We start from the raw sequence: 57522 nt of genomic DNA, 5'->3' as shown, positions 1-57522 counted from the left end.
CAGCACTGGGGCATCAACGCCGACAGTGACGTGGTGCTTTACGACGACGGCCCCGGCGCTTATGCCGCGAGAGCCTGGTGGTTATTGGCCTGGCTCGGCAAACGTGATGGCGTGTTTATCCTCGACGGTGGCCTCAAGGCCTGGCATGCAGCGGGCTTGCCCCTGAGCCTTGATGCACCGGACAAAAAACCAGGGCATTTCACCGGTCAGCCGGATGATTCGCTGGTGCTCAGTGCCAAACACTTGCAGGACCGGCTGGGCGATCCGGAAATGACCTTGATCGATGCTCGTGCTGACGCGCGATTCCGTGGCGAAGTGGAGCCGATTGACCCTGTCGCAGGGCATATTCCCGGCGCCCAATGCGCAGCCTTCACCGATAACCTTGGTCCGGACGGCAAGTTCTTGCCTGTTGACGAACTCAAGCAACGCTTCGCGACCCAGCTGCGTGGCCGCGCTCCTGAACAGCTGGTTGCTTACTGCGGCTCAGGTGTGACGGCGTGTCACAACCTGTTTGCGTTGTGTCTGGCAGGGTATCCGCTGGGCGGGTTGTATGCCGGGTCGTGGAGCGAGTGGATCACTGATCCGCAGCGTGAGGTTGCAACGGGCTGAATCACCTAGGCGACTGCGGGCATACACGAGCGTCCGGAGACCTCGGGCCTGTGAGAGCGAATTTATTCGCCAAGGCAATGTTAATGCCGATGAAAATGCATCGGATGTAATGGCCTTTTCGCGAATGAATTCGCTCCCACAGGTGTTGGTTATGAATCCGTTGGAGCGAGGCTTGCCCGCGATACAGACACCGCGTTCTGTAGCTAGATCACCCAAACCTTATCGCGGGCAAGCACCGCGCCCACCAGAAATCGCATGCCTCCGCTGGAGCCGGGCTTGCCCGCGAATCAGCCAACACGGTGTAACAGGTGCAACGCGTCATCGTTCTTCGCGGGCAAGCCCGGCTCCAACAGATGATCGTTATTGCCAGAACAAAAAAAGCCCCTGCCGACCAAAGTCGCCAGGGGCTTTTTGTGACGCCTGAAGATTACAGGCCGGCAGCGGCGCGCAGGGCTTCGGCGCGGTCGGTTTTTTCCCAGGTGAACGTGGTGAAGGTGTCATCGCCCACGGTCTTGGTTTGCGGCGTGCGACCGAAGTGGCCGTAGGCAGCAGTTTCCTGGTACATCGGGTGCAGCAGGTCGAGCATCTTGGTGATCGCGTATGGACGCAGGTCGAAGATGTCGCGGACCAGCTTGATGATCTTGTCATCGCTGATCTTGCCGGTGCCGAAGGTGTTCAGCGAGATCGAAGTCGGCTGTGCAACGCCGATGGCGTAGGAGACCTGAATCTCGCAACGCTCAGCCAGGCCAGCGGCCACGATGTTCTTGGCAACATAGCGACCCGCGTAGGCGGCCGAACGGTCAACCTTGGATGGATCCTTGCCGGAGAACGCGCCACCGCCGTGACGGGCCATGCCGCCGTAGCTGTCGACGATGATCTTGCGACCGGTCAGACCGCAGTCACCTACCGGGCCGCCAATGATGAACTGGCCAGTCGGGTTGATGTGGAACTGGGTGTCCTTGTGCAGCAGCTCGGCTGGCAGCACGTGCTTGACGATCAGCTCCATCACGCCTTCGCGCAGGTCGTTGTAGGACACTTCTGGGTTGTGCTGGGTCGACAGAACAACCGCGTCGATGCCCACGACCTTGCCGTTTTCATAGCTGCAAGTGACCTGGGATTTGGCATCCGGGCGCAACCATGGCAGCAGGCCGGATTTGCGGGCCTCAGCCTGACGCTTGACCAGTTGGTGCGAGAACGCGATTGGCGCGGGCATCAGCTCTGCGGTTTCGTTGCTGGCGTAGCCGAACATCAGGCCCTGGTCGCCGGCGCCTTGATCTTCAGGCTTGGCACGGTCTACACCCTGGTTGATGTCAGGGGACTGCTTGCCGATGATGTTCATCACGCCGCAGGTAGCACCGTCGAAGCCGACGTCGGAGCTGGTGTAGCCAATGTCGGTGATCACGTCACGAACGATCTGTTCCAGGTCAACCCAGGCGGTCGTGGTCACTTCACCGGCAACGATGGCAACGCCCGTCTTGACCAGGGTTTCCACCGCTACGCGAGCATGTTTGTCCTGAGTGATGATTGCGTCCAGAACCGCATCGGAGATCTGGTCGGCGATTTTGTCTGGATGCCCTTCGGACACGGACTCGGAGGTGAAAAGGGAGTATTCGCTCATCTCTACGGGTTTCCTGAATTTTACCGATGGTGAGTGTTGCCAGCCGGTCGCTGAAAATGGCGGACCTGGATCTGGAAACCATTACGTAAGCCTACATAGAGGCTTTCCCCGGGAACTAGCCCCGCAGCGATGGCCCAACGGGCCAGATCATCCTGTTCGAACCCTAACCAAAGATCGCCACAGGCCTCCCTGGCCCAGCTCTGGTCATGGCTACACAGCTCGGTCACCAACAGGCTTCCGCCCGGATGGACCAATGCTGCGAGTTGTTTGAGTGCCTCGGCCGGCGCGGCGAAATGGTGCAGGACCATATTCAGTACCACGCAATCGGCGTGTACATCGGCGGCATCCAGTGCATCGGCCAGTTTCAGCTCGACATTAATCAGTGCCTGGGCGGTGCATACCTGACGCGCCATTTCGAGCATTGCAGGGCTGTTATCCAGCGCCATGACGTGCTTGAAACGACGGGCCAGTTCCGGCAGAAACCCGCCATCGCCGGGGCCGACTTCCAGTGCTGTCGCCTCTGGGCCGAAGCTCAGTTTGTCGAGCAGTGACAACAGGCTTTCCCGGTATTGGGTCAAGCCTGCGATCAGGTCTTGCTGGGCGCGGAATTTGTCCGCCGTGCGAGCGAAGAAATCCTGGCTGGCGGAGGCACGTTGCCGATGCACCAGACCGATGCGCATCTGCACATCGTCGGGTAACAGCAGCGTGTCCACTTCATCCAGCAGCGCCGCATGCAGCCTGCCGCCCGGTAGTCCGGTATGGGGCAGGGCACGCCGATAGAAAATCGCATTGCCTTCGCGTCGGGTCGCAACCAGATCAGCCTGGGCCAGCACCTTGAGGTGATGGCTCATGCCCGACTGGCCAATGGCGAAAATCTGCGCCAGTTCCAGCACGCCAAAAGAATCGTTGGCCAGAACCCGCAAAACATTCAGTCGCAATGGATCGCCGCCCGCTTTGCACAAGGCAGAGAGGTCGTCGCAGTCATCGTGGCGGATTACGGGTGCGCGCAGGTTCATAGGGCTGGCAGTCTAGTTAGCCTCCGGGGATGTCGCAAGGGCAATATCAAAAAGTTTTGATATTGGATGATGGGTGGCGAACGAGGGCACTAGCACAGCGCCATACCTGGACAAATAACGAGCAACGAGCAGGAAAAACTACCTCAACCCGCTATCTTTCATTGCTCCCAGGCAGTGCCTGAGGGAAAATGCTCGCCTTTTTCAGACCCATTCTTTCCAGTTCCCAGGAGATCAGCGATGCCCAGCCGTCGTGAGCGTGCCAACGCCATTCGTGCACTCAGCATGGATGCCGTGCAAAAAGCCAACAGCGGCCATCCCGGTGCCCCTATGGGCATGGCGGATATCGCCGAAGTACTTTGGCGCGACTATCTGAAGCACAACCCGAGCAACCCTGCATTTGCCGACCGCGACCGCTTCATCATGTCCAACGGCCACGGTTCGATGCTGGTTTACTCGCTGCTGCACCTGACCGGTTATGACCTGTCCATCGACGACCTGAAAAACTTCCGCCAACTGCACAGCCGCACACCGGGGCACCCGGAATTCGGCTACACCCCTGGCGTTGAAACCACCACCGGTCCTCTGGGCCAGGGGTTTGCCAACGCCGTGGGTTTCGCTGTAGCGGAAAAGACTCTGGCGGCCCAGTTCAACCGTCCAGGCCACAACATCGTTGACCACCACACCTACGTATTCATGGGTGATGGCTGCATGATGGAAGGCATCTCCCACGAAGTTGGCTCTCTGGCTGGCACGCTGGGCCTGAACAAGCTGATCGCGTTCTACGACGATAACGGCATCTCCATTGATGGCGAAGTCGAAGGCTGGTTCACTGACGACACGCCAAAGCGCTTCGAGTCATACGGCTGGCTGGTCATCCGCAATGTCGACGGCCATGACGCCGACGAGATCAAGACCGCCATCGACACCGCTCGCAAAAGCGACAAGCCGACCCTGATCTGCTGCAAGACCACCATCGGTTTCGGTTCGCCGAACAAGCAAGGCAAGGAAGAGTCCCACGGCGCGCCGCTGGGTGCTGACGAAATCGCCCTGACCCGCGCGGCCCTGAAATGGACCCATGGCCCATTCGAAATCCCGGCTGACATCTATGCCGAGTGGAATTGCAAAGAGAAAGGCCTGGCGACCGAAGCCGAATGGGATCAGCGCTTTGCTGCTTACTCTGCCGAGCACCCGGAACTGGCCAACGAGCTGATCCGTCGCATGAGCGGCGAATTGCCTGCCGACTTCGCCGAGAAATCTGCCGCTTACGTGGCTGAAGTCAACGCCAAGGGCGAGACCATCGCCAGCCGTAAGGCAAGCCAGAATGCACTGACCGCCTTCGGTCCGCTGCTGCCTGAGTTCCTGGGTGGTTCGGCTGACCTGGCTGGCTCCAACCTGACCATCTGGAAAGGCTGCAAGAGCATCACTGGCGAAGATGCCAACGGTAACTACCTGCACTACGGCGTGCGCGAGTTCGGCATGGGCGCCATGATGAACGGCATCGCGTTGCACGGCGGTTTCGTTCCTTACGGCGCGACCTTCCTGATCTTCATGGAATACGCCCGTAACGCGGTGCGCATGTCCTCGCTGATGAAGAAGCGCGTGCTGTATGTGTTCACCCACGACTCCATCGGTCTGGGCGAAGACGGCCCGACGCACCAGCCAATCGAGCAGTTGACCAGCCTGCGCACCACGCCGAACCTGGATACATGGCGTCCTGCGGATGCAGTTGAATCGGCGGTAGCGTGGAAATACGCCATCGAGCGCAACGACGGTCCTTCTGCACTGATCTTCTCGCGTCAGAATCTGCCGCACCAGGCTCGTGACGAAGCGCAACTGGCGGACATCGCCCGTGGTGGCTACGTGCTGCGTGACTGCGTCGGCGAGCCTGAGCTGATCCTGATCGCTACGGGTTCGGAAGTTGGCCTCGCTGTTCAGGCCTTCGACGCACTCAGCGCTCAAGGTCGTAACGTACGCGTGGTTTCCATGCCATGCACCAGCGTCTTTGATGCTCAGGATCCGGGCTACAAGCAAGCGGTCCTGCCGCTGCAGGTCAGCGCCCGTATCGCCATTGAAGCTGCGCACGCGGACTTCTGGTACAAGTACGTCGGCCTTGAAGGTCGCGTCATCGGCATGACTACCTTTGGCGAGTCGGCGCCTGCGCCAGCCCTCTTCGAAGAGTTCGGCTTCACCTTGGAAAACATCCTGGGTCAGGCTGAAGAGTTGCTGGAAGACTGATAGCGATCTGTTGGAGCGAGGCTTGCCCGCGAACGAGGCGATGCGGTTTGTCTGACAGACCTCGTTGCTGTATTCGCGGGCAAGCCTCGCTCCAACGGGCCTGATACACCCAACGAGAACCCCATGCCCCAACACCGTCCTTACAAAGTTGCACTCAACGGCTACGGCCGGATCGGCCGCTGCGTCGTGCGCGCGCTGTGCGAGCGAGGGACGAAGGCCGGGTTCGAAGTGGTCGCCATCAACGATCTGGCCGACATGGCCAGCCTCGAATACCTCACGCGCTTTGACTCCACACACGGCCGCTTTCCTGGCGAAGTGCGGGTCGAAGGGCAGTATCTGCACATCAATGATCACAAGATCAAAGTGCTGCGCAGCGCGACGCCGGAAGACGTTGACTGGGCCGAGTTGGAAATTGATCTGGTCCTCGAATGCTCAGGCGTCTACAACACCCGCGAAGACGGCCAGCGGTTCCTCGACGCCGGCGCACCGCGGGTGCTGTTTTCACAGCCCATGGCCAGCGAGGCCGATGTCGATGCCACCATCGTGTTCGGCATCAATCAGCAAAAGCTGACGGGTCGCGAGCTGCTGGTGTCCGCAGCATCCTGTACCACCAATTGCAGCGTGCCCTTGCTGCGCCTGCTGGATCAGGCACTCGGTCTGGAATACGTCACCATCACCACGATCCACTCGGCGATGAACGACCAGCCCGTGATTGACGCCTATCATCATGAAGATCTACGCCGCACCCGTTCGGCCTTCCAGTCGATCATCCCGGTGTCCACTGGTCTGGCGCGAGGCATCGAACGGCTTCTGCCGGAACTTGCGGGCCGAATTCAGGCCAAAGCAGTGCGCGTGCCGACCGTTAACGTGTCGTGTCTGGACATCACTTTGCAGACCGCACGGGACACCGACGCTACGGAGATAAACCGCATTCTGCGCGAGGCCGCCACCGGTGGCCCGCTCAAGGGTTTGCTGGCTTATACCGAGCTGCCGCACGCCAGTTGCGATTTCAACCATGACCCTCATTCGGCCATCGTCGATGCGAGTCAGACCCGCGTATCCGGCCCACGGCTGGTCAATCTGCTGGCCTGGTTCGACAACGAATGGGGGTTTGCCAACCGAATGCTTGACGTTGCCGAGCACTTTTTGCACGTCGCAGACCCACAACAGTAAAAAAACAGGGATTCACTCATGACCGTGTTGAAGATGACCGACCTCGACCTGCAAGGTAAGCGTGTACTGATCCGCGAAGACCTCAACGTCCCGATCAAGGACGGCGCTGTCAGCAGCGATGCACGTATTCTCGCGTCGCTGCCGACCATCAAGCTGGCGCTGGAAAAGGGCGCGGCCGTGATGGTCTGCTCGCACCTGGGTCGTCCGACCGAGGGTGAGTTCTCCGCCGAGAACAGCCTCAAGCCGGTTGCCGAGTACCTGAGCAAGGCGTTGGGCCGTGAAGTGCCGCTGATTGCTGATTATCTGGACGGTGTTGACGTCAAAGCGGGCGACATCGTGCTGTTCGAGAATGTGCGCTTCAACAAGGGCGAGAAAAAGAACGCCGACGAGCTGGCGCAGAAATACGCCGCTTTGTGTGACGTGTTTGTGATGGATGCGTTCGGCACGGCGCATCGCGCTGAAGGCTCGACCCACGGCGTGGCCAAATTCGCCAAAGTAGCCGCTGCGGGTCCGCTGCTGGCTGCAGAGCTGGACGCGTTGGGCAAGGCCCTCGGCGCTCCTGCCCAGCCAATGGCGGCCATCGTTGCCGGCTCCAAGGTTTCCACCAAGCTGGACGTCCTCAACAGCCTGAGCGCCATCTGCAATCAGTTGATCGTTGGCGGCGGCATCGCCAATACCTTCCTGGCTGCTGCGGGGCACAAGGTCGGCAAATCTTTGTACGAACCCGACCTGCTGGATACCGCACGTGAAATCGCAGGCAAGGTCAGTGTGCCGTTGCCTGTGGATGTAGTGGTCGCCAAGGAGTTTGCCGAGAGCGCTACAGCAACCGTCAAACTCATCGCCGACGTTGCGGACGACGACATGATTCTGGATATCGGCCCGCAAACTGCCGCGCACTTCGCCGAACTACTGAAATCTTCCAAGACTATTCTGTGGAACGGACCGGTCGGCGTGTTTGAATTCGATCAGTTCGGTGAAGGCACCAAAACTCTGGCCAAAGCCATTGCTGAAAGCTCTGCGTTCTCGATTGCCGGTGGCGGTGACACTCTGGCGGCAATCGATAAATATGGCGTAGCGGACAAGATCTCCTACATTTCCACTGGCGGCGGTGCTTTCCTGGAGTTTGTTGAAGGCAAGGTTCTTCCCGCCGTAGAAATTCTGGAACAGCGCGCCAAGGCCTGATACCAGGCCTTGTGGAAGGGAATTGAAATGCTCAAGCCATTACAGCTGCTGCTGATTGCCGGGGTTCTGGCCGGGTGTGCCAGCGAGCCGGAAGCCGAAGAGGCTGTGAGTGAGCCTGCACTGGCACACCTTGGCTGTTATCAGGCTAATTGGCAGGCTGAAACCGTGCCGGTCATCTACAAGCGAGGTGGCTCGGCGGTGCTGGAGAAGTACGAATTCATGCCGAATGTCGGGTCAGTCGCTTGTCGGTAAGGCGCGATCAAAGTGCGAGTCAGGCAACATCTGGGGTCAGGAGCGGTCTTTAAAGGGTGGATAACTTTTCTGGATAAGGATTTTCACCATGAAAACCGCCGCCCTGACCTTGTTGAGTTGCTTGATATTTGCCGGTTGCAGCGGGGTTGGCACGCATGCCAAGACCTGTGAAGTATTCAGTCCGGCGTCCGTGAACGTGCCGACGACCCAGAACGATCAACGGGTTGAGGCGCAGGCTACGGGCGAGCCGGCCGATGATCGGAACCAGGAACAGAACTGCCCCTGAAGATTGAAGCAACTGGCATTTGCCTTGCTTCGCAGGGCGGGCCAGGAGAAGTAATGAAAGGCTTGATTGCCCTTGCGACACTTGCACTGCTTGGCGGTTGCGCCAGCATGAAAGCTCCGGAAACAAAGGACACATGGGCCAATTGGGTCTGTGACAGCAAAGCCCAGGTGCATTGGCGTTATGTTGATCAGGCCAAGGCTGAAGTTGACGTGCGCCTTAACGAGAGTGATCAGGTATTCCGTCTCAAGGCTGAGCCGGGTTCACCTGCGTTGTACAGCAATGGTGTGCTGGCTTTCCAGAACAAGGGCGATGAAGGCCTTGTTTACTGGGAGGCCACCAATGATTTGATCGGGCGCGGTTGCAAGCAGGTTCGCTGACCGGCACCGATGATCCCGCGCACAGCCTTCTGGCTGCTGCGCAGAACTTGAATAGCAGCCGCCGCTACGGCCGGTTTGCACGATAACGACCCTACCGGGAGAGAGACAGACAATGGCACTTATCAGCATGCGCCAGATGTTGGACCACGCAGCCGAATTCGGTTATGGCGTCCCAGCTTTCAACGTGAACAACCTGGAACAAATGCGCGCCATTATGGAAGCGGCCGACAAGACCGATTCCCCGGTGATCGTCCAGGCTTCGGCCGGTGCCCGCAAATATGCTGGTGCGCCGTTCCTGCGCCACCTGATCCTGGCGGCAGTCGAAGAATTCCCGCATATCCCTGTGGTCATGCACCAGGATCACGGCACCAGCCCTGATATCTGCCAGCGCTCGATCCAGCTGGGCTTCAGCTCGGTCATGATGGACGGCTCGCTGGGTGTCGACGGCAAAACGCCAACCACCTACGAATACAACGTTGAAGTCACGCGTCGCGTTGTCGCCTTCGCTCACGCCTGTGGCGTTTCGGTAGAAGGTGAGCTGGGTGTTCTGGGCTCGCTGGAAACCGGCATGGCCGGCGAAGAAGACGGCGTTGGCGCAGAAGGCATGCTCGACCACAGCCAGATGCTGACCGATCCTGAAGAAGCCGCTGACTTCGTCAAGAAAACCCAGGTCGATGCCCTGGCAATCGCCATTGGCACCAGCCACGGCGCTTACAAGTTCACCAAGCCTCCTACCGGTGACATCCTGGCGATCGACCGCATCAAGGAAATCCACAAGCGCATCCCGAACACTCACCTGGTGATGCACGGTTCGTCTTCGGTTCCGCAAGAGTGGTTGAAGATCATCAACCAGTACGGTGGCGACATCAAAGAAACCTACGGCGTACCGGTTGAAGAGATCGTTGAGGGCATCAAGCACGGCGTGCGCAAGGTCAACATCGATACCGACCTGCGTCTGGCGTCCACCGGTGCCATTCGTGAGTTCATGGCCAAGAACCCGAGCGAGTTCGACCCACGTAAATACCTGGCCAAGACCGTGACGGCCATGCGTGACGTGTGTATCGCTCGCTACGAAGCGTTCGGCACTGCTGGCAATGCCTCGAAGATCAAGCCAGTGTCTCTGGACCTGATGTTCGAGCGTTATGCCCGTGGCGAACTGGATGCCAAAATCAACTGAGTCGTGGTTGATTAAGCACTGAAAAAGCCCGCAGCGATGCGGGCTTTTTTGTGGGTGGTGATTGAGAATCAGCACTTTTCGTTTAAACGGAAATTTTAGCTTTTAAATTTGTCGTTACATCCTTGGCCGATTTATCGCTCTTGTTGGCGGATATATGGCTCAACTTACATTTCTGACTCACCGACATATATTCAACACAGTTTCGATAAGGAAATAATTATGAATATGACAGTCAGTGTCGGCACTCCAGGGGCTCCAGGTTCGATTACTTATACGCCGATGGAGTACGTAATCAAAATCAAGAATCCTGAGATGGTGGAGAATAAATTTACCGTAAAGGAAGATCGTCAGGCTCGGGATGTCATGGAGAGGCTCGGAGTCTTTGATTTTGGCAAGCTGGAGGAGCTTGTGGATGGGCTGGATTTTACAGCGATCAGTACTCGCCAACTAAGTCGCTTGAGCTCAGAACTCCGTGCCTTGGGGCTTAACGATGAGTTTGCTGCTGTCTATCTCTCTCTCGGCAACGAGGACACAGGTTTTGACGGTAAGCAGAGAAACCTAGACGTCAAATTCAATGCGATTCCTTTGCTCAACGAGCAGCTCAATAGCCAGATCGAGTTTGGTCGCAGCCAGGGACTAACCCACGATAAGGCCTATGGTCGGATTCTGAATAGCTATGCCAATGCTAACCATGTGGTGGCTGCACTGTCATATCTGACGAAGAGCGCACAGAAATTGCCCTCTATCAACGAGCGGGCGTGATCTAAAAATCAATGCGCCAGGCCTCCGGGCGTGGCGCATTGAGGCTAGTGATTATCGGGTTGTGGCTATGCTGCCGGAGTAAGCTCGGCTCACTGAGTGCTCGTTGGAGGTCCGAATTTGGAACGTGCCCTCAGTCGTGATTGCTGAGGCAGATGTGCCGTGGGCTTCAGCTATTTTTTTCCATTGGCCGTTTTCCAGTTTTTCAATCCACATCTTCGGCGCTGGGCCGCTTCCAAGAGGTTGGACGCGGGCAGCAACAATCACCGAGCGGCAGCCAGATGCGTTGACCAGCGTAACCGGACCATAGGCTGTCCCCGTACTGTCTGGCGGAATTGCTCCCGAATATCGATTGGTTAGGGTAAGGCATCCCGCTTCAGCTTGTGAAACCAATGCCATAGTGAACAGTGAAGCCAGTAGTGTTTTTTTCATGATGAATTCTCGTTATATAAAATTATTAGTTCGATCGTTATGGAGGTCGAACGGGTACATACGAAATTAATTTCGCATGTCGGAAATTTCTGTGGTGGAAGTACTATTTGTAGGAAGCGTCTTACATATCCATCTACCTCTTGAAGTAGTGTTTAAAATATGTTTTGACGTAATAGATTTTCGATTAAAAGATCAAGCGGATCCTCGCGAAACTTATCCGAAGGGATAGTTTTTTTTGTAGGTGGTACGATGCCAGGATTGTTTGCGTGCTCTGTGGGAGATTGCCCGTCTTCCAGACGCCGCGCTGTCGCGCAGCAAACGGTGAGCGTGTGGGAGCGTGCTTGCTCGCGAAGGCGGTATTGAGGTTAGGCAGGTGCTTGGTAACTCCGACCTCTTCGCGAGCAAGGTGGAGCGCCACCCCGGTCGCTCCCACAAAATCATCTGAATCAAATGATTCCTGTTTTGTTTGATGAGAGCTGCCGAAGGCTGCGAATAGCGGAGTGTCAGGCAAATGGCGTTCGTCGCCGTCGAAACCCCCGACGACGTCACAGGGCCAATGAATAACAGTTGGGTTGAATTCAGCCCTATAAGCGCTCATGAGCGCTTATAGGGCTGTGAAGGGCTTAGCGCACGGCGCTGTCGTTGCGCACCATCAGCAAGCGCGACGCTTCGTTGTAATCGGCCTGGAAGGAGGGACTGCCAATCCACTCAACCGCGGTGTCTTCATCTTCATCGAAGAACATCCCACGGTACGTGATGAGCAGGCCCATCATGAAGTCGGTGGCCTCTTCTTCGTCTTCTTCGGCAATCACCAGTTCCAGCACCGGGTACTGCAGGAACACCGCGCACATCGCCAACTGGCTGATGGCCTGGGCGGCCTTCATGGTCTGGAACAGGTCATCGAAGTCAGCCGGATCGAAACCGTTTTCAACGATGTCCTTGAAATCGAAAGTGCTCAGGTCGATCTCGACGTCATCGAAAGGCTGATCAATCAGGGGCGAAGCGAACATCGGGTGCACGACTTTCTTCGCCGGCTTGTGCGAGCGGTTCTGCTTGGCCTTGGCTTTCGCCCGTTGGGCGCGTTTTTGCTGCTTGTCTGGCGAAGCCATGAATTCGGGTCCTATTGCGGCGAATAATCACAAGGCGCCATTGAAACGCAGATCGGGGGAAATATCCAAGGGGCGGGGCTGCTGGTTACGACGGCGTCGATTGCGGTGCGCGCGACATAGCGCTTTCGCGACCGACGTAACCTCCGATCGCACACAGGTCTATCGCTCGTTCAGGGCTGTCCAGCATCCTGAAATCTCGCTCTGCCAGCTACACAAACCGCAGGCAATAAAAAACCCGCACTAGGCGGGTTTTTTGATTTTCAGATGATGTTGACACCACCTGAAATTAATTAGTGGTGCCCAGAGACGGAATCGAACCGCCGACACGGGGATTTTCAATCCCCTGCTCTACCGACTGAGCTATCTGGGCAACGGGGCGCATTAAACGTGTTTTTCAGGGGGTCGTCAAGCATGTTTTTTAAAAAATCTTAATTATTACCGTCGCTTACGACCCACACTGGCTGAAACGCTTTATTTCTCGGGGGGAACGTAGCCTTCGGCCTGGGCGTACTCCTCGCCGGACAGGAACTTGTCCATCTGGGTCTGGAGGAATTTTCGATCTTCGGCGTTCATCATGTTCAAGCGTTTTTCATTGATGAGCAGGGTCTGGTGCTTCTGCCAGTCGGCCCAGGCTTTCTGCGAGACGTTGTTGAAGATGTCTTCGCCTTTGGCGCCTGGGTACGGGGCGCGTTCCAGGCCAGGCAGTTCTTCTTTGTACTTGCGGCACATTACGGTGCGGGTCATGACGACTCTCCTGCGTTCAATACGTCGGCTGCGCGTTTCAGCAGCTTCTTCACCGGGGCAGCAAGGCCCAGGCGCGGCGGGGTGGCGAGGTTATACCAGAGCCAGTCGGCCTCGGCCACGTGATGAGCGGACTCCTGGACTTCAACCAGCCAAGGCTCGATGCTCAGTTGGAAGTGGCTGAAAGTATGGACGAGCCCTGGCAACTCCTGATGTTTGCCCAGTTCCAGCGAGTGTTGCAGGGCCAGATGTTGCAGGTCGTCGAAGTCGTCCAGCTCTGGCAGGCTCCACAATCCACCCCATAGCCCGGTTGAGGGCCGGCGATAAAGCAGAATAGCGCCGTCGCGATTGGCGAGCATCGGCATCAGGGTGCGCTTCTGCGGGACCTCTTTGCGCGGCTTGGGGATCGGGTAGCGGGTTTCCAGGCCGAGCATATGTGCCTGGCAGCCTGATTCAAGCGGGCAGAGCAGGCAGCTGGGTTTGCTGCGTGTGCATAACGTGGCGCCCAGATCCATCATTGCCTGGGTGTAGTTGTTGACTCTCGTCTGAGGCGTGTAACGCTCTGCAGTCGCCCATAGCTGTTTAGCCACCTTCGGCTCGCCGGGGTAGCCTTCCTGTGCTGTAAAGCGCGCTAGAACGCGTTTGACGTTGCCATCCAGAATCGGCGCGCGCAGGCCCATGCTCAAACTGGCAATGGCGCCGGCCGTGGAGAGTCCGATGCCAGGCAGCAGGATAAGTTTTTCCACATCGCGGGGAAATTCGCCGTCGTGGTCAGCGACGACGATTTTTGCAGTCTTTTGCAAATTGCGTGCGCGGGTGTAGTAACCCAGTCCGGTCCACAGATGCAGGACTTCGTCTTCCGGTGCTTCAGCCAGGGCTTCGACGCTGGGCAGGGCTTCCATGAAACGATCGAAGTAGTTCAGGACGGTGCTGACCTGGGTCTGTTGCAGCATGATTTCCGATACCCAGACTCGATACGGCGTAATTCCTTGTTGCCAGGGCAGGTTGTGTCGACCGTGGCGGTCATACCAGTCAAGTACGGCGCTGGAGAATTGCTCGGGTTGCATTGCTGATCCGGTATGGTGAGTGACTCAGGTCTATGCCTGTCTTGTAGGAGCGCGCTTGCCCGCGATTGCGTCAGTTCAGGCAACAATGATGTCGCCTGACAGATTGAATCGCGGGCAAGCGCGCTCCTACAGGAGGCTGGTCGTTAACGTTTGAACAATCCGCGCAGGGCGTCTTTGAGTTCAGGGCTGACTTTGTCGCCGAGTTTTTCCTCGATCTTGTCGCTGATTTTGTCGCCAGCCAGTTTTGCGGCGACCTGGCCCAAGCCTTCCTTGTCCAGGCGACAGGCTTTGGCGCCCAGTTCCAGCGGACCACGACAACGCACCGGCCACTCGATGCCAACGTAGCGCGGATTGACCTCGCACGCGGGGTCAGGCATTTCGGTTTTATCACCCTCTATCACGATGCCGATGCGGTAGTTCATGCCGAGTACGCGCAGGTCTACATCTCCGTCCCCATTGACGGTCAGGCCAGGGATTTGCACTTTCAGGTCAGGGTTACTGGCAACGCCGTTACGGAACACCAGGTTCCCGTTGAGTTGCTGAAATGGCGTGTCCTTGCCCCGTGGCTCGCCACTGAGGGTTTTGCGGTTGAGCAGCGAGATGCCCTGGCAAAGCTGTTGCTCAAGGTTGGCGTTGACCAGCACGCCGTTGTTGAGCATGAAGCTGGCAGTGCCGTTGAGGCTGTCGATCAAGGCTTTTTCGCTGTTGCCCTTGCCGTTCAGGTCGCTGTTGAGCGTAAGCAGGCCTCTGACCGGTGGCGTTTGATCCTGGCTTTGCAGGAAACGCTCAACCGGGACTTTGGCGACGCGGGTCTGCACGCTGGCCAGCGGCACGTCGGGACGCACGTCAAGGTTGCCTTTGACTTCGAAATTGCCGTTGTAGAGATCCCCACGCAGGCTGTCGAGCTTGACCACCCCGTTCAAAGCCTGGGTCTTGATTGCAGCGTTCTGGATCGGCAGCTTGTTGAGGGTCAGCGTGCCGAAGCTGATGTCGGCATCAACATCGAGCTTGCGCATGCGCTCCAGTGGCAGCAGTTTTTCGGTGCTCCAGGCAGCCTTGGTCGGCTGGTCCGGTAGTGGTGTGGTGCCTGCGCCAGCCACCGCAGCAGCTTCACTGCTTTGCACTTCGGATTTACGCGCGGCGGAAGCGCCTTTCTTCTCTGCGCTTTCTGCCGGGCGATAACGATCGGCGTTGAAGGTATCGCCTTTGAGTTGAACGCGCAGGGCCTGTTTAGCGAAGTCTTCGATGGCAATGCGGCCAGTAAAGGTGCTGTCATCGATTTTCAGGTTGAGGTCGTCAAGGGATGCGCTGGTCGGTGTACCACTCAGGCGGCTGACCATCTCGACCTTGCTCAGGCTGCCTGCGCCCATGGCTGGGAGCGGCTGGCCGATGCTGTCGAGGAACGTGTGCAGGTCGAACTGAGCGATAGAGATCGCGCCGGTGATTTGCGGAGTTTTGTCCAGGTCCCGGGCACGCAACTCGCCCAGCGCGCGCAGTTGATTGGCTGACAACTTGAGGTTGGACCATTCGGCAACGTTGGCTGCAAGGTCTACCAGAAGCTGACCCTGGGCGGCAAAGGTCACGGTTTTGCCCTGCAAGGGCTCGCCGGAGGCTTCGCCTGACAAACGCATGTCACCAAATTGATAGCGTTTGAGGGCGCGATCCAGGCGTAACTCGCCGACCAGTTCGGTCTTGGCGCGCATGACCGGTTGAGTCGTACCCAGAAACGCCGTCAGTTTGATCGGGATATCGGCGCCTTCGTGGATCGCCCCGGTGCTCAGTTGGATGCTCTCGGCGGTGAAAGACTGACCTTTGCGAGCGTCGACATATTCAACCCGCGCGTTGTTTACGGTCAGGCTGTCAATGTCGAGCTTGAGAGGTTGCGATGGCTTGTCAGGCTTGGCGGCAGGGGGGGTAGAGCCGTCAGCGGTTGGTGCTGTAGTAGCACCCACGACCGGCGCCGGCTTGCCGATATCTTCCCAGTTGGCGTGGCCGTTCTCATCACGGTTCAGCCGCAGGTTCAGGCCTTCGACTCGAACATCGCTCATCTGGACTTCGCGACGCAGCAGCGGCAGTACGCGCACGGACAGGCCGAGCATTTGCAAGTCAGCGAAAGGTTGAGTCGGATTGGTCAGGGTCGCCACGCTGGCTTCATGCAGCTCAAGGCCCAGCCAGGGGAACAGGCTCCAGCCAATGTCGCCGTTGAGGGTCAGTTCGATGTTGGCCTTGTCGCGGGCCAGTTGGCGAATCTCGTCTTTATAGTCGTTGGGATCAAACAGATGGGTCAGGGCGAAGCCTAGAGCCACGATGATCAGCAACAGTCCGAGAACAAAAAGTCCCAGGATTTTGCCGAACGCTTTCATGGGCGAGTCCTTGTGTTCTTACGTTCAAAGTTTGCCCGCGAGTATAACCTCCTCACGCAGGAGCTGGGCTGTGGATGCCTGGTGCTCAGCAAATCAGCAGCGAGACCTGGGTTTTGCTCGCCAAAGCCTGGACTTCGGGAGGCTGGGCGGGTGCCAGCAAGCGTAGCTCGCAACCTGCTGCATGGGCTTTTTTTTGCGCATCCATCACCAGTTGCTCGGCGATACCCCGGCGGCGGGTCAAAGTCCGCACGCACAAATGGGACAGTTCCCACACGTCATGTCGCCTTTTCACACGAGCAGCCCCCAGCAGTCGGTCATTCATCCGAGCGGTGACCAGGGTTTCGTCTTCCAGGCAGCTTTCGATCAATTGCAGTGCGTCGGTAAATGGAGGGAGCAACCAGGCGGGCGCGTCTCGGTAGATTTTGCGCAGATCCCCCTGGTCCTGATAGCTGAGGGATTGGAGATATTCAACGACGATGGGCATGAAATGTCCTCAGGCGACGAAAGGCAGGGCCGATTGTGCCTCAAACAGGGGTGTCATAGCAGTGACGTCAAAAAAGGTGATGGCAAAAGGCTCTATTTTTTATCGACAAGTGCTAATCTCGCGCCCGTTCGCTGATCCGGTGCGTCGATTTGTCACGTATTTGGAATCTCTGCCGATAAAACGGTCGTTGCCTGCGCGCACGGAGGCTGTGGGTGGAACGTGAACACCTTGTGAGCTTCTTTATCTGGGGAAACTAATAATGAGTACAAGCACAGCCTTGGGCGCGTCCACCGCCCAACCTGCGTTCTTGTCCAAAGAGCGCATCATCGCCAAGCCCGGTTTCAACCGTTGGCTGGTACCTCCTGCGGCATTGGCTATCCATCTGTGCATCGGCATGGCGTATGGCTTTTCCGTGTTCTGGCTGCCGTTGTCCAAGGCGGTCGGCATCAAGGCTCCGGTTGCCTGCGCACCCGACATGAGCTTCTTCGCGCAGATCTTCTCTTCCGCGTGCGACTGGCCCATCTCCATGCTGGGCTGGATCTACACCCTGTTCTTCATCTTCCTGGGTTGCTCGGCTGCCATCTGGGGTGGCTGGCTTGAGCACGCAGGCCCGCGCAAAGCCGGTGTGGTTTCGGCACTGTGCTGGTGTGGTGGTTTGCTGATATCTGCGTTGGGGATATATACCCACCAGATATGGCTGATGTGGGTCGGCTCCGGCGTGATCGGTGGTATTGGTCTCGGGCTTGGTTACATCTCGCCCGTTTCAACCCTGATCAAGTGGTTCCCGGACAAGCGCGGCATGGCAACAGGCATGGCGATCATGGGCTTCGGCGGCGGCGCAATGGTGGGTGCACCACTGGCGGCAGCGCTGATGAGCCACTTCGCTACGCCTGATAGCGTTGGCGTATGGCAGAGCTTCCTGGTAATGGCTGCGATTTACTTCGTATTCATGCTCGGCGGCGCGCTGTCCTATCGTGTTCCGCCTACCGGCTGGAAACCTGAAGGCTGGACCGCTCCGGTCAAGAAAGCCAGCAACGCGATGATCACCAACCGCCACGTACACGTGAGCGTTGCGTGGAAAACGCCTCAGTTCCGTCTGGTCTGGCTGGTGCTGTGCCTGAACGTTTCTGCTGGTATCGGCATCCTCGGCATGGCTTCGCCGCTGTTGCAGGAAGTGTTCGCCGGCAAGCTGCTGGGCAACACCTTGGCGTTCAACCAGCTTGATGCTGTTCAGTTGGGTCAGATTGCTGCCATCGCTGCGGGCTTCACTGGTCTGTTGAGCCTGTTCAACATCGGTGGTCGTTTCTTCTGGGCTTCGTTCTCGGACTACCTGGGTCGTAAAAACACTTACTTCGTGTTCTTCGCTCTGGGCTTCCTGTTGTACGCCCTGGTTCCAAGCCTGAGCCACATGGGCAGCGTCGCACTGTTCGTCGCGGCCTTCTGCGTAATCCTGTCGATGTACGGCGGTGGTTTTGCAACGGTTCCGGCTTACCTGGCGGACCTGTTCGGTACGCAAATGGTCGGTGCGATCCACGGTCGTCTGCTGACTGCCTGGGCTGCTGCGGGCATCCTCGGTCCGGTTCTGGTCAACTACTTGCGTGAATATCAGCTGAGCCACGGCGTTGCCCGTGCCGATGCGTACGATATGACCTTGTACATCCTGGCCGGTTTGTTGGTGTTGGGCTTTATTTGCAACCTGCTGGTTCGTCCTGTGGCCGACAAGTACTTCATGACTGATGAAGAACTGGCTGTAGAACAATCCTATGGCATGGACAAGGGCGCTGATCACACCACGGTACTTGAGTGGAAAGCTGATCCGTCCACCAAGCCGCTGGCCATTGCCGCCTGGCTGGCCGTAGGTATTCCACTGGCGTGGGGCGTCTGGATCACTCTGCAGAAGACTGCGGTGTTGTTCCAGTAATCAGCTGTAGAGGCTAGCAACCCAGGCCTCAAGTTGGAACGCTGTGTTGTGGGAGCGGTGCTTGCCCGCGATGAGGTTGACGCGATTCATTTTAGATCGCGTCCGGCCTTATCGCGGGCAAGCACCGCTCCCACATTGGCCCGAGTCTGCAGCGCGATACACCGAACAAACACCGATTTGTTTGCACCAAAAAGCAGCATCCCTCCGTAATTCGTCGTCTTCTCCCTTTCCCTTCTTCTGTTTGCTTCATGCCAGCCTGTTCTAGGCCTATAATGCTCGCCTTTTTCGCCCAATGATTTTGCGGAGCTGGTGATGGCCGAACGTAAGGCGTACGTCGAGCGTAATACTCTGGAAACCCAGATCAACGCCTCGATCAACCTGGATGGCACCGGAAAGGCCCGATTCGATATCGGCGTGCCTTTTCTAGAGCACATGCTCGACCAGATCGCCCGTCACGGGCTGATCGACCTGGATATCAACTGTAAAGGCGACCTTGAGATCGACGATCACCACACGGTGGAAGACGTCGGCATCACTCTGGGTCAGGCTTTCAGTAAAGCTATCGGCGACAAGAAAGGCATCCGTCGCTACGGCCATGCCTATGTGCCGCTGGATGAAGCACTGTCGCGCGTAGTCATCGACTTCTCCGGACGTCCGGGCCTGCAAATGCATGTGCCGTACACCCGTGCCGTGGTCGGCGGCTTTGATGTGGACCTGTTCCAGGAATTCTTCCAGGGCTTCGTCAACCACGCCAATGTGACGCTGCACATCGACAACCTGCGTGGCACCAACACTCACCACCAGATCGAAACGGTGTTCAAGGCCTTCGGACGTGCACTGCGCATGGCGGTTGAGCTGGACGATCGCATGGCCGGGCAAATGCCTTCGACCAAGGGTGTGCTCTGATGCAGACAGTCGCGGTCATTGATTACGGCATGGGCAACCTGCACTCGGTCGCCAAGGCGCTTGAGCATGTTGGCGCTGGCCGTGTGCACATCACCAGCGACGCCAATGTGATTCGCGAAGCTGACCGCGTGGTATTCCCCGGTGTCGGCGCGATCCGCGACTGCATGGCTGAAATCCGTCGTCTGGAGTTCGACTCGCTGGTCCGTGAGGTCAGCCAGGATCGTCCGTTTCTCGGTATTTGCGTCGGCATGCAGGCTTTGCTCGACAGCAGCGAAGAGAACGGCGGCGTTGACTGCATCGGCATGTTCCCGGGCCAGGTTAAGTTCTTCGGCAAGGATCTGCACGAAGACGGCGAGCATTTGAAAGTGCCGCACATGGGCTGGAACGAAGTGGCCCAGGCCGTGGATCACCCTCTGTGGCACAGCATTCCGGACATGGCGCGGTTCTACTTCGTGCACAGCTTCTACATTGATGCGGCTAATCAGCGTCAGGTTGTCGGTCGCGGCCATTACGGCGTCGACTTCGCCGCGGCGCTGGCCGACGGATCGCGCTTTGCCGTGCAATTCCACCCGGAGAAGAGCCACACCCATGGCCTGCAATTGCTGCAGAACTTCGCCGCATGGGACGGTCGCTGGTAATGGCCAAGGGCAAGAACAAGCCGCCGATCCTGACGCTCAGCCCGGAGCATGAGCAGCAGGCCATCGACAAGCTCAAGCGCCTGTTTTCTCAGCGCTTCGAACTGGATCTGGGTTCGTTCGAAGTCGCCGAGGTGCTTGAGTTTTTCACCAGCGAGATTGCCCCGCATTACTACAACCGCGCGATTTTCGATGCCCAGCAGCACCTCAAAGAGAGGTTCGAGAGCATCGAAAGCGATTTGTGGGCACTCGAAAAGAACTAGAAGCAGCTGCAAGCTGCAAGAATTGAATAGAGGCAGCTGCAAACGGCCAGCTTCAAGTTGTCGGGCGCGCAAACTTGCAGCTTGAAGCTTGCGGCTTGTAGCTGCTCTTGAGCTCTTTTGACGAAGGAAAAAGCATGCTGATCATCCCCGCTATCGATCTTAAAGACGGTGCCTGTGTACGTCTGCGCCAGGGCCGGATGGAAGATTCCACCGTGTTCTCCGATGACCCGGTCGCCATGGCTGCCAAATGGGTCGAGGGCGGTTGCCGTCGTCTGCATCTGGTCGACCTCAACGGTGCGTTCGAAGGTCAGCCGGTCAATGGCGACGTGGTGACTGCCATCGCCAAGCGTTATCCAAATCTGCCGATCCAGATCGGTGGCGGCATTCGTTCGCTGGAAACCATCGAGCACTACGTCAAGGCTGGCGTGAGCTACGTGATCATCGGCACCAAGGCCGTCAAAGAGCCTGAGTTCGTGGCCGAAGCCTGCCGTGCATTCCCCGGCAAAGTGATTGTCGGCCTGGATGCCAAAGACGGTTTCGTTGCCACCGACGGCTGGGCTGAAGTCAGTACCGTGCAAGTGATCGACCTGGCCAAGCGCTTCGAAGCGGACGGCGTATCGGCCATCGTTTATACCGACATCGCCAAAGACGGCATGATGCAGGGCTGCAACATCCCGTTCACTGCGGCCCTGGCTGCTGCGACGCGGATTCCGGTGATTGCTTCCGGCGGCATCCATAACCTGGGCGACATCCGCGCACTGCTGGACGCCAAGGCGCCAGGCATCATCGGCGCAATCACCGGCCGGGCGATTTACGAAGGCACGCTGGATGTGGCTGAGGCTCAGGCGCTTTGCGACGGCTACCAGCGCTAAGCGATTCCTGTAGGAGCGCGCTTGCCCGCGATAAGGTCGGTACGACCTTCCTACGATGGTGTGATCAATGATTTTACGACTGCTTCGCAGCCGATCGCGGGCAAGCGCGCTCCTACATATTGGAGATTAAGCCCATGGCCCTGGCCAAACGCATCATCCCTTGCCTGGACGTCGACAACGGTCGTGTGGTCAAGGGCGTCAAGTTCGAGAACATCCGTGACGCCGGTGATCCGGTTGAGATCGCGCGCCTTTACGATGAGCAGGGTGCTGACGAAATCACCTTTCTGGACATCACTGCCAGTGTCGATGGTCGCGATACAACGCTGCATACCGTTGAGCGAATGGCCAGTCAGGTGTTCATCCCGCTGACCGTAGGCGGAGGCGTGCGTACCGTGCAGGACATTCGCAACCTGCTCAATGCGGGTGCCGACAAGGTTTCGATCAACACTGCTGCTGTGTTCAATCCGGAATTCGTCGCCGAAGCGGCGCAGCATTTCGGGTCGCAGTGCATTGTCGTTGCCATCGACGCCAAGAAAGTTTCCCTGCCCGGTGAAACCCCGCGCTGGGAAATCTTCACCCACGGCGGCCGCAAGCCAACGGGTCTGGACGCTGTGTTGTGGGCCAAGAAGATGGAAGACCTCGGCGCGGGTGAAATCCTCCTCACCAGCATGGATCAGGACGGCATGAAGAACGGCTTTGATCTGGGCGTTACCCGTGCGATCAGCGACGCGCTGGGAATCCCGGTGATCGCTTCAGGTGGCGTCGGCAACCTTCAGCATCTGGCTGATGGCGTCATTGAAGGCCATGCCAGTGCGGTGCTGGCTGCAAGCATCTTCCACTTCGGCGAATACACCGTGCCGGAGGCCAAAGCCTTCATGGCTGCGCGCGGGATTGTGGTGCGTTGATAAGTCAGTGGTGCTGCTGATTGCCAATAGGCTGCCGGCGAGGTGAGTCGGCAGCTTTTTCCATCAAATAGGCGGTTAGTCCGTCGTGGCCTTCTTGTTTTACCCACGATTGTGAGCAGCCATGTCTACGCCAATCTGGGTTGGAAGCTTTGGCCGCGTCTGGTTTACAGATCAATAGTCCATCCCTTATAGAGTGGACGGGCTGTGTCCGGGAAGCAGGTCGGGCGAGATCATGATGTTGCACAGGGGCAATGGTTGACAGGATGTTGCGTGCAGGCAGCGCGTAGAGTTGGTCAGTTGGTCAGTTGGTCAGTTGGTCAGTTGGGCGAGGTGGTCGCTTGCTGATCTATTGATTACAAGCTGCTAATTCGCTGAATCACCAGCTTGTAATCGGGTTTCAAAATTGTGGCTGGATAACGCGTGGTTTAACTTATGATTTTTTCACTGGCTTTGGAGTCTACGCCTGCGTGATCGGTACCTTTTGCGCATAACTTCATTGGCAATGCCTTCCGACTGAAGACACGCACACTTGTAGTCGTGTATTTATCCGGGCTATTGCAATCGGTTGTGTCGGGGTTGCCTGACTTCATGAAAGTTTGCTTCCATTTTCTGTCGTTGTCCTCCACCGCTGCGGTATATCTCATACGGTTGTGCGTAACTTCAATGTTCGGGATCTCAGGTTCGCCAGCAGCCTGCAGGTTGACTGACAACGAGAAAGCATTACGCAGTGTGCCTTGATCAAACTGGTTATCGGGCGAGGTTGTACCTATTACGCACAGCGAACGTATTCCAGGCTGATCACCAATGGGATCATAGATGGTTTCACTGGAGCCTGAAGCAGTCGCCACTTTATAGCCCTGCGGCTGTTCGCACTCGCCCACATGGTCGACGCTTTTGTAGTGGTAGTAAGGTTTGTCGGTGGTGAACGTAAAACGCCATGTCGGATAAATCGGATTACCGGCCTGATCAAGTGTGATTTTCGCGTATCTCATAAGCGGGTGGTCGGGTTTGATGTCGAAGACCGGGAAGAGTTCGCAGTTAACAGCGTTGGCATTGAATACGCCGTTGGTGAAGCAATCCTTGAGGTGAGTTGCCGGGATCGCCACGTTGAACAGAAATTTCTCCTGTAGCCGTCCTCCAGGTTGTTGGACGCTCTGAACGCTCTGGGCTGCCATCACGCCAAAGACCTCACCATTGCGTGTCATTACAGGGCCGCCTGAACTACCCGGGCTTGTATCACGGCATTGATTAGTCACCATCCGCCGCGTATTCCACCGATCCCCCAGCCCGACAAATGCAGAGATCTCAGGAATCTGACTCTGGCAGGCGGCGGCGCGCAGATAGCCTGGTCTTATCCCGAAAGGAGCTCCCACGACGATTGCATCAGTTCCATTAGCGGGTATATGGCTGGCAATAGCGAGTGGGCGGATTCCTTCGCGATTCAGTGCTTGCAGGGAAGTGTCAATTTCGACAAGGGCGAGATCGTTATTGCGGTAGTTGCTGTAAGTGGTACGTTTCAACGGGTAAACCTGGGAAGGCGTATCAACAAAATAACCAAATTCTACGGTGCCCGTGAGCGCTTTGTCAGTGTCAATGGCTCCGATCCCGGTGTCCACGCAGTGGGCTGCCGTCGACATATATGCAGGGGTGTTTGTTTCAGTGGCCGCGGGGGCTGTGTCGAGCAGTGTGGCGGTACACACATATCCATCGCTGCGAGTTAAGCGAGCGATCCCTCGCAGGTGGTCATTCTGACCATTCGCATTTTGCAAAACAGTAGAGGGTGCGCCGTTGGTCATCCCAGCACCGAAGTCTTTAACTGGGGTTGGAGTTCCAGATGGGGAAGGTGCGGGAGGCGATGTGGGTGTAGATGTAGTCGCAGTTGTAGAGGCTGTCGTCGCAGGCATGGGACTGCTGCTTGGGAGGTGAAAGTTCGACGGTGATTGTTCGACCACCTTACCCATGTGCTCACGAAACCCGCGCACATCCGGTTCGCCTGTCATGCCCAGTGCCCGATGTTCATGGGGTTGCAGAACCGAGGCGATAGCCCGGAAGAAGCTGTCAGTATCGGCATTGACCTCAATATATTGGGCGTTCGGTACGTCGTAAGCCCAATAGACTCCATTGCCGTAGTCACGCAGGATCACGTCTCCAGCTTTTGCTGTCTGCGTATCAAAGGTTTCCCCTTTGCCGAAAATCCTCAGGTTTCGATTAACTTTGAGCAGTTCCTGTGTTGTCGCATCTCTAAGCAACGCATCGGCCTGTGGGTTGTAGGTGCGGGTGTGATAGACCGCATCCACGGCCAGCTCATGTTGCACCGCTTGCTCGATCCGGGCCTTGTTCAGGTTAAAAGCCGTGGGTAGATGGCCGGATTCTAGGTAGACGTTTTGCTCGGTAGCGGACAGCGGTGATGCGTTCAATAGCTCGGTGAGACGGGCCGGGGTCAAGTGAGGGTTCTCGCTGTGCAGCTTGCGCATCAGTTCTGTGCCGGTCGGTGAGCGCTCCAGAGGCATGAACCTGTTTTTGACCGCAGCAGGCAGGCCGGGGTCTGTCTGGCTGCAACTGCTGTGGATCACAGCCTTGAACAGCTCGGGACGCTCAGCCTTGGCCAGGTCGGCGATTTGCTGGCGCAGGGTCACGATTCTTCCCGCTGTCGTGTCACTGCCCCAGAAGTTTCCGCCGCGGCCGAGCTGGGAGTTTCGGGGTTGATTCTGAATGAGCAAGGTCAGCAGCTGCTCCTGGTTGGATGCGCTCTGATGGGGGTCGTGGGCATTCACGTATTCGCCGTTGCTGCGGCGTTGAAGGGTGATGGTTTGATTGGTTCTGCTGGCGGCTTGCTTGCCAAAGGTCGCCAGATGCTGACCCTTGGCATCAAGCACCTCGAGCTTGGCATAGGCAGGCCAGTCTTTGGTCTGTACCGCCAGCGCCAATACCGGATCGTGGTTGCCATCCTGAGGCATGTAGCCGGAGTTTGGCATTGAGGTAATGATTTCATCAATCAGGCGGTCGGCCCGTTGCCGTTGCTGCTCGTCAGCGACAGCCCCTGCCGAGGGCGGGGTGATGATAGTTGGTGGGTTGTTTGAGGTTGTTGGAGTAGGGGCTGCCCCTTGGGGAACCGCCCACAACTGGAGCGGCAATTGCCTCGGTCCGGTCTCGACGTTTGAGGAAGTGCCATTGGGGACTTGCGACAAAGGGGCGTCAGAATAAAGCGAGGTCGTATTTGCAGCCTCGAGTCCCGGCAGTGCAAGAGTGCCTGGGCCACCGGCTACCATGTGTGGTGTCGTTATCCATTCAATGGTATTACAAAGCATTTTTGCCGGTTGACTGAGGTCGCATACTTGTAACATTTGCTCGAGAGGCATCCCTGCCTCGGCATGCATAGCCAGTGTCCTGCCCGTATGTTTGATCAACAAGGTGTCGCGAATTGTGCGCAGCTCGTCTAGTTCGGCGCGCAGGGCGTCTATGCTTTTTCGGTCATCGTGTGTAGGTTTTTTTTGGGCTTCAAACTCAGCAATACGCGCTTCTTTTTTTACGATTTTTTTGTTGGTTTTAAAGATTAAATCGGCTTCTTCAAGAGGCTCGACTTCCTTTCGCAGCGCGTCCAGATGTTCCTTTGCCTGAAACAGTGCCATCCGTTCGTTAGCGAGACGATCTTTCGGGTCTCTAAAATAATTACTGTGCACCATGTTCATGACGGATTCCGTCCAGCTGAACCGGTGAGGAGTTGTGCAGCCCGGTTTATCCGCCTCGAGCTTCTGTGCGAGCCCGGTAATAGTGTTCTGCACGCCGCAGATTTGAGATCTCAGACCTGATAACCTCGCCCTTGGGGCGTTATTTTTTGCGATGACATAGGCGGACGCCGTCTGTGTTGAAGACCTTGTCAGTGCCTGGGTTACAGCCTGGCCCATTGATCAATACTCCTATTAGACTTGCCATCCCCCACTGGGTTGGCGGGCGAAGTCTAGGAAGCAGGTCGGGCGAGATCATGATGTTGCAGGGGCAATAGTTGACAGGATGTTGCGTGGAACCGTCGTCGTTTATCGCCCTGCGGTGCGCGCTGTGTAGCTGGACAAGCCCTTTGCAGCACTGCACTCTGTGCGCTGTCCGCGTCAGGAAGATGCTTATGTTCAGATCTCGTTTTTTTGCACTAACTGCTTTTAGCGCATTACTGACTGGGGCAACCGAGCTCGCGGCAGCCGACGATGCCATCGACGTGCCAAGTGCCGACACTATCGTGCTGATGACGGAAAACCTGCCGCCTTACAACATGGCGGTTGACGGTAAAAATTTCGCTCAGGAAAGCAACATCGAAGGCATTGCTTCAGAGGTGGTGCGCGAGACGTTCAGGCGTGCTGGCGTCAGCTACAGCATGACCTTGCGCTTCCCGTGGGAGCGCATCTACAAACTGGCTCTGGAGAAACCCGGTTACGGCGTGTTCTCCACTGCACGTTTGCCCGAGCGTGAAGCGCTTTTCAAATGGGTCGGTCCGGTGGGGGCCTACGACTGGATCATGCTGGCCAAAGCTGACAGCCCGATCAAACTGACATCTCTCGAGCAGGCCAAGGCCTACCGCATCGGTGCTTACAAAGGTGATGCCATCGGCGAGCGGCTGCTGGCCCAGGGGTTGAAACCCATCCTGTTGCTGCGAGATCAGGACAACGCGAAAAAGCTCGTTAACGGCCAGATCGATCTCTGGGCCGCTGGTGATCCGACCGGCCCTTATCTCGCCAGAATGGAAGGCGTTACCGGGCTCAAGACCGTGCTGCGCTTTCACCACGCTGACTTGTACCTGGCGCTGAACAAAGAAACGCCAGATGAAGTGGTCAACAAACTGCAAACCGCGCTGGATCAACTGCGAGCCGAAGGCAGTGTCGAGAAAATACTGGGGCGGTATCGTTGAGTCGAACTGACCTGCTGGATGCGATCTGAAGTGTGCGCGGTGCCTGGTCTGCGCCGCAGATTGTCGAGTCGACGTGGGACCGGCTTTAGCCGGGAAGAGGCCAGTACAGCCACGCGAAATGTATCGCCTGAAATCCTGCCTTCCCGGCTAAAGCCGGTCCCACGTCGTCAGATCCGCCTGTGAGCAACATGGAGTCTCCCACCAGTGCGGGGTTCACCGAAGCTGCTGTCTGTTCTCGCTCAACGATAAACCCCGTCTTTACCATGCCCGGCCATGGCCTGATTGCCGCGCACGCTGATCATTCGGCGCACGTCAATCCAGTCGATGCCCTGGGCCTTGAGGCGTGGCATTTCTCGCTCCAGCACATCCAGTGTCACCGGGTAGGGATGGCCGATCATCACTGCCGAACCCTGCTTGTGAGCCAGCTCAATCGCGATCTTCAGTTGCCGGGTGATGGCTTCTGCGGTGCGCTCGTCGTCGAGGAATACATCCCTCGACACGCTGGCCAGGCCGATTTTCTGCGCCTGGGCGGCAGCCACGGTTTTTGCACTGGTGCGGCTGTCGACAAAAAACAGATGGCGCCGCTGCAACTCGGCCACCAGCCAACCCATGGCGACGGGTTCGGCGGTCATGCGACTGCCCATGTGGTTGTTGATGCCTGCGGCGTAAGGGACTTTCAGCAGGGCAGCGTTGAGTCGGCTTTCCAGCTCTGCCAATGGCAGGTCGGGATGCCACGCGAATGGGCCGGTGGCCGGATCCATGGGCATGTGCAGCATCACCGTTTTGCCCGCGCGATGACCCTGTCGTGCGAACTCAGCAGCATGCGGCGTATCAGGCATGATGGCCAGGGTGACCGGGCCGGGCAAATTCAGCACGCGCTGATCCCGGGCCGGATTCTGGCCCAGGTCATCGATGATCAGTGTGAGGTAAGCCGTGCGAGGTGTTTTCGCCTGCTCGGCTGGCGCTGCATGAGCAGCGCCAGCCAGGCAAGTGACGACCAGCAAGCAACGTGACAGAAGCAGACGCATGGCTCAATTGCCGCGCGTGATACTCAGGCCCTTGAGCAGGCTCAGGGCCTGGCTCAGCTGGAAGTCGTCATCCTGAGGACGCGCTTTGCTGGCACCGCCTTTGACGGTCGGTTTGTCCGCGCCGCCATTGCCGTTCCCCAGGTGACCGAGCAGATCGGCTTCCTTGTAGTTTTCGCCGTCGGTTTCGTTGGTGACTTTGGCACGCCGCACAACGATGTCCGGGTTGATGCCCTGAGCCTGAATCGAGCGACCGTTAGGCGTGTAGTACAGCGCCGTGGTGATTTTCAGAGCGCGATCATTATTCAGCGGCAACACGGTTTGTACCGAGCCTTTGCCGAAGCTGTCGGTGCCCATCAGGATGCCGCGTTTCTGATCCTGCAATGCGCCGGCAACGATTTCCGATGCCGAAGCGCTGCCGCCGTTGATCAACACCACCAGTGGTACGCCTTCGCTGGCATCGGCCGGATCCGCCGAGAAGCGCAGTTCGGAGTTGGCGATGCGGCCTTTGGTGTAGACGATCAGGCCCTTGGTCAGGAAGTGGTCAGCCACTTCAACCGCCGATTGCAGCACGCCGCCAGGGTTGTTGCGCAGGTCGAGAATCAGCCCGCTCATTTTCTTGCTGTTGTCTTTACGGAACTTGGCCAGCGCCTTGCCGACTTCGTCGCCGGTCTTGACCTGGAACTGGGTAATGCGGATATAGCCGTAGCCGTTCTCGAGCATCTGCGCCTTGACGCTCTTGACCTGGATGGTCGCCCGGGCCAGCGTCACGTCGAACGGATTACCGCCGTCACGTACCAGCGTCAGAGTGATCTTCTCGCCGATTTTGCCGCGCATCTTGTCGACCGCTTCCTGCATGGTCTGACCTTGCGTCGGTGCGCCATTGATCTTGACGATCAGGTCGCCCGCTTCAATGCCCGCCTTGGAAGCCGGAGTATCGTCAATGGGCGAGACCACTTTGACGAAGCCATCTTCGACGCCAACTTCGATACCCAGTCCACCGAACTCGCCGCTGGTGCTTTCCTGCAATTCCTGGAAGTCTTCCGGGCCGAGGTAAGCCGAGTGCGGGTCAAGGTTGCTGAGCATGCCTTTGATGGCATTTTCCAGCAGGGTCTTGTCGTCAACCGGCTCAACGTAGGCGGCCTTCACCCGGTCCATGACCTCGGCAAAGGTGCGCAGCTCTTCCAGGGGCAAAGGCGCCTTGGCATTGCTCGCCGCAGACGGGATGTCGGCAGGTTTTGCCTTGACTTCAGCAGCCTGAGCCAGAGGTGCGCCGATGACCACGGCAATCGCGAGAGCCAGCGAGGTGAGGCGGGACAGATACGGCATGTCTAACGAACTCCTGAAGTTGATACCGACTTATCCTTGAGTGCGGCACCATTGGGCCGGATCACTGGGGCGACCCTGCTGACGAATAGCGAAATACAACGCTGGGGTGTCCTGTCCGCCACTGTTACCGACCGTGGAGATGGCCTCACCTGCTTTAACAATGTCACCAGCCGCTTTAAGCAGCGACTGGTTGTGACCGTACAAACTCAAATAGCCGTTGCCATGGTCGAGAATGACCAGAAGCCCGGCGCCACGCAACCAGTCTGCGAACACCACCCGACCACCGTGCACGGCATGAACCTGACTGCCGGCCGAAGCGCTGATCATTACGCCGTCCCAGGTGGAGCGGGCATCGTCGCCACGCGCATCACCAAAGCGTGCGAGTAATCGACCATCAACCGGCCAGGGAAGTTTTCCTTTGGCACTAACAAAAGCACCGCCATAGGAAGCGCCTGCGCTGGAAACCATCGGTCCGGGCGCTTTGACCGGGCGTTTCGGGGCGTCATCGCTATCGGTTCTGCTGTCGTCGCGGCTGTTGTTTTTGGCAAGGGCTTCGGCTTCACGCTGGCGCTTTTCTTCAGCCTCGCGTGCAGCAATCAATGCTTTCTGCCGCGCCTCCTCAGCTTCGCGGGCCTGGCGGGCAAGCGTCTCTTCAATAGTCTTGAGGACTTTAGCCAGATCCGCCTGATCCTGCTGTCGAGATTGGAGTTTTTGGTCGCGAGCCTTGTAATCGTTATTGAGCTTGGCCAGGACTTTCTGCCGCTCCTGTCGAACCTTGTCGAGTTCTTCACGCTGTTCTTCAAGGCTGCTCTTCTGCACCAGCAGTTGTGCCTGTTGCAGATCGATGTCTTTCTCTACGCCCGCCAGTTGGCGCAAGGTCTCGTTGAACGCCTGCAGCTGAGCCAGACGCGCCTGACTCATGTAATCGTAGTAAGTCAGGGTGCGGGCGAACTTCTCCGGGTGTTGCTGATTAAGCAACAGCTTGAGGTATTCCTGCCGACCGCTCTGATACGCAGCCCGGGCCTGAATGGCGATCAGGCGTTGCTGTTCAACGCGAGCGCTCTGCAGCTTCTTTTTTTCATGGTCGAGCCGCTGGAGCTCGACTTCGGTCTTTTTTAGTTCCTTTTGCAGGACCTCGACCTGCTTTTCCAGCTTACCCATTTCGGTTTCAGTACCGCGCAGGTCCTTCTGCACGCCGGCTTTCTCTTTCTGCAGGTCGCCCAGGGCTTTTTGCAGTTCGGCGACGTCCTGACGCGCAGCGTCAATCTGTTTCTGGGTTTGCGCGCGCTCATCATCGGCAAAAGCCGGATTGAGCAGGCAGATCAAAACAAGGGTGATCAAGGCGCGAAGCATGAGGGTGGGCGATACCGAGCAATTGTGAGAAAAAATGACAGGCCTAGTATGCCCGCCCTACGTTGCGAAAAAAACGCCTCGCTGGAGGCCATGCCTACAAATACAGAATAAAAAAACCGGCATGCCGCGGTTCGACATGCCGGTTGCGGGTTTTACTCCGCGACGAGGATCGAGTGACCGGTCATTTCTTCCGGTTTCTCCAGCCCCATCAGCTCCAGCATGGTGGGCGCGATGTCGGCAAGCACGCCACCTTCACGGACTTTCAGCTTGCGCTTGCCGATATAAATGAACGGCACCGGCTCGGAGGTGTGCGCGGTGTGCGCCTGACCGGTGTGGTCATCGGTCATTTGTTCGACGTTGCCGTGGTCAGCGGTCAACAGAGCTTCGCCGCCGACTTTCTCCAAGGCTTCAGTGATGCGACCTACACACACGTCCAGGCATTCAACCGCCTTGATCGCCGCTGCCATGATGCCGCTGTGCCCGACCATGTCGCCGTTGGCATAGTTGACGACAATCACGTCGTAGCGCTGATGTTCAATGGCGTCCACGATCTTGTCGGTCACTTCCGGCGCGCTCATCTCCGGCTGCAGGTCGTAAGTGGCGACCTTTGGCGAAGGAATGAGGATGCGCTCTTCGCCAGGGAAAGGTTCTTCACGGCCGCCCGAGAAAAAGAACGTCACGTGAGCGTATTTCTCGGTTTCCGCAATGCGCAGTTGAGTCTTGCCTTTGGCGGCGAGGTATTCGCCCAGCACGTTTTTCAGACTGCCGGCCGCAAATGCCGACGGGGCGGGGATGCTGGCCGCGTACTGAGTCAGCATTACGTAGTTGACCTTCGGCTGGCGGGCGCGCTCGAAGTCCTTGAAATCGTCCTCGACAAACACGCGGGTGATTTCCCGGGCGCGGTCGGCACGGAAGTTCATGAACACCACGGCATCGCCGTCTTCGACCCGGACCTTGTCACCAATGCTGGTGGCTTTGACGAACTCGTCGTTCTCGTCGCGAGCGTAAGCCGCTTCCAGGCCTTCTACGGCGCTGGCGGCCTGGAATTGCGAGTCGCCATCGACGATCAGGTTGTAGGCCTGTGCGACGCGGTCCCAACGATTGTCACGGTCCATGGCGAAGTAGCGGCCGATGATGCTGGCGATGCGGCCCTTGCCCAGACGGCTGAAGGTGGAGTCCAGCAGTTCGATGGACGCTTTGGCACTGCGCGGCGGCGTATCGCGACCGTCGAGGAAGGCGTGCAGGTAGATCTTTTCTGCGCCACGTTGTGCGGCCAGTTCAGCCATGGCGACCAAGTGATCCTGATGGCTGTGAACGCCACCATCGGAGAGCAAACCAAGGATATGCACCGCCTTGCCTGCGCCAACCGCTTTGTCGACGGCATTGCAAATGGTCGGGTTCTGGAAGAACTCGCCGTCGCGAATGGATTTGGTCACGCGGGTGAAGTCCTGATAAACCACTCGCCCGGCACCCAGGTTCATGTGCCCGACTTCGGAGTTGCCCATCTGTCCGTCAGGCAGGCCAACGTCCATGCCTGAGCCCGAGATCAGGCCGTTGGGCATCGACTTGTACAAGCGGTCCATCACCGGCATTTTGGCTGCCAGAATGGCGTTGCCTTCGTGGCTCTCGCTGTGTCCGAAGCCGTCCAGAATGATCAGCACCAGAGGTTTTGGCGTGGTAGTCATAGATCCCACTCGTGGCTAGTGAAGTAAGTTATAAATTGGACCGGCATTTTAGGGGCTGTTGATCCGCAATTGCGAGCCGCGATGCCGGAGTTGTCGGTTCGGGTACGATGCGCGGCCAATGCATTCTGCCTCATCGCTGTACGGGCTTTGGCCCGCCATGGGTGCTGTGTATACTGGCCGACATTTTAACGCCCTGGAACCTACTGATGCTTCAGCACCTGATTGGATTTGCAACGAACCACTATTTGATCACTGGCGCTTTCGTCATCCTGCTGGGCATGCTGATCGCCTACGAGCTGAGCAAGGGCGGTCGCAGCCTGAGCACCGGTGAACTCACTGCCCTGGTGAACAAGGATCAGGCCGTGGTCATCGACATTCGCTCCACCAAGGATTACGCGGCAGGCCACATCGTGGGCGCCCTGAACTTCCCGAATGACAAGGTCCTGACCCGCACTGCCGAGCTTGAAAAGCACAAGTCCAAGACTCTGATCATCGTAGACGCCGTGGGCCAGCAGGCCGGTTCTGTGGCTCGCGAACTGCTCAAGTCCGGCTTCACTGCCGCCAAACTGTCCGGCGGCGTGTCCAGCTGGCGTGCCGACAATCTGCCTCTGGTGAAGTGAAATGGCTGAAGTCATCGTCTATTCCAGCGATTATTGCCCTTACTGCATTCGTGCCAAGCAGCTGCTGAAGAGCAAGAACGTGGCTTTCGAAGAGATCAGAGTCGATGGCAAGCCGCAAGTTCGCGCCGAGATGGCCAACAAGGCCAAGCGGACTTCGGTGCCACAGATCTGGATCGGTTCGACCCACGTAGGCGGATGCGACGACCTTTTTGCGCTGGAGCGCGCAGGCAAGCTTGATGCGCTGCTGCAAGCCTGAATTCAACCCCTTACTAGACCTCAATTGAGAAGGATTCGAGATGACTGATCAACCGACCAACGGCGCTGTAGCCGAAGACGAATCGCCGCAATTCTCCCTGCAGCGGATCTATGTTCGCGACCTGTCGTTCGAAGCGCCAAAAAGCCCGGCGATCTTCCGTCAGGAATGGACGCCAACCGTCAGCCTCGACCTGAACACACGTCAGAAAGCGCTGGAAGGTGACTTCTACGAAGTCGTGCTGACCCTGTCGGTCACCGTTAACAACGGCGACGAAGTAGCCTTCATCGTTGAAGTCCAGCAAGCCGGTATCTTCCTGATCAAAGGCCTGGACCAAGGCGCAATGAGCCATACGCTGGGTGCTTTCTGCCCGAACATCCTGTTCCCGTATGCTCGCGAAACCATCGACAGCCTGGTTGTACGCGGCTCGTTCCCGGCGCTGATGCTGTCGCCGGTCAACTTCGACGCCCTGTACGCGCAAGAACTGCAACGCATGCAAGAAGCTGGCGAGACACCTACTGTTCAGTAAGTGTTGAGCTGGACTGAAAAAGCGCCTTTAGGGGCGCTTTTTTGTGGGGTGTAAATGCGGTTTTTGGTTGGAACAAGAACTGTGGGAGCGGTGCTTGGTCTGGGCGGCATTCCGACGATAAGGCTGAATGCGTTCTAAAGTCAGGCCGCGTCATCGTTCATCGCGGGCAAGCACCGCTCCCACAGGGCTTTGCGCAAGGCTCAGTCTTACTTGAATCCCAACTGCCGCCACCCTTCATACACAGCCACCGCAACGGTGTTGGACAGGTTCAGGCTGCGGCAGCCTTCGCGCATGGGCAGGCGCAGGCGTTGATCGTTGGGTAGCGCATCAAGAACCTCGGCGGGCAGGCCGCGGCTTTCAGGGCCGAAGATGAAAGCGTCACCGTCCTGAAAGCTTGCATCGTGGAAGGGCCGCGAGCCTTTTGTGGTAAAAGCAAACAGGCGAGGGTGGCCGATGCTTTCCAGGCAGCTGGCGAGGTCGGTATGGGTCTGCAGCGTGGCGTACTCGTGATAGTCGAGGCCAGCACGGCGCAGGCGCTTGTCATCCAGCTCGAAGCCCAAAGGCTCGATCAAATGCAGGGTGCTGCCGGTATTGGCGCACAGCCTGATGACATTGCCGGTATTCGGCGGAATTTCTGGTTGAAAAAGGATGACGTGAAACATGCACGGCTCCGAACTGAAGGACGGGGAGCATTCTACCCCCGAAGAGGACCCGCGGCCGAAGCTATGGCCGCGAGTTCTGGGTTCGATGGCAATTGTCGGTTTGATGGTGGGCTTGATGATCGGCCGCTTGACCGAGCCCGCGACGCTGGAACTGCTGCAAATCGAAGAGCAACCAACCGGGCTGGTGCTTTGGTTCAACCACGATCCGAAAGTCGCCGCCGAGCATCAGGACGGTATCGTCAGAATGCGCTTTACCTCGGCCGGTCAGCCATGGCGTGGGGAAATCAAAGTCGACGGAAAAGACGTTCGCTGGAAGCTGGAAAGGGATAAGAGTGATTTGCTACTGAGTCTGCTGGCGGCCCGCCCGCTGCACGGCGACTTGCGCGGTGCGGAGGTGGACGGGCGCTGGAGACTGGAGGTCAGTCTCCGAGAGGAATAAAAGAGGGGAATCCCCGGCCTGCCTGTACCAAGGTCCCCAAAACTGGTGATACGTAACCTATTGCAGAGGGCGTGCCAGTTTTGGGTTTTAGTGTCGAAAAGAAATGCTTCGAGTATCTGTTATCGCCCTCAGGCCTTTGATTACAAGGGTTTCAGTGAGGGGTGACTTCTTCTGCGCTGTCGCGTCCGGTTCATTAACGCTGCATGCCACTGCCAAAGCAGGAAACAACCTGTACAAATGCGCGCCTCGTTGTGGTGCGAAAAACTATCCTGATGCACGCTTTTTGTCATTTTCTAGCGACTTGGCAGTCTGTTGCCGACAGCGCCGTAGCGCCTTTGTTCGCGGCGATGCTTCAAAAACCACGTTTTCTCGTGCATGAAATTGTCAGACAAGACACCTTTTCGCCGTATTTACAAAAAAAATCCTTCGCATAACAAGCTGATACCTCCTCGAGTGGTGGCAATTGTCACAATTGCCGCTACCCCTCTCAGAGCTACCGATTTTAAAGGGCTTCAGTCCATTTCGGCCGGGGTTATAGCCGAGCGATTACATGACTGTAGGGTCTTATTACGCCTGTTGCGTCTACCCATCAGAAAGATCTGACGAACGGCAGTGAAATATTTTTTAGGAATTAGTGAAACAGCTCGATACACTCAGGAGCGGAAGGATCCAACAAGGTGATGGCATATAACCGACAGATCTTAAAAGCTTCTTAATAATTCTTTTTCGATTTGTAAAATGTTCACTACCCTGCGACCCACCGAAACACACGGTGTAGTCAATTAGTCTTGTGGCGCCTGTTGATCATTGACTCAAAAGGTCGGGTCTGGCGCTAATCGCAAATCCATGGGTCAGAGCGCCTAAGGCCTCGGCACCAGGGATCATAAAAAAATATAGATTCACGAGGAGCGATACATGAAGAAGTCAACTCTGGCCCTGGCAATCGCCGTAGGCGTCATGGCTCAGCAGGCTAGTGCAGCAGGTTTCATCGAAGACAGCAAAGCGTCCGTTAGCTCGCGTACTTTGTATTTCAACAGCGATCCACGTGAAGGCACTGCAAACCGTAACGAAGAGACAGCCACTGGCCTGAAATTCGACTACGTGTCCGGCTTCACCCAAGGCACCGTTGGCTTTGGTCTGGACGTTCAGGCGTTGGTTGGTATTCACCTGGATGGCGGTCGTGGTCACCACGCTGCGAACGGCGGTATTACCCCTACTGACAGCGACGGCTCTTCCGTTGACGAGTGGACTCGCATTGGTGGTAACGCCAAGGCCCGTTTCTCGAAAACTGAACTTCGCCTTGGTAACGCCTTGGCACCAAACCTGCCAATCCTGGTATCAAACGACTCACGTCTTCTGCCTCAGGCTTTTGAAGGCGGCATCCTGTCCACCAAGGAAATCGACAACGTTACCTTGACTGCGGGTCGTCTGAGCCAAACCATTGGTCGTGCTTCCAGTAACTGGAGCGACATGGGCATGGCTGGCGCTAGCCAGGGTAGCGATAACTTCAGCTTCGCTGGTGGCGACTGGAAAGTTACCAAAGAACTGACCCTGCAGTACTACTACGCCAACCTGGAAGACTTCTACAAGCAGCACTTCCTGGGTCTGGTACACGTTCTGCCACTGGGTGAAGACCAGTCGTTCAAGACTGACCTGCGGTACTTCAATAGCAGCAAAGATGGCAAGAACGGCGACGCCGGCTACGCCTTCAACAACAACGGCGGCTACGCCAAGCACGCTGGCGAAGTTGATAACCAGACCTGGTCCGCGATGTTCACTTACTCTCTGGGCGGCCATGCATTCCTGGTTGGTCACCAGCAAGTGGGCGACGATGGCGGTATTGCTTACATGAGCAACGGCAACGTCACCAAGAATGGTCTGAGCTCTGGCAGTAACGAAGGTAACGGCGGTAATAGCTTCTACCTGTTCACTGACTCCATGATCAACGGCTTTAATCGCGCGGGCACTAACACCACGTTCGGTCAGTACTCCTATGACTTCGCTCGTCTTGGCGTCCCAGGCCTGAAGACCTCGATCGCTTACCTGCATGGCGACGACATCAAAGGTATTGCTGCCAACCGTACTCTTGGCCGTGAATTCTCCGAGTGGGAGCGCGACGTGCGTGTTGACTACGTTATCCAGAGCGGTCCTTTGAAAGGCTTCGGCACTACAGTTCGTCACGGTTCGTACCGTGCTGATTCGGATCTGAGTGGCGCTACCGATGCCGATCAAACTCGTGTGATCTTCAACTACACCTACGCTTTCAAATAAGCCGGGTCAGTTGAACAAGGAACCCCGCTTCGGCGGGGTTTTTTTTGTCTGCGGTTTGTTATTTCTTCCAGTGCTATGCAAAGCGTTATCTATTCTTTTTAATTCGCATCAGGCTCGGGCACAGTTGGCTTCACTCACCCGCTGACAAGGAGCTACACCCATGAGCCTGCGACTTGGCGATATCGCCCCTGATTTTCAACAGGACTCCAGCGAAGGCCGCATCAGCTTTCACGAATGGCTGGGCAGCAGTTGGGGCGTCCTGTTTTCCCACCCGGCGGATTTCACCCCAGTGTGCACCACCGAGCTGGGCTTCACCGCAAAGCTGAAGGATGAGTTCGAGAAGCGTGGCGTTAAAGCCGTTGCGTTGTCGGTCGACCCGGTTGACTCCCATGTCAAATGGATCGATGACATCAACACCACCCAGAACACCCTGGTGAACTTCCCGATCCTGGCGGACGCTGATCGCAAGGTGTCTGATCTTTATGACCTGATCCATCCCAGCGCCAGCGACACCCTGACGGTGCGTTCTCTGTTCGTGATCGATCCGAACAAGAAGATCCGCCTGACCATCACCTACCCAGCCAGCACCGGCCGCAACTTTCATGAAATTCTGCGGGTCATCGACTCCTTGCAGCTGACCGACAACTACAAAGTCGCAACGCCTGCCAACTGGGTAGACGGCGATGACGTGGTCATCGTGCCTTCGCTCAAGGATGAAGACGAGATCAAGCAACGCTTCCCCAAAGGCTACAAGGCCGTCACCCCGTACCTGCGCCTGACTCCGCAACCGAATCGCTGATTCACCCTTCCACGACAGCTGGGGGTTTGCTTGGGCCGATTCGTCGGCCCTTTTTTATGGGCGTAAAAGCGTCTGTCACACGGCGGGCAATCCCACATCTCTGTGGGAGCAAGCTTGCTTGCGAAGAGGCCATTTCAGCCACCGCATCTTCTTGCGAGACAGACCGCCTTCGCGAGCAAGCTCGCTCCCACAAGGAATTCGTCTATTTGCTAAATATGCCTTTAATGAATAACCAAATGAATAAATAAGATTTATAGATATAAAAAATCACTGATAAGGTCACTCCATTCGAAAGAAACCCACAACGCCTTACTCATCCGCCAACGGTCAAGCAGGTGCCACTGAATAAGCAAAGGAGAGCGCTATGCGCACTAGCATTTTGCGTCAAGGTTTGGTTGCTCTGTTTGCTGCAGCGGTCACCTTCGGCGCGATCACACAAGCCCACGCCGAAAGCCTGCGTATCGGTTATCAAAAGTACGGCACCCTGGTGCTGCTCAAAGCCAAAGGCACTCTGGAGAAGCATCTCGCCGAACAGGGCGTGCAGGTGCAATGGACTGAATTCCCCGGCGGCCCGCAGTTGCTGGAAGGTTTGAACGTGGGCTCCATCGACTTCGGCGTGACCGGCGAGACCCCGCCTGTATTCGCTCAGGCCGCAGGTGCCGATCTGGTCTACGTGGCCTACGAGCCGCCAGCGCCCGCCAGCGAAGCGATTCTGGTCCCCAAAGACTCGCAAATCACTTCGGTCAAAGACCTCAAAGGCAAGAAAGTCGTCCTCAACAAAGGCTCCAACGTACATTACCTGTTGGTGAAGGCCTTGGAAGACGCAGGCCTGAAGTACACCGACATTCAGACCATATTCCTGCCTCCGGGCGATGTTCGCGCGGCTTTCGAGCGTGGCAGCGTAGATGCCTGGGCGATCTGGGACCCCTACCAGGCCGCAGCCGAGAAACAGCTGCAGGCGCGCACCCTGCGTGATGGCACCGGGATTGTCGATAACCATCAGTTCTACCTGGCCACCAAGCCTTACGCCGAGAGAAACCCGAAAGTGATTCAGGCGTTGATCGAAGAGGTTCGCGCTGTCGGCAAATGGTCCAAGGCCAACCCGGAGGAAGTGACCAGACAGGTGGCGCCACTGCTGGGGCTGCCTGCGGACATCACCCTGACTTCGGTTAAACGCCAGGGTTACGGTGCGCTGTTTCTCACGCCGGACGTGGTCGCTGCACAACAAAAAATCGCTGATGCGTTCTATCAGCTCAAGTTGATTCCAAAGCCGCTGAAAATTGCGGATGTGGTCTGGACACCCACTGCTGCCGTCGCCGCCAAAGCGCCGTAATCGGCCAGACCCTGAGGAGTCAACTCCATGAGCACTCATGCGTCGCAAAAACTCGTCCAACGCCTGGCCCCTTGGGCATTGCCGATCCTGCTTCTGGCGATCTGGCAGCTATCGGTCAGCGCTGGCTGGTTATCCACACGCATTTTGCCTGCGCCAAGCGCAGTGATTGCGGCCGGCGTCAATCTGGTCTCCAGTGGCGAAATCTGGACCCATCTGGCAATCAGCGGCTGGCGTGCCGGGATGGGTTTCGCCATCGGTGGCGGTATTGGCCTGGCGTTGGGCTTCATCACCGGCTTGTCGAAATGGGGCGAGCGCCTGCTCGACAGTTCGGTGCAGATGACTCGCAACATCCCGCACCTGGCGCTGATCCCGCTGGTGATCCTGTGGTTCGGCATCGACGAAACCGCCAAGGTGTTTCTGGTGGCGCTGGGCACGCTGTTCCCGATTTACCTCAACACGTATCACGGTATTCGCAACATCGACCCGGCGCTGGTTGAGATGTCCCGAAGCTACGGCTTGTCCGGCTTCAGTCTGTTCTGGCATGTGATCCTGCCCGGGGCGATGCCTTCGATTCTGGTGGGTGTACGTTTCGCACTGGGCTTCATGTGGCTGACCCTGATCGTTGCCGAGACCATTTCCGCCAGCTCCGGGATTGGCTATCTGGCAATGAACGCCCGGGAATTCCTGCAAACCGACGTAGTGGTGCTGGCCATCGTGCTCTACGCGATATTAGGCAAGCTGGCCGACTTGGCCGCACGTGGATTGGAGCGGGTTTGCCTGCGCTGGCATCCAGCCTATCAAGTGACTAAAGGCGGTGCCGCATGAGCAGTCTGAAACAGCAACAACCTGCACACCTGTTGCGTGGCTTTCCGCTGGCGGTGCAGCAACTGAAAAAAACCTTCGGCAGTCGTGAAGTCCTGAAGAACATCGACCTGCACATTCCCGCCGGGCAATTCGTTGCAGTGGTCGGGCGTAGCGGTTGTGGCAAAAGTACCTTGCTGCGGCTGCTGGCTGGCCTGGACAAACCCACTGCCGGTGAACTGCTGGCAGGCTCCGGCAAACTGGTGGATGCCCGTGAAGATACGCGGCTGATGTTCCAGGAAGCGCGACTGCTGCCGTGGAAAAAGATCATCGACAACGTCGGTCTGGGTCTCAACGGCGACTGGCGTGGCAAAGCTCAGGAGGCATTGGAAGCCGTCGGCCTGGCCGAGCGTGCTGATGAATGGCCGGCAGCGTTGTCCGGCGGGCAGAAGCAGCGGGTCGCGCTGGCCCGCGCATTGATCCACCAGCCACGCTTGCTGCTGCTCGACGAGCCACTAGGCGCGCTGGATGCACTGACCCGCATCGAGATGCAGCAATTGATTGAGAACCTCTGGCGCAAACATGGCTTCACCGTCTTGCTTGTGACCCATGACGTCAGCGAAGCGGTGGCGATTGCCGACCGCGTAATCCTGATCGAAGAAGGGCGTATTGGCCTGGATCTGCTAGTGGATCTGCCACGCCCCCGTGCCAGAGGCTCGCATCGTCTGGCTGCTCTGGAAACTCAGGTGCTGGAGCGGGTGTTGTCGTTACCCGGCACTCCGCCTGAACCCGAACCCGTTTCACCGTTGCCCACGCAATTGCGTTGGGCCAATTAACTCACCGTTAGACACCCAATCCCCATACAGGAAAAACATCATGACTATTAAAGCCATCAACGTTCGTAACCAATTCCGCGGCACCATCAAGGAAATCGTCACCGGTGACGTACTGTCGGAAATCGACGTACAGACCGCATCCGGCATCGTGACTTCGGTCATCACCACCCGCTCGGTAAAAGAGCTGGAGCTGGTGGTCGGCAGCGAAGTAATCGCCTTCGTGAAGTCCACCGAGGTTTCCATCGCCAAGCTGTAACCGATGGGCAAAACACAACCCCGGAAGGTGACGGCCTTTCGGGGTTTTTTTATTGAAATAGACACGACCTGTAGGAGCGCGCTTGCCCGCGATAGCGTTAGATCAGGCGATAATTTTCCGACTGATCCACCGCTATCGCGGGCAAGCGCGCTCCTACATTATCAGGGTGTGCCCGACGAAACTCAGTTTCTACATAACGGGGTGGGGTATAAAACCTAGTAGTTTTGCTAGGTATACAGGGTTGTGATTTTGTCCGATGCTTTGGGGCAGGCTTCGTCTCAAGGTCGCTTCGCCATGGCTTCTTCATCACAAGCTGTGCTGTGTCGTTATCACTATGACCCGCTGGATCGGCTCGCCGGAACGATTGCGTCGGACTTGACCAATACGCAACTCTTCTTCCAGCAAAATCGCCTGGCTACGGAAATACATGGCGCCGTACAGCGAACCATCGTTCAGCACGAAGATCAGCTACTGGCCCAGCAGCAACGCCTTGGCTCATCGAGTGAAACGACGCTGCTGGCAACCGATCAACAGCGCTCGGTGCTTCACCTGGTAGATAACGCTGAAGTTCATTCGCTGGCCTACAACCCCTATGGGCATCACCCGGCAGAAAGCGGCTTAACCAGTTTGCTGGGTTTTAATGGCGAACATCGCGATCTGGTTACTGGGCATTATTTGCTGGGCAATGGTTATCGTGCTTTTAATCCTGTGTTGATGCGGTTTAACAGCCCGGATAGTTTGAGCCCGTTTGATGAGGGTGGGATTAATGCTTATGCGTATTGTGAGGGGGATCCGGTTAATTTTGGAGATGAGACAGGGCATATTACTGGCGTGCTATGGCGCGGGCTCGCGAGGGTGGGTATTTTTAAATTCCTTCTGAAACGACCAATTCCGCTGATCGGAACGCTAAGGCGTCCAAACTATTTACTAAACTATCAGAAGGGCTCGACTGCGTCAGTCAATGTAGTAAAGGCGCCTCCGGAGAGTTCTCATACATCCTCAATATCAAGAGCACCACCCCCATCCACTTCTCGGTTAGAAGTCGTTACTTCGGCTGGGGCTAATTCGATGAGTCCGGGAATTTTGTCGCCAAAACGCCGTCATGATGCGTGGGAACGCTTAACTAATAACCTGCGTCGTGACTCGAGTTCTCCCGGACAACCTGCGGTAGCGCGCTTTGAAGCGCAGCGTGTGAGGCTGCACGACATTGTCTATGACAGTCGCATATTAAAAAAGCATTACCAGACGGCTCTGTTAAATAATGTAAATCCGGAGAAGTATATCCAGTACATTCAAAAAGCTGTTCGGTATACAAGGTTGGAGAAAAAATACACTAAGAGGGCGCAAGTTTTTTTGAGGAATGCTGAAGCCGCAGCTCGCGTTCGCGCATCAACCTAAAGGACGGCACCCGGCTGTTTACCCCTGAAGTCTCTTCCCCAAAAACACCGGCAAATACAACCCCATATAAGCATCAAACACCCGCATCCCTTCCTCGGCCATGCGTGGCGTAATCTCATCATGCAGTTGCATCGAGCGCGCATAAACCCGGTCACTTAATTCCATGGCCAAGGCAAACACATCGACGTCGTCGGGCAGGGCCGGGAGCTGGAAGTGTCGGTCGAAGACTTCGTGCATCAGGTGGCCCAGTTCGATGTCGTGCTGGCGGTCGGCCTGGGTGATTTCGGTCAGGCCGTGCTGGGCGAGGATCAGTTGGCGGGCGGCGGGGTCGGCGTTGTAGAGGGCCAGCATGCGTTGCTCGACTATCCGGGAAAGGTCACGCCAGGTGTTCAGCGAATCATGGTCGATGGGCGCTTGCAGGCTGGCGCGGAAGGCCGCGTGGATGTCGGCGGTCAAGGCTTCGAGCAAGGCCGGGACGCTGGCGAAGAAGTGATACACCGAGGATGGAGGGATCTGCGCCCGTTCGGCCACGCTGTAAATCGACAGACTCGCCACGCCCTCATTGGCAAGCAGCTCGCGGGCAGCATCGAGGATCGAGTCGATCCGGGCCTGGCTGCGCGCGCGGGGTTTGCGGGGTGTGGCGGGGCGGGTCATGGGGATTCTCGTGGGCGGGGCTGAAGGAGATTGTACAGGTGAGCTGGCTTTGTTAATGAACTCACTTTGCAATGCATTCCCCGTGGGAGCGAGCTTGCTCGCGAAGAGGACTTTACATCCGAAACAATTATGTAGCCTGATACATCGCCTTCGCGAGCAAGCTCGCTCCCACAAATGAATCTTTGCGCAGGCAAAAAAACGCCGCACAACCTTTCGGCTCTGCGGCGTCTTTTGTGCTGCAACACCGGTTAAACGGTATGCAGATACCAGTTGTACTCAAGGTCAGAGATGGAGTGTTCGAACTCTTCCAGCTCACTTTCCTTACAGGCGACAAAGATATCGATGTATTTCGGATCGATGTACTTGGCCATCACTTCGCTGTCGTCCAGCTCGCGCAGTGCATCGCGCAGGTTGTTCGGCAGGCTTTGTTCGTTCTGCTCGTAAGAGTTACCCGACACCGGAGCGCCCGGTTCGATCTTGTTGGTCAGGCCGTGATGCACGCCTGCCAGGACCGAAGCCATCAGCAGATACGGGTTGGCATCGGCACCCGCCACCCGGTGCTCGATACGCACGGCGTCAGCAGAACCGGTCGGTACGCGCACGGCAACAGTGCGGTTGTCCAGGCCCCAGCTTGGGGAGTTGGGTACGTAGAACTGAGCACCGAACCGACGGTACGAGTTGACGTTCGGGCAAAGGAACGCCATCTGCGCCGGTAGGGTCTCGAGCACACCGCCGATGGCATGACGTAACGCGGCGTTCTGCTCGGGATCCTCGCTGGTGAAGATGTTCTTGCCATCGCGATCGAGGATCGAAATGTGGACGTGCAAACCATTGCCTGCCTGGCCCGGGTAAGGCTTGGCCATGAAGGTGGTGTCCATTTCATGGTCGTAGGCGATGTTCTTGATCAGGCGCTTGAGCAGTACCGCGTAATCGCACGCTTTGATCGGGTCGGCAACGTGGTGCAGGTTGACTTCAAACTGAGCCGGAGCACTTTCCTTGACGATGGCGTCAGCAGGAATTCCTTGCTCCTTGGCACCTTCCAGAATGTCCTGGAGGCAGTCGACGTATTCGTCGAGGTCGTCGATCAGGTAGACCTGTGTCGAGTGCGGACGTTTGCCGGAAATCGGCGAGCGCGGTGGTTGCGGACGGCCATTCACATTCTCCTGATCGATCAGGTAGAACTCCAGCTCGAACGCTGCGCAAATGGTCAGGCCCATCTCATCGAACTTGGACACTACCTGGCGCAGAACTTCACGCGGGTCAGCGAAAAACGGATCGCCTTCCAGTTCGTGCATGGTCATCAACAGCTGCGCGGTAGGGCGCTTCTGCCAAGGCTCGTTGCACAGGGTATCGGGGATTGGATAACAGATTCGGTCAGCATCACCGATGTCCAGACCCAGGCCGGTGCTTTCCACCGTCGAGCCATTGATATCCAGAGCAAATAAAGAGGCAGGCAGATTGATGCCCTTCTCGTAAACCTTATGGAGGCTGGTGCGTTCAATGCGCTTGCCGCGCACCACACCATTCATATCTGCAATCAGAAGGTCAACGTACAGAACCTCAGGATGTTCCTTAAGGAACGCGTTCGCTTCGTTAAGCTGAACGGCACGCGGGGGTACCGACATGATGCAACACCTTTGTTGTTAAAAATATCAATCATCGAGCATTACGGGATTCAGTCAATCCGAAAGCCATGCTGAAGTCAAGGGAGCCACTCATTGCCCTCAAAAGGCGCAAAATGGCCATTTTTGCCGCAATAAAGGGCAGGTATTCAACCGTGGAAGGCTTCAGAAACCGAGGCCTGTGAGCGCTTTGTTAGCCCTGTGCTGTATTTTTTACGGCACAGTTGTAGAAAAAAATGAACAAGGCTAAGCTCGATTCAACCCAGAACACCCATAACACGGGGGTCCCATGTCACGTCTGCCCTTGATTGGCGTTACCGCCTGCACCAAGCAGATCGGTCCTCATGGTTATCATGTCAGTGGCGACAAATATGTCCGTGCGGTAGCTGTGGTTGCCAAAGGCTTGCCGCTGATTCTGCCTTCGCTTGGACCCTTGCTCGACCCTGCCGATATTCTTGCCAGCCTTGATGGGCTGCTGTTCACCGGTTCGCCTTCCAATATCGAACCCTACCACTATAGTGGCCCTGCCAGCGCGCCGGGTACTGCTCATGATCCCGAACGCGACCGCACCACCTTACCGCTAATTCGTGCTGCCGTGGCCGCTGGTGTTCCGGTTTTGGGCATTTGCCGCGGTTTTCAGGAGATGAATGTGGCGTTTGGAGGCAGTTTGCATCAGCGCGTTCATGAAACCGGAACCTTCATGGATCATCGTGAACCGGATAATGAGCCGGTAGAAGTGCAATATGCGCCCAGCCATGCCATGCACGTTCAGCCCGACGGTGTTTTGGCCGGGCTGGGGCTGGCCAGCGAGATTTGTGTCAATTCAATTCACGGACAGGGAATCGAGCGTTTAGCGCCCGGCCTGCGCGTGGAAGCCACGGCACCGGACGGCCTGATCGAGGCGGTGTCGGTGGAGGGCAGTACGGCGTTTGCCCTGGGTGTGCAATGGCACCCTGAGTGGCAAGTCAGCGCAAATCCGGATTACCTTGCTATCTTTCAAGCGTTTGGCGATGCCTGCCGAAAGCGCTCATTACAACGCGACGCCGATGCGTCAGCCAACCCCTGATTCGCAATCAGGACCAAGACCACCTGAGGTATTTATGAGTACCAACCTCGACCAGCTCACCGATTGGTTGAAAGAACACAAGATCACCGAAGTCGAATGCATGATTGCAGACCTCACCGGTATCACCCGCGGCAAAATTTCACCCACTAACAAATTCATTGCCGAGAAGGGCATGCGCTTGCCGGAGAGCGTACTGCTGCAGACGGTGACCGGTGACTACGTCGAAGACGACATCTATTACGAGCTGCTGGACCCGGCGGACATCGACATGTTCTGTCGCCCGGACGCCAATGCCGTTTATGTCGTGCCATGGGCCATCGAGCCCACCGCGCAGGTGATCCACGATACCTATGACAAGCAAGGCAACCCCATTGAGCTGTCGCCGCGCAACGTACTCAAGAAAGTCCTGAAACTGTATGCCGACCATGGCTGGCAGCCAATTGTTGCGCCGGAAATGGAGTTTTACCTCACCAAGCGCAGCGACGACCCTGACTATCCGTTGCAGCCGCCGGTTGGTCGCTCGGGACGCCCTGAAACGGGTCGTCAGTCGTTCTCTATTGAGGCGGCTAACGAATTCGATCCGCTGTTCGAAGACGTCTACGACTGGTGCGAACTGCAAAACCTCGACCTCGATACGCTGATCCACGAAGACGGCACGGCGCAGATGGAAATCAACTTCCGTCACGGTGATGCGTTGTCCCTGGCCGACCAGATTCTGGTGTTCAAACGCACCATGCGCGAAGCCGCGCTCAAGCATGACGTGGCCGCCACGTTCATGGCCAAGCCGATGACGGGCGAGCCGGGCAGTGCCATGCACCTGCATCAGAGCATTATCGATATCGAGACCGGCAAGAACATTTTCTCCAACCCAGACGGCACCATGAGCGAGCTGTTTTTGCAGCACATTGGCGGCTTGCAGAAACTGATCCCCGAGCTGTTGCCGCTGTTCGCGCCTAACGTCAACTCGTTCCGCCGCTTCCTGCCGGACACCTCGGCACCGGTAAACGTCGAGTGGGGCGAAGAGAATCGCACTGTTGGGCTGCGCGTACCGGATGCCGGGCCGCAGAACCGTCGTGTGGAAAACCGCTTGCCGGGCGCTGACGCCAACCCGTATCTGGCCATCGCTGCGAGCCTGCTGTGTGGCTTTATCGGCATGGTCGAGCACATCAACCCGAGCGCGCCTGTTGTGGGTCGTGGTTACGAGCGACGCAACCTGCGTTTGCCGCTGACCATTGAAGATGCGTTGGAGCGGATGGAGAACAGCAAGACCGTCGAGAAGTACCTGGGTGAGAAGTTCATCAAGGGTTACGTCGCGGTCAAACGTGCCGAGCATGAGAATTTCAAGCGCGTGATCAGCTCGTGGGAGCGGGAGTTTTTGCTGTTCGCGGTTTGATGTGAACGCATCGGTGTAGCGATATAGATCCTGTGGGACCGGATTTATCCGGGAAGAGGTCAGTACATTCACAGCATTTTCGTCGTTAGAAATGCCGTCTTCCCGGATAAATCCGGTCCCACCGGTCCGGTGCTCACCGCGCGATTGCTCGGTATCAGAAGTGCCAAAGCCTATGGAGTTGTGTATGAGTTCCAAGAATCCCAAGACTCGCGAATGGCAAGCGCTTAGCAGCGAGCATCACCTGGCGCCATTCAGCGACTACAAACAGCTTAAAGAAGTCGGCCCGCGCATCATCACTCGTTCCAGCGGTGTATATCTGTGGGACAGCGAGGGCCACAAGATCCTTGATGGCATGTCTGGCCTGTGGTGTGTCGCCATCGGTTATGGTCGCGAAGAACTGGCCGATGCAGCCGCCAAGCAGATGCGCGAGTTGCCTTACTACAACCTGTTCTTCATGACCGCTCACCCGCCGGTGCTGGAGCTGGCCAAAGTCATCTCTGAAATCGCGCCTGAAGGCATGAATCACGTGTTCTTCACCGGCTCAGGTTCCGAAGGCAATGACACCATGTTGCGCATGGTCCGCCACTATTGGGCGATCAAGGGCCAGCCGAACAAGAAAACCATCATCAGCCGGGTCAACGGCTATCACGGCTCAACCGTGGCAGGCGCGAGCCTGGGTGGCATGACGTACATGCATGAGCAAGGCGACTTGCCGATTCCGGGCATCGTGCACATTCCTCAGCCTTACTGGTTTGGCGAAGGCGGTGACATGACGCCGGACGAGTTCGGCATCTGGGCCGCCGAACAGCTGGAGAATAAAATTCTCGAACTGGGCGTGGACAACGTCGGCGCGTTCATCGCCGAGCCGATCCAGGGTGCGGGCGGCGTGATCGTGCCGCCAGACAGCTACTGGCCGAAGATCAAAGAGATCCTCGACAAGTACGACATCCTGTTCGTCGCCGACGAAGTGATCTGTGGCTTTGGCCGCACGGGTGAGTGGTTCGGTAGCGATTTCTACGGCCTCAAGCCGGACATGATGACCATCGCCAAAGGCCTGACCTCGGGTTACATCCCTATGGGCGGCCTGATCGTGCGCGATGAAGTGGTCGCCGTGCTCAACGAGGGTGGCGACTTTAACCACGGCTTTACCTATTCCGGGCATCCGGTGGCGGCCGCCGTGGCGCTGGAGAACATTCGCATCCTGCGTGAAGAGCGAATCGTCGAACGCGTGAAAGCCGAAACGGCACCATACTTGCAGAAATGTCTACGTGAGTTGAGCGATCATCCGCTGGTGGGTGAAGTCCGTGGTGTCGGCCTGTTGGGCGCCATTGAACTGGTCAAGGACAAGGCGACACGCGAGCGTTACACAGGCAAAGGCGCGGGCATGATTTGTCGAACCTTCTGCTTCGAGAATGGCCTGATCATGCGAGCGGTAGGCGACACCATGATCATCGCGCCGCCGTTGGTGATCAGCTTTGCGGAGATTGACGAGTTGATCGAGAAAGCCCGCAAGTGTCTGGATCTCACGTTGGCGCAGTTGCAGGGTAAGCAATTGTGAGACCTGCTCCCACAGGGATAATGACAGGCTTGAAAGCGTGCCCCGTAACTTGCCAGACTAATGGCTAGAAGCCGCCACCTAATAACACTGGAGCTGTATAAATGAAAAAATTTGGCAAGACTCTCCTCGCCCTGTCCCTGATGGGCGTCGTGGCCGCCGCTGCGCAAGCCGATGACAAAGTGCTGCACGTGTACAACTGGTCCGACTACATTGCGCCGGACACCATCTCCAAATTCGAAAAACAGTCGGGCATCAAAGTCGTCTACGACGTGTTCGACAGCAACGAAACCCTGGAAGCCAAATTGCTCGCGGGCAAGTCCGGTTACGACATCGTCGTGCCGTCGAACAACTTCCTCGCCAAGCAGATCAAGGCCGGGGTTTATCAGGAGCTGGACAAGTCCAAGCTGCCTAACTACAAAAACCTCAACACCGACCTGCTCAAGGCCGTGTCGGTCAGTGACCCGGGCAACAAGCACGCCTTCCCGTACATGTGGGGCTCGATCGGCATCGGCTTCAACCCGGACAAGGTCAAGGCCGCGCTGGGTGCTGATGCACCGACCAATACCTGGGACCTGCTGTTCAAGCCAGAGAACGCTGCCAAGCTGAAATCCTGTGGCATCAGCTTCCTCGATTCGCCAACCGAAATGCTGCCAATTGCCCTGCATTATCTGGGCTACCCGACCGACAGCCAGGACAAGAAGCAACTGGCCGAAGCCGAAGCCCTGTTCATGAAGATTCGCCCATCGATTGGTTACTTCCACTCGTCCAAGTACATCTCCGACCTGGCCAACGGCAACATCTGCGTAGCCGTGGGTTACTCGGGCGACATCTACCAGGCCAAATCCCGTGCTGAAGAAGCCGGTGGCAAGGTCAAGGTCAGCTACAACATTCCGAAAGAAGGCGCTGGCAGCTTCTATGACATGGTCGCCATCCCTAAAGACGCAGAAAACGTCGAAGGCGCCTACAAGTTCATGAACTTCCTGATGCAGCCGGAAATCATGGCTGAAATCACCAACGAAGTGCATTTCCCGAACGGCAACGCTGCATCGACTCCACTGGTCAATAAAGACATCACCAGTGACCCGGGCGTTTACCCGCCAGCTGACGTGTTGGCCAAGCTTTACGCTATTGCTGACTTGCCAGCAGCGACGCAGCGGATCATGACCCGCAGCTGGACCAAGATTAAATCGGGTAAATAACCCGAGTTGATCGCCGAGAGCTAAATCTGTGGGAGCGAATTCATTCGCGAAAGGGTCGGTACATCCAACGCATTGTTTTGTCTGGAATGCCGTCATCGCCGAATGAATTCGCTCCCATCGGTCCGAGGCCACTCAGACTCAACCCGTTGTCACATAAAGTTTTTTTGCGATACGCAGTCAACAACGGTAAGTTGCGCCCCCCTGATTTTTCCGACACGGGCACCAGACCCCACCTCACAAAAGGATTGTTCACGTGTCTATTTCTCTCATCGCCAAATCCATGCTTGCTGCGGCCACGCTGACACTGACTGTCGGTGCCCAGGCCGCGTCAACGGTGCATATTTATAACTGGTCAGATTACATCGGCACGACGACCCTCGAAGACTTCGAGAAGACCACCGGCATCAAGCCGATGTACGACGTGTTCGATTCCAACGAAACCCTGGAAGCCAAGCTGCTGGCGGGCCGTACCGGTTATGACGTAGTCGTGCCGTCCAATCACTTCCTCGGCAAACAAATCAAGGCTGGCGCGTTCCAGAAGCTCGACAAGAGCCAGCTGCCCAACTACAAGAACCTCGACCCTGCGCTGCTCAAGCGTCTGGAAAAAAACGACCCGGGTAACCAGTACGCCGTGCCGTATCTGTGGGGCACCAACGGTATCGGTTACAACGTTGAGAAAGTAAAAGCGGCACTGGGCGTCGACAAGATTGATTCCTGGGCTGTGCTGTTCGAACCAGAAAACATCAAGAAGCTGCAAAGCTGCGGCGTAGCAATGCTCGACTCTGCCGATGAAATGCTCCCGGCCATGCTTAACTACATGGGCCTGAATCCCAACAGCACCGATGAAGCTGACTACAAAAAGGCCGAAGCCAAACTCATGGCAATTCGTCCTTACGTGACCTACTTCCACTCCTCGAAATACATCACCGACCTGGCCAATGGCGACATCTGCGTTGCCGCCGGCTTCTCGGGTGATGTATTCCAGGCCAAGGCCCGGGCGGAAGAAGCCGGCAAGGGCGTGAACATCGCCTACAGCATCCCGAAAGAGGGCGGCAACCTGTGGTTCGATATGCTGGCCATCCCGGCCGATGCCAAGAACACCAAGCAAGCTCACGCGTTCATCAATTACCTGCTTGATCCAGCTGTGATCGCCAAGGTCAGCGACCAGGTGGGTTATGCCAACCCGAACCCTGCGTCGGACGCTTTGATGGATCAGGACATTCGCACCGACGAGGCGGTCTATCCGCCCAAGGATGTGCAGGAGCGCTTGTACGTCAACTCCGAGTTGCCGCCGAAGATTCAGCGGGTGATGACCCGCAGCTGGACCCGGATCAAGTCCGGTAAATAAAGACCTCGCGCCCGGCCGCATTGGCCGGGCTGCAAACCAGTTGGGAGTTCCACCCATGGCAGTTGCCTCCGGCGCCTACAAGAAATCAATCGAGGGCGGTCAGCAACCAAAGCAGGTGCTGGTCAAGATCGATCGAGTCACGAAGAAATTCGACGAGACGATTGCCGTGGACGATGTGTCCCTGCAGATCTACAAAGGCGAGATTTTCGCTTTGCTGGGCGGTTCCGGCTCCGGTAAATCCACGCTGCTGCGGATGCTGGCCGGGTTTGAACGGCCTACCGAAGGGCGGATCTATCTCGATGGCGTCGACATTACCGACATGCCGCCGTACGAGCGTCCGATCAACATGATGTTCCAGTCCTACGCGCTGTTCCCGCACATGACCGTGGAGCAGAACATCGCGTTCGGCCTGCAGCAGGACAAGCTGCCCAAGGCGGAAATCACCGCTCGCGTCGAAGAAATGCTCAAGCTGGTGCAGATGACTCAGTACGCGCGCCGCAAGCCCCATCAATTGTCTGGCGGTCAGCGTCAGCGTGTGGCGCTGGCTCGCTCCCTGGCGAAAAAGCCCAAGCTGCTGTTGCTCGATGAGCCCATGGGCGCGCTGGACAAAAAGCTGCGTTCGCAGATGCAACTGGAACTGGTGGAAATCATCGAGCGGGTCGGCGTGACCTGCGTGATGGTGACCCACGACCAGGAAGAAGCCATGACCATGGCCGAACGCATCGCCATCATGCACCTGGGCTGGATCGCGCAGATCGGCAGCCCCATCGACATCTACGAAACCCCGACCAGCCGTCTGGTCTGCGAATTCATCGGTAACGTGAACCTGTTCGAAGGCGAAGTGATTGAGGACATGGAAGGTCATGCCCTGATTCGCAGTCCCGAACTGGAGCGCAATATCTATGTCGGCCACGGCGTGACCACGTCGGTGGAAGACAAGCACATCACCTACGCCCTGCGCCCGGAAAAACTGCTGGTCACCACCGAACAGCCTTCGTTCGAGTACAACTGGTCGCGCGGTAAAGTCCACGACATCGCCTACCTGGGCGGGCATTCGGTGTTCTACGTGCAGTTGCCATGCGGCAAGCTGGTGCAGTCGTTTGTCGCCAACGCTGAGCGTCAGGGCACCCGGCCAACCTGGGGCGATGAAGTGTTTGTCTGGTGGGAAGACGACAGCGGCGTGGTACTGCGCTCATGAAAATACGCAAGATCAAGCGGACGCTGAACCGCATCGTTCCCAATGGCAGGCAGCTGGTTATCGGCGCGCCGTTTCTCTGGCTGTTTCTGTTCTTTGCCTTGCCGTTCCTGATCGTCATCAAGATCAGCTTCGCCGAAGCCGATGTGGCGATCCCGCCGTACACGGAAATCTTCAGCTACGCCGAGCAGAAGTTCGAGGTGATCCTCAACTTCGCCAACTACGCGCTGCTGACTGGCGATGATCTGTACATTTCGGCGTACCTGGGTTCGCTGAAAATGGCTTTCTTCAGCACCTTGTTGTGTCTGTTGATCGGCTTCCCTATGGCTTATGGCATTGCGACGGCGCGCAAGGAACTGCAAACCGTTCTGTTGCTGCTGATCATGATGCCGACCTGGACCGCGATTCTGATCCGGGTTTACGCCTGGATGGGCATCCTCAGCAACAACGGTCTGCTCAATGCCTTTCTGATGTGGCTGGGTTTTATCGATGAGCCGTTGCAGATCCTCAACACCAACCTGGCGGTTTACATTGGCGTTGTCTATTCGTACCTGCCGTTCATGATCCTGCCGCTGTACGCCAACCTGGTGAAACACGATCCCAGCTTGCTGGAAGCCGCGTCCGACCTGGGGTCCAGCACCTTCAACAGCTTCTGGAAAATCACCGTACCGCTGTCCAAGAACGGCGTGATTGCGGGCTGCATGCTGGTGTTCATTCCAGTGGTGGGCGAGTTCGTTATTCCTGAGCTGTTGGGCGGTCCGGAAACCCTGATGATTGGCCGCGTGCTGTGGCAAGAGTTCTTCAATAACCGCGACTGGCCGGTGGCTTCGGCGCTGGCGGTGATCATGCTGTTGATCCTGATCGTACCGATCATCCTGTTTAACCGCAGTCAGGCCAAAGAGCTGGAGGGCAGAGCATGAGAGGCTTTCGATTCTCGAACATGATGCTGGTCCTGGGCCTGCTATTTATTTATGCGCCGATGGTGATTCTGGTCATCTATTCGTTCAACGCCTCCAAGCTGGTGACGGTCTGGGGTGGTTGGTCGGTGCACTGGTATGTGGGGTTGCTGGATAACTCGCAGCTGATGGGTTCGGTAATGCGTTCGCTGGAAATCGCCACCTACACGGCGATTGCCGCGGTGGCGCTGGGCACCATGGCAGCGTTCGTGTTGACCCGCATCACGCGCTTCAAGGGCCGTACGTTTTTCGGCGGGCTGGTGACGGCGCCGCTGGTGATGCCGGAAGTGATTACCGGTCTGTCGCTATTGCTGCTGTTCGTCGCCATGGCGCAGATGATCGGCTGGCCGCAGGAGCGTGGCATCGTCACCATCTGGATCGCCCACACTACGTTCTGCGCGGCTTATGTGGCGGTGGTGGTGTCGGCGCGCTTGCGTGAGCTGGACCTGTCCATCGAAGAGGCCGCCATGGACCTGGGTGCGCGGCCGTGGAAGGTGTTCTTCCTGATCACCATCCCGATGATCGCGCCTTCGCTGGCGGCGGGGGCGATGATGTCCTTTGCCCTGTCTCTGGACGATCTGGTACTCGCCAGCTTCGTCTCCGGCCCTGGCTCGACCACCTTGCCGATGGAAGTGTTCTCCGCCGTGCGTCTGGGCGTGAAGCCTGAAATCAACGCCGTGGCGAGCCTGATTCTGCTGGCGGTTTCGTGTGCGACCTTTCTGGTCTGGTTCTTCTCCCGTCGTGCTGAACAGCAGCGCAGGAAAGCCATCCAGCAAGCCATCGAAGAAAGCGCTGCCGACACCTACAAACAACCCGACCCACGCCGCGCGGCTGCGCCGGTTTAATTGATTGAGGTAATCCCTGTAGGAGCTGCCGAAGGCTGCGAAAGCGTTCTCATGCCAGACCGAGTTCGCAGCCTTCGGCAGCTCCTACAGGACCGCGGTTTATCTGTAGGAATACAGAACCTGTGGGAGCGAATTCATTCGCGAATGCGTAGGTATTGCCAATACAGATGTGTCGCCTGTACCGGCCTCTTCGCGAATGAATTCGCTCCCACAGGGGGGCGCCAATCAGCTACCCGGCATCAACCTCAAGGTGCCTTTGGTGTTTTTCGCCACATCATCTTCGCTCAAATGCTGCGGCACGTAGCCGCCGCTGATGTAGGTCTGTGCCTGATCCGAATAATGCTTGTCGAACAGCACGCCACTCTGCCCGACCGGGTTGATGCCCAGGGCTTGGGCCGGGTCGGCGAAGTCGATCAGGCGGCGGGTCGAGGGGCCGTAGGTCACCGGCCATGGCGCGGGGGCGATGCGGGCGGAGAGGTTGTTCGGCACTTCATGGGTCCCCGGCGCCGCAAATGGGCCGACGTTGAATAGCTGATCCAGCGGCTTCTGCGTGCCTAACGGATGGGCATGGGTCAGGGTATGGGCCTTGCCCCACAGCCATTCATCCGTGTTGAGGCCGTAACTGGATTTCAAATGGGAAACCGTGGCGTGCCAGGCGACCTTTACGGTATCGGCGCGATTCTCTTTAAACGGCGAGTTGCGATTGTTCCACCACGGCGAGTTGGTATCAGCAGCCAACCGGGGTAAGGCAGCGTCAATCACTCGGGTGGACAGCAGCGTCTCGAACAAGGCATCTCCCAACTGATCATGGAAGACTTCTTCGGTAAGGTCGAAAAGGAACTGGTTGAACAGCGTCGCCCCCACGGAATCCACGGCGTAGTCGCCTTTCCAGTCGGCCAGTCGTTCTACCAGGGCTTTTTCCTCAGGATCGCTGATGACCTCACGCAGGACCGGAATCAGCGGCTTGAGTACCCGCGCGGCATAGTCAGTCTGGGTGCCCAGTTGCAGGGCCTTGCTGTTGTCCAGGTCCCACTTCACTGAGGCATCGCTGAGCTGATGGTTCAACTGCTGACCGCGATCAGCCAGGTTGTAATAACCGGGAATGTGCAGGCCGGTGGGCGAAACTGGCTGGAAATTGGCGGAGACGATATAGCCCCGCGCCGGGTTCTCTTCCTGAGGGTTGGCGCTGAAAGGGTAAAAGCCCAGTTTGTCGGCCTGCTCGCTGCTGCCATCGAGGATGAAATTCGGGTTTACCCCCTCAGGTCGAATCGGTAACTGCGCGGCAGCCCACCAACCGATATCACCCTTGGCGTTGGCCCAGACGATATTCAGCCCCGGCGACTGGATCTTCTCGGCCGCGCTGCGCATTTTGTCCAGAGTATCGGCTCGGTTGGCCTCGTAGAAACCTTCCAGAATCGGATTCTCGGACTCAAGAAAAGACCACCACATGGCAACCGGCGTCGTGCCTGCGGTGACGCCGATCACGTCATTCACAATAGGCCCGTGGGGCGAGCTGCGCAGGGTCACTGCCACCGGCTCTTCGCCTTTGACGGCGATCTGCTGCTGGCTGATGGTCATATCAACCCATTGCCCGTGATACCAGACCTGATTGGGATTCTCGGGGTTGGTCTTCTCGGCGATCAGGTCCAGATCGTCGTTCTGGAACATGGTCAGGCCCCAGCCGAAATCCATGTTGTTACCCAGTGAGGCGAATGGGTTGAGCGGCTGATGATGGCCGTACAGCTCAAAACCCGGCGCAGACAAATGGGCTTCGTACCAGATGGCGGGAACTGAAAAACGAATGTGCGGATCACCCGCCAACAAAGGCTTGCCGCTTTTGGTCCGGCTGCCGGAAACCGCCCAGGCGTTGCTGCCTTCGAACTGTGGCAAGCCAGCCTGTTCCAGTGCCTGATTGCTCAGGTAGGCCAGTTGATTGAGGCTCTTCCAGTCGTTGTTTGAAAGCCGGGTTGGCTGATCGAGAGCACCTTGAGGTTGCCAGTCCAGATCAAAGACTTTCAGATACTCCGGGCCCAGTTCATCACGTACATAAGTCAGCAGCGGTTCGGTGCGAAACGCCGCCGCGAAGCTGTACGCCATATAACCGCCGACGCTCAGCGTATCTTCGGCGGTGAAAGGGCGCTTGGGGATGCCCAGTACGTCGAATTCCAGCGGCTTGGGGTGAGTGGCCTGAAACTGATTGATGCCATCCAGATAAGCTTGCAGCGCTTTCCAGGTCGGAGTGTTTTTATCGTGACGCGCGACGTATGCGTCAGCATGCTCACGAATCCGCAGGCTGCGAAACAGTTTGTCGGTGGCGACCAGCTTCGGACCCAGCACCTCGGCCAGTTCGCCACGGGCCAGACGACGCATCATCTCCATCTGGAACAGACGATCCTGAGCCTGAACATAGCCCAGGGCGCGATACAGATCGGCTTCGTTCTCGGCACGGATATGCGGCACGCCACGTTCGTCGTAACGCACACTGACCGGCGCTTGCAGCCCGGAAAGGCTGACCTGGCCATCACGCAATGGCTGTTTACTGTGCACATACCAGACACCGCCACCGATAAGGATGGCGATGATAAACACCAGGATGGTCAGACTGCGTTTCATACGGCTGCTCGGTCGATGGGCAAAGGAGAGCAGGCTACAGATTTGGTGGGTGATTGAGTAGATGGTGATTTGTGTCTGCTGAAATGCTCTTTCTGTGGGAGCGCTGCTTGCCCGCGATATAGAACCTCGGTCTGTCAGGCATACCGCGCCATCGTTCATCGCGGGCAAGCTGAACTGGTCAAGTAATCACGGACACCGGTTACGG

52 protein-coding genes and 1 tRNA gene (1 of these 53 only partly in view) are annotated in these 57522 nt (G+C 57.2%); 35 read left to right on the top strand and 18 right to left on the bottom strand.

The window, feature by feature from the left end:
- A protein-coding gene (locus tag IV01_RS10185; RefSeq protein WP_032629409.1) for a sulfurtransferase crosses the window boundary here: on the top strand, positions 1–609 show its 3' portion. The gene continues 243 nt to the left of window position 1, outside the view; the window shows 609 of its 852 coding nt (coding positions 244–852); its start codon lies beyond the left edge, outside the window; its stop codon occupies positions 607–609.
- A 427-nt stretch (positions 610–1036) separates the two neighbouring features.
- Here IV01_RS10185 and metK read toward each other — a convergent pair whose 3' ends face one another.
- Together metK and IV01_RS10195 are read right to left on the bottom strand one after the other, a co-directional pair.
- On the bottom strand, positions 1037–2227 hold the full coding sequence (metK, locus tag IV01_RS10190) for a methionine adenosyltransferase (RefSeq protein WP_032629408.1): 1191 nt from the start codon (positions 2225–2227) through the stop codon (positions 1037–1039).
- A gap of 20 nt (positions 2228–2247) precedes the next feature.
- The gene (locus IV01_RS10195; RefSeq protein ID WP_032629407.1) at positions 2248–3243 is read right to left on the bottom strand and encodes an ArsR/SmtB family transcription factor; all 996 of its coding nucleotides are present in this window, start codon (positions 3241–3243) and stop codon (positions 2248–2250) included.
- Between the two features lie 237 nt (positions 3244–3480).
- Between IV01_RS10195 and tkt the strand changes: the two genes are divergently transcribed.
- The 8 genes from tkt to IV01_RS10235 all read left to right on the top strand — a co-directional run bounded on the left by tkt (position 3481) and on the right by IV01_RS10235 (position 10687).
- A complete protein-coding gene (gene tkt, locus IV01_RS10200; RefSeq protein WP_032629406.1) occupies positions 3481–5478 on the top strand; it encodes a transketolase in 1998 nt (665 codons plus the stop codon).
- A 123-nt stretch (positions 5479–5601) separates the two neighbouring features.
- The gene (gene epd / locus IV01_RS10205; RefSeq protein WP_032629405.1) at positions 5602–6651 is read left to right on the top strand and encodes an erythrose-4-phosphate dehydrogenase; all 1050 of its coding nucleotides are present in this window, start codon (positions 5602–5604) and stop codon (positions 6649–6651) included.
- Between the two features lie 18 nt (positions 6652–6669).
- Complete coding sequence (locus IV01_RS10210; RefSeq protein WP_032629404.1) at positions 6670–7833, top strand: phosphoglycerate kinase; 1164 nt, start codon at positions 6670–6672, stop codon at positions 7831–7833.
- 27 nt (positions 7834–7860) lie between these two features.
- Positions 7861–8085, top strand: a complete 225-nt coding sequence (locus tag IV01_RS10215; RefSeq protein ID WP_032629403.1) for a lipoprotein — start codon at positions 7861–7863, stop codon at positions 8083–8085.
- Positions 8086–8173: 88 nt separating this feature from the next.
- A complete protein-coding gene (locus IV01_RS10220; RefSeq protein ID WP_032629402.1) occupies positions 8174–8371 on the top strand; it encodes a hypothetical protein in 198 nt (65 codons plus the stop codon).
- A gap of 53 nt (positions 8372–8424) precedes the next feature.
- Positions 8425–8748, top strand: coding sequence for an MliC family protein (locus tag IV01_RS10225; RefSeq protein ID WP_032629401.1), 324 nt, complete (start codon positions 8425–8427; stop codon positions 8746–8748).
- A 112-nt stretch (positions 8749–8860) separates the two neighbouring features.
- Positions 8861–9925, top strand: a complete 1065-nt coding sequence (gene fba, locus IV01_RS10230; protein ID WP_032629400.1) for a class II fructose-bisphosphate aldolase — start codon at positions 8861–8863, stop codon at positions 9923–9925.
- A 219-nt stretch (positions 9926–10144) separates the two neighbouring features.
- Positions 10145–10687 carry a hypothetical protein gene (locus tag IV01_RS10235; protein ID WP_032629399.1) on the top strand — a complete coding sequence of 181 codons (543 nt, stop codon included), beginning with the start codon at positions 10145–10147 and terminating at the stop codon, positions 10685–10687.
- 51 nt (positions 10688–10738) lie between these two features.
- Here IV01_RS10235 and IV01_RS26670 read toward each other — a convergent pair whose 3' ends face one another.
- The 7 genes from IV01_RS26670 to IV01_RS10270 form a co-directional block, all read right to left on the bottom strand.
- Complete coding sequence (locus tag IV01_RS26670) at positions 10739–11116, bottom strand: hypothetical protein (protein ID WP_154232231.1); 378 nt, start codon at positions 11114–11116, stop codon at positions 10739–10741.
- A gap of 623 nt (positions 11117–11739) precedes the next feature.
- On the bottom strand, positions 11740–12225 hold the full coding sequence (locus IV01_RS10245; protein WP_032629396.1) for a hypothetical protein: 486 nt from the start codon (positions 12223–12225) through the stop codon (positions 11740–11742).
- A 294-nt stretch (positions 12226–12519) separates the two neighbouring features.
- Positions 12520–12595: transfer RNA gene (locus IV01_RS10250), tRNA-Phe, on the bottom strand.
- 101 nt (positions 12596–12696) lie between these two features.
- Positions 12697–12969, bottom strand: a complete 273-nt coding sequence (locus tag IV01_RS10255; protein ID WP_032629395.1) for an oxidative damage protection protein — start codon at positions 12967–12969, stop codon at positions 12697–12699.
- Entirely contained in the window at positions 12966–14033 is a 1068-nt protein-coding gene (gene mutY, locus IV01_RS10260; RefSeq protein ID WP_032629394.1) for an A/G-specific adenine glycosylase, read from the bottom strand. Before mutY ends, IV01_RS10255 begins: the two co-directional genes overlap by 4 nt.
- A 143-nt stretch (positions 14034–14176) precedes the next feature.
- Complete coding sequence (locus IV01_RS10265) at positions 14177–16396, bottom strand: AsmA family protein (RefSeq protein WP_032629393.1); 2220 nt, start codon at positions 16394–16396, stop codon at positions 14177–14179.
- Between the two features lie 85 nt (positions 16397–16481).
- Positions 16482–16880, bottom strand: coding sequence for an acetyl-CoA sensor PanZ family protein (locus IV01_RS10270; RefSeq protein ID WP_032629392.1), 399 nt, complete (start codon positions 16878–16880; stop codon positions 16482–16484).
- Between the two features lie 259 nt (positions 16881–17139).
- Between IV01_RS10270 and IV01_RS10275 the strand changes: the two genes are divergently transcribed.
- From IV01_RS10275 to hisF, 6 genes are all read left to right on the top strand, one after another.
- Entirely contained in the window at positions 17140–18801 is a 1662-nt protein-coding gene (locus IV01_RS10275; RefSeq protein WP_032629391.1) for an OFA family MFS transporter, read from the top strand.
- Positions 18802–19113: 312 nt separating this feature from the next.
- Entirely contained in the window at positions 19114–19707 is a 594-nt protein-coding gene (gene hisB / locus IV01_RS10280; RefSeq protein ID WP_027898918.1) for an imidazoleglycerol-phosphate dehydratase HisB, read from the top strand.
- Positions 19707–20345 carry an imidazole glycerol phosphate synthase subunit HisH gene (hisH, locus tag IV01_RS10285; protein WP_032629390.1) on the top strand — a complete coding sequence of 213 codons (639 nt, stop codon included), beginning with the start codon at positions 19707–19709 and terminating at the stop codon, positions 20343–20345. Before hisB ends, hisH begins: the two co-directional genes overlap by 1 nt.
- On the top strand, positions 20345–20605 hold the full coding sequence (locus IV01_RS10290) for a DUF2164 domain-containing protein (RefSeq protein ID WP_032629389.1): 261 nt from the start codon (positions 20345–20347) through the stop codon (positions 20603–20605). The genes hisH and IV01_RS10290 overlap by 1 nt, the downstream gene beginning before the upstream one ends.
- A gap of 134 nt (positions 20606–20739) precedes the next feature.
- On the top strand, positions 20740–21477 hold the full coding sequence (gene hisA / locus IV01_RS10295) for a 1-(5-phosphoribosyl)-5-[(5-phosphoribosylamino)methylideneamino]imidazole-4-carboxamide isomerase (RefSeq protein ID WP_032629388.1): 738 nt from the start codon (positions 20740–20742) through the stop codon (positions 21475–21477).
- A gap of 134 nt (positions 21478–21611) precedes the next feature.
- Entirely contained in the window at positions 21612–22382 is a 771-nt protein-coding gene (gene hisF / locus IV01_RS10300; protein ID WP_032629387.1) for an imidazole glycerol phosphate synthase subunit HisF, read from the top strand.
- 425 nt (positions 22383–22807) lie between these two features.
- Here hisF and IV01_RS10305 read toward each other — a convergent pair whose 3' ends face one another.
- On the bottom strand, positions 22808–26287 hold the full coding sequence (locus IV01_RS10305) for a S1 family peptidase (protein ID WP_032629386.1): 3480 nt from the start codon (positions 26285–26287) through the stop codon (positions 22808–22810).
- 215 nt (positions 26288–26502) lie between these two features.
- Between IV01_RS10305 and IV01_RS10310 the strand changes: the two genes are divergently transcribed.
- The gene (locus IV01_RS10310; protein WP_032629385.1) at positions 26503–27279 is read left to right on the top strand and encodes a substrate-binding periplasmic protein; all 777 of its coding nucleotides are present in this window, start codon (positions 26503–26505) and stop codon (positions 27277–27279) included.
- 239 nt (positions 27280–27518) lie between these two features.
- Here IV01_RS10310 and IV01_RS10315 read toward each other — a convergent pair whose 3' ends face one another.
- The 4 genes from IV01_RS10315 to gpmI form a co-directional block, all read right to left on the bottom strand.
- Positions 27519–28307: a divergent polysaccharide deacetylase family protein gene (locus IV01_RS10315; protein ID WP_032629384.1), complete on the bottom strand. Its 789-nt coding sequence runs from the start codon at positions 28305–28307 to the stop codon at positions 27519–27521.
- Between the two features lie 3 nt (positions 28308–28310).
- Entirely contained in the window at positions 28311–29633 is a 1323-nt protein-coding gene (locus tag IV01_RS10320; protein ID WP_032629383.1) for a S41 family peptidase, read from the bottom strand.
- A 30-nt stretch (positions 29634–29663) separates the two neighbouring features.
- Positions 29664–30986: a murein hydrolase activator EnvC family protein gene (locus tag IV01_RS10325; RefSeq protein ID WP_032629382.1), complete on the bottom strand. Its 1323-nt coding sequence runs from the start codon at positions 30984–30986 to the stop codon at positions 29664–29666.
- Positions 30987–31138: 152 nt separating this feature from the next.
- Positions 31139–32671, bottom strand: coding sequence for a 2,3-bisphosphoglycerate-independent phosphoglycerate mutase (gene gpmI / locus IV01_RS10330; RefSeq protein WP_032629380.1), 1533 nt, complete (start codon positions 32669–32671; stop codon positions 31139–31141).
- 206 nt (positions 32672–32877) lie between these two features.
- On the opposite strand from gpmI, the gene IV01_RS10335 reads away from it, so the two are divergent.
- From IV01_RS10335 to secB, 3 genes are read left to right on the top strand one after another with little or no spacing between them, the layout of a single operon-like run.
- Entirely contained in the window at positions 32878–33291 is a 414-nt protein-coding gene (locus tag IV01_RS10335; protein WP_032629378.1) for a rhodanese-like domain-containing protein, read from the top strand.
- A gap of 1 nt (position 33292) precedes the next feature.
- The gene (grxC, locus tag IV01_RS10340) at positions 33293–33547 is read left to right on the top strand and encodes a glutaredoxin 3 (protein WP_032629377.1); all 255 of its coding nucleotides are present in this window, start codon (positions 33293–33295) and stop codon (positions 33545–33547) included.
- A 40-nt stretch (positions 33548–33587) separates the two neighbouring features.
- Complete coding sequence (gene secB, locus IV01_RS10345; RefSeq protein ID WP_032629376.1) at positions 33588–34073, top strand: protein-export chaperone SecB; 486 nt, start codon at positions 33588–33590, stop codon at positions 34071–34073.
- A 206-nt stretch (positions 34074–34279) separates the two neighbouring features.
- On the opposite strand, the gene trmL is transcribed toward secB, so the two are convergent.
- Positions 34280–34735, bottom strand: a complete 456-nt coding sequence (trmL, locus tag IV01_RS10350; RefSeq protein WP_032629375.1) for a tRNA (uridine(34)/cytosine(34)/5-carboxymethylaminomethyluridine(34)-2'-O)-methyltransferase TrmL — start codon at positions 34733–34735, stop codon at positions 34280–34282.
- On the opposite strand from trmL, the gene IV01_RS10355 reads away from it, so the two are divergent.
- From IV01_RS10355 to IV01_RS26370, 8 genes are all read left to right on the top strand, one after another.
- Positions 34734–35174, top strand: coding sequence for a hypothetical protein (locus tag IV01_RS10355; RefSeq protein ID WP_032629374.1), 441 nt, complete (start codon positions 34734–34736; stop codon positions 35172–35174). The genes trmL and IV01_RS10355 overlap by 2 nt on opposite strands.
- Before the next feature lie 915 nt (positions 35175–36089).
- Positions 36090–37445: an OprD family porin gene (locus IV01_RS10360; protein WP_032629373.1), complete on the top strand. Its 1356-nt coding sequence runs from the start codon at positions 36090–36092 to the stop codon at positions 37443–37445.
- Positions 37446–37605: 160 nt separating this feature from the next.
- Positions 37606–38244, top strand: coding sequence for a peroxiredoxin (locus IV01_RS10365; RefSeq protein WP_032629372.1), 639 nt, complete (start codon positions 37606–37608; stop codon positions 38242–38244).
- A gap of 364 nt (positions 38245–38608) precedes the next feature.
- Positions 38609–39577, top strand: coding sequence for a sulfonate ABC transporter substrate-binding protein (locus IV01_RS10370; RefSeq protein WP_032629371.1), 969 nt, complete (start codon positions 38609–38611; stop codon positions 39575–39577).
- 27 nt (positions 39578–39604) lie between these two features.
- On the top strand, positions 39605–40402 hold the full coding sequence (gene ssuC, locus IV01_RS10375; protein WP_032629370.1) for an aliphatic sulfonate ABC transporter permease SsuC: 798 nt from the start codon (positions 39605–39607) through the stop codon (positions 40400–40402).
- Entirely contained in the window at positions 40399–41214 is an 816-nt protein-coding gene (ssuB, locus tag IV01_RS10380; RefSeq protein WP_032629369.1) for an aliphatic sulfonates ABC transporter ATP-binding protein, read from the top strand. Before ssuC ends, ssuB begins: the two co-directional genes overlap by 4 nt.
- A gap of 40 nt (positions 41215–41254) precedes the next feature.
- On the top strand, positions 41255–41470 hold the full coding sequence (locus IV01_RS10385; protein WP_032629367.1) for a TOBE domain-containing protein: 216 nt from the start codon (positions 41255–41257) through the stop codon (positions 41468–41470).
- A gap of 249 nt (positions 41471–41719) precedes the next feature.
- A complete protein-coding gene (locus IV01_RS26370) occupies positions 41720–42868 on the top strand; it encodes an RHS repeat-associated core domain-containing protein (protein ID WP_418903539.1) in 1149 nt (382 codons plus the stop codon).
- Positions 42869–42886: 18 nt separating this feature from the next.
- Here IV01_RS26370 and IV01_RS10395 read toward each other — a convergent pair whose 3' ends face one another.
- Both IV01_RS10395 and IV01_RS10400 read right to left on the bottom strand, forming a co-directional pair.
- Entirely contained in the window at positions 42887–43522 is a 636-nt protein-coding gene (locus IV01_RS10395) for a TetR/AcrR family transcriptional regulator (RefSeq protein ID WP_032629363.1), read from the bottom strand.
- Between the two features lie 248 nt (positions 43523–43770).
- Positions 43771–45147, bottom strand: coding sequence for a glutamine synthetase family protein (locus tag IV01_RS10400; protein ID WP_032629362.1), 1377 nt, complete (start codon positions 45145–45147; stop codon positions 43771–43773).
- A gap of 286 nt (positions 45148–45433) precedes the next feature.
- Here IV01_RS10400 and IV01_RS10405 point away from each other — a divergent pair, with 286 nt between their 5' ends.
- From IV01_RS10405 to IV01_RS10440, 8 genes are all read left to right on the top strand, one after another.
- Positions 45434–46210 (top strand): gamma-glutamyl-gamma-aminobutyrate hydrolase family protein, encoded by a 777-nt coding sequence (locus IV01_RS10405; RefSeq protein WP_032629360.1) that lies wholly within the window; start codon positions 45434–45436, stop codon positions 46208–46210.
- 34 nt (positions 46211–46244) lie between these two features.
- The gene (locus IV01_RS10410; protein WP_032629359.1) at positions 46245–47603 is read left to right on the top strand and encodes a glutamine synthetase family protein; all 1359 of its coding nucleotides are present in this window, start codon (positions 46245–46247) and stop codon (positions 47601–47603) included.
- Positions 47604–47787: 184 nt separating this feature from the next.
- Complete coding sequence (locus IV01_RS10415; protein WP_032629357.1) at positions 47788–49161, top strand: aspartate aminotransferase family protein; 1374 nt, start codon at positions 47788–47790, stop codon at positions 49159–49161.
- A gap of 101 nt (positions 49162–49262) precedes the next feature.
- Positions 49263–50360, top strand: a complete 1098-nt coding sequence (locus IV01_RS10420; RefSeq protein WP_032629356.1) for a polyamine ABC transporter substrate-binding protein — start codon at positions 49263–49265, stop codon at positions 50358–50360.
- Positions 50361–50640: 280 nt separating this feature from the next.
- Complete coding sequence (locus tag IV01_RS10425; protein WP_418903540.1) at positions 50641–51708, top strand: polyamine ABC transporter substrate-binding protein; 1068 nt, start codon at positions 50641–50643, stop codon at positions 51706–51708.
- A gap of 55 nt (positions 51709–51763) precedes the next feature.
- The gene (gene potA, locus IV01_RS10430) at positions 51764–52906 is read left to right on the top strand and encodes a polyamine ABC transporter ATP-binding protein (RefSeq protein WP_032629354.1); all 1143 of its coding nucleotides are present in this window, start codon (positions 51764–51766) and stop codon (positions 52904–52906) included.
- Positions 52903–53823 (top strand): ABC transporter permease subunit, encoded by a 921-nt coding sequence (locus IV01_RS10435; protein WP_032629353.1) that lies wholly within the window; start codon positions 52903–52905, stop codon positions 53821–53823. The genes potA and IV01_RS10435 overlap by 4 nt, the downstream gene beginning before the upstream one ends.
- Positions 53820–54704, top strand: coding sequence for an ABC transporter permease subunit (locus IV01_RS10440; RefSeq protein ID WP_032629352.1), 885 nt, complete (start codon positions 53820–53822; stop codon positions 54702–54704). Before IV01_RS10435 ends, IV01_RS10440 begins: the two co-directional genes overlap by 4 nt.
- Positions 54705–54929: 225 nt before the next feature.
- On the opposite strand, the gene IV01_RS10445 is transcribed toward IV01_RS10440, so the two are convergent.
- The gene (locus IV01_RS10445; protein ID WP_032629351.1) at positions 54930–57317 is read right to left on the bottom strand and encodes a penicillin acylase family protein; all 2388 of its coding nucleotides are present in this window, start codon (positions 57315–57317) and stop codon (positions 54930–54932) included.
- Between the last annotated feature and the right edge of the window lie 205 nt (positions 57318–57522).

The organism is Pseudomonas syringae, from assembly GCF_000737245.1.
Lineage (GTDB): Bacteria > Pseudomonadota > Gammaproteobacteria > Pseudomonadales > Pseudomonadaceae > Aquipseudomonas > Aquipseudomonas syringae_J.
Note: the sequence above shows the minus strand (reverse complement) of the source record. Positions and strands in the feature narration are given on the sequence as shown.

Coding starts and splice junctions, on each gene's coding strand:
- metK (WP_032629408.1), bottom strand. CDS start 2,227: ATGAGCGAATACTCCCTTTTCACCTCCGAGTCCGTGTCCGAAGGGCAT.
- IV01_RS10195 (WP_032629407.1), bottom strand. CDS start 3,243: ATGAACCTGCGCGCACCCGTAATCCGCCACGATGACTGCGACGACCTC.
- tkt (WP_032629406.1), top strand. CDS start 3,481: ATGCCCAGCCGTCGTGAGCGTGCCAACGCCATTCGTGCACTCAGCATG.
- epd (WP_032629405.1), top strand. CDS start 5,602: ATGCCCCAACACCGTCCTTACAAAGTTGCACTCAACGGCTACGGCCGG.
- IV01_RS10210 (WP_032629404.1), top strand. CDS start 6,670: ATGACCGTGTTGAAGATGACCGACCTCGACCTGCAAGGTAAGCGTGTA.
- IV01_RS10215 (WP_032629403.1), top strand. CDS start 7,861: ATGCTCAAGCCATTACAGCTGCTGCTGATTGCCGGGGTTCTGGCCGGG.
- IV01_RS10220 (WP_032629402.1), top strand. CDS start 8,174: ATGAAAACCGCCGCCCTGACCTTGTTGAGTTGCTTGATATTTGCCGGT.
- IV01_RS10225 (WP_032629401.1), top strand. CDS start 8,425: ATGAAAGGCTTGATTGCCCTTGCGACACTTGCACTGCTTGGCGGTTGC.
- fba (WP_032629400.1), top strand. CDS start 8,861: ATGGCACTTATCAGCATGCGCCAGATGTTGGACCACGCAGCCGAATTC.
- IV01_RS10235 (WP_032629399.1), top strand. CDS start 10,145: ATGAATATGACAGTCAGTGTCGGCACTCCAGGGGCTCCAGGTTCGATT.
- IV01_RS26670 (WP_154232231.1), bottom strand. CDS start 11,116: ATGAAAAAAACACTACTGGCTTCACTGTTCACTATGGCATTGGTTTCA.
- IV01_RS10245 (WP_032629396.1), bottom strand. CDS start 12,225: ATGGCTTCGCCAGACAAGCAGCAAAAACGCGCCCAACGGGCGAAAGCC.
- IV01_RS10255 (WP_032629395.1), bottom strand. CDS start 12,969: ATGACCCGCACCGTAATGTGCCGCAAGTACAAAGAAGAACTGCCTGGC.
- mutY (WP_032629394.1), bottom strand. CDS start 14,033: ATGCAACCCGAGCAATTCTCCAGCGCCGTACTTGACTGGTATGACCGC.
- IV01_RS10265 (WP_032629393.1), bottom strand. CDS start 16,396: ATGAAAGCGTTCGGCAAAATCCTGGGACTTTTTGTTCTCGGACTGTTG.
- IV01_RS10270 (WP_032629392.1), bottom strand. CDS start 16,880: ATGCCCATCGTCGTTGAATATCTCCAATCCCTCAGCTATCAGGACCAG.
- IV01_RS10275 (WP_032629391.1), top strand. CDS start 17,140: ATGAGTACAAGCACAGCCTTGGGCGCGTCCACCGCCCAACCTGCGTTC.
- hisB (WP_027898918.1), top strand. CDS start 19,114: ATGGCCGAACGTAAGGCGTACGTCGAGCGTAATACTCTGGAAACCCAG.
- hisH (WP_032629390.1), top strand. CDS start 19,707: ATGCAGACAGTCGCGGTCATTGATTACGGCATGGGCAACCTGCACTCG.
- IV01_RS10290 (WP_032629389.1), top strand. CDS start 20,345: ATGGCCAAGGGCAAGAACAAGCCGCCGATCCTGACGCTCAGCCCGGAG.
- hisA (WP_032629388.1), top strand. CDS start 20,740: ATGCTGATCATCCCCGCTATCGATCTTAAAGACGGTGCCTGTGTACGT.
- hisF (WP_032629387.1), top strand. CDS start 21,612: ATGGCCCTGGCCAAACGCATCATCCCTTGCCTGGACGTCGACAACGGT.
- IV01_RS10305 (WP_032629386.1), bottom strand. CDS start 26,287: ATGGGCCAGGCTGTAACCCAGGCACTGACAAGGTCTTCAACACAGACG.
- IV01_RS10310 (WP_032629385.1), top strand. CDS start 26,503: ATGTTCAGATCTCGTTTTTTTGCACTAACTGCTTTTAGCGCATTACTG.
- IV01_RS10315 (WP_032629384.1), bottom strand. CDS start 28,307: ATGCGTCTGCTTCTGTCACGTTGCTTGCTGGTCGTCACTTGCCTGGCT.
- IV01_RS10320 (WP_032629383.1), bottom strand. CDS start 29,633: ATGCCGTATCTGTCCCGCCTCACCTCGCTGGCTCTCGCGATTGCCGTG.
- IV01_RS10325 (WP_032629382.1), bottom strand. CDS start 30,986: ATGCTTCGCGCCTTGATCACCCTTGTTTTGATCTGCCTGCTCAATCCG.
- gpmI (WP_032629380.1), bottom strand. CDS start 32,671: ATGACTACCACGCCAAAACCTCTGGTGCTGATCATTCTGGACGGCTTC.
- IV01_RS10335 (WP_032629378.1), top strand. CDS start 32,878: ATGCTTCAGCACCTGATTGGATTTGCAACGAACCACTATTTGATCACT.
- grxC (WP_032629377.1), top strand. CDS start 33,293: ATGGCTGAAGTCATCGTCTATTCCAGCGATTATTGCCCTTACTGCATT.
- secB (WP_032629376.1), top strand. CDS start 33,588: ATGACTGATCAACCGACCAACGGCGCTGTAGCCGAAGACGAATCGCCG.
- IV01_RS10355 (WP_032629374.1), top strand. CDS start 34,734: ATGCACGGCTCCGAACTGAAGGACGGGGAGCATTCTACCCCCGAAGAG.
- trmL (WP_032629375.1), bottom strand. CDS start 34,735: ATGTTTCACGTCATCCTTTTTCAACCAGAAATTCCGCCGAATACCGGC.
- IV01_RS10360 (WP_032629373.1), top strand. CDS start 36,090: ATGAAGAAGTCAACTCTGGCCCTGGCAATCGCCGTAGGCGTCATGGCT.
- IV01_RS10365 (WP_032629372.1), top strand. CDS start 37,606: ATGAGCCTGCGACTTGGCGATATCGCCCCTGATTTTCAACAGGACTCC.
- IV01_RS10370 (WP_032629371.1), top strand. CDS start 38,609: ATGCGCACTAGCATTTTGCGTCAAGGTTTGGTTGCTCTGTTTGCTGCA.
- ssuC (WP_032629370.1), top strand. CDS start 39,605: ATGAGCACTCATGCGTCGCAAAAACTCGTCCAACGCCTGGCCCCTTGG.
- ssuB (WP_032629369.1), top strand. CDS start 40,399: ATGAGCAGTCTGAAACAGCAACAACCTGCACACCTGTTGCGTGGCTTT.
- IV01_RS10385 (WP_032629367.1), top strand. CDS start 41,255: ATGACTATTAAAGCCATCAACGTTCGTAACCAATTCCGCGGCACCATC.
- IV01_RS10395 (WP_032629363.1), bottom strand. CDS start 43,522: ATGACCCGCCCCGCCACACCCCGCAAACCCCGCGCGCGCAGCCAGGCC.
- IV01_RS10400 (WP_032629362.1), bottom strand. CDS start 45,147: ATGTCGGTACCCCCGCGTGCCGTTCAGCTTAACGAAGCGAACGCGTTC.
- IV01_RS10405 (WP_032629360.1), top strand. CDS start 45,434: ATGTCACGTCTGCCCTTGATTGGCGTTACCGCCTGCACCAAGCAGATC.
- IV01_RS10410 (WP_032629359.1), top strand. CDS start 46,245: ATGAGTACCAACCTCGACCAGCTCACCGATTGGTTGAAAGAACACAAG.
- IV01_RS10415 (WP_032629357.1), top strand. CDS start 47,788: ATGAGTTCCAAGAATCCCAAGACTCGCGAATGGCAAGCGCTTAGCAGC.
- IV01_RS10420 (WP_032629356.1), top strand. CDS start 49,263: ATGAAAAAATTTGGCAAGACTCTCCTCGCCCTGTCCCTGATGGGCGTC.
- IV01_RS10425 (WP_418903540.1), top strand. CDS start 50,641: ATGCTTGCTGCGGCCACGCTGACACTGACTGTCGGTGCCCAGGCCGCG.
- potA (WP_032629354.1), top strand. CDS start 51,764: ATGGCAGTTGCCTCCGGCGCCTACAAGAAATCAATCGAGGGCGGTCAG.
- IV01_RS10435 (WP_032629353.1), top strand. CDS start 52,903: ATGAAAATACGCAAGATCAAGCGGACGCTGAACCGCATCGTTCCCAAT.
- IV01_RS10440 (WP_032629352.1), top strand. CDS start 53,820: ATGAGAGGCTTTCGATTCTCGAACATGATGCTGGTCCTGGGCCTGCTA.
- IV01_RS10445 (WP_032629351.1), bottom strand. CDS start 57,317: ATGAAACGCAGTCTGACCATCCTGGTGTTTATCATCGCCATCCTTATC.